Source organism: Alcaligenes pakistanensis (assembly GCF_014652815.1).
GTDB classification, from domain to species: domain Bacteria; phylum Pseudomonadota; class Gammaproteobacteria; order Burkholderiales; family Burkholderiaceae_B; genus Alcaligenes; species Alcaligenes pakistanensis.
Genome location: NZ_BMZN01000001.1, coordinates 1 through 42,194, shown reverse-complemented (window position 1 = coordinate 42,194; position 42,194 = coordinate 1). Strand labels below are relative to the sequence as shown.

Sequence of the window (42,194 nt, the reverse complement as noted above, 5' to 3'; positions counted from 1 at the left end):
AAAAACCCCGGTTTGTGTGTCACAAACCGGGGTTTTGTTTTTAGGGACTGGCTGGCGGGGCTTCTGCCTGCGGCTGGGGAGTCTGCACAATGATCTCCACCCGTCGGTTCGTTGCCCGTCCTTGAGAGGTCTCGTTATCTCCCAACGGCCGCGTATCGGCATAACCCACAGCGCTCAAACGCTGGCTGCCCACCCCATTGGCTTCCATATAGCGCACCACACTACCTGCGCGCGCACCCGATAACTCCCAGTTCGAGGGATAGCGATAACTGCGGATCGGCACCGCGTCTGTGTGCCCTTCTATCACAACAGGATGCTGGGATTTTTGCAGCACAGCGGCCAGTTGGCGCAATACCGCCAACCCTTCCAGGCCCAAATCCGCCCCCCCAGATGAAAACAGAATTTCGCTATTGATGCGGAAACTGACGGACTGATCGTTCATGACCACATCAATGTTGTCACCCAAACCAGCCAGATCCAGACCGTGATTGCCCTTCCCTTGCCCCTCACCCAGCCCGGAATCCGGAAACAAGCCCGCGCCAGCAGGCAGTAAACCGGCACCGTCTTTACCCGCTTGCGCCATCATCGTCGCACCGCCCTGCCCCTGTTCTTGAGCCGCTGTTTGCGCACGCTTGCCTGCAAAGGAAAGCATCACAATCATCAGGACCAATAGCAGGGTCATCATATCCAGATAAGTGGTTAGCCAGGCCTCTTCTTCCTCGGGCACGGCCAGCCCTGGATCGTTCCAAGGGCGGCTACGTCGTCGACTGCTGAGGTTATTGGCCAGCTGCTGCTCGATCTTGGCGCCTCGGGCTTGCTCCAGTTCCTTTTGCAAGGCTTTTTGGCGATCGGCCCGCTCTCCCAAGGTCAAGTCCTGCTCCGTGTTCGCCATACGATCAGCCTCGCTCCGGAGCCGGGTCTGCATCGTCATCGCGCCCGCCCCGGTCGTTGATTTCGTCCTGATACTGGGCCATGAAAGAGTTCAGCGTCTCACGCATCAAGGCAGGGCCACGGCGTTGGCTCATCATGGAGACACCTTGCATGATCATGTTCATCAATACGACACGCTGTTCAGTTCGGCGCTCCAGTTTCACGGCAACTGGTTTGAAGAGCAGATTGGAGAGCAAGACACCGTAAAACGTCGTCATCAAGGCCAACGCCATTTGCTGACCGATAGACGTAATATCGCCATCACCCAGCAAGAACATCAGGTTGACCAGACCAATTAAAGTACCCACCATGCCGAAGGCCGGTGCAAAACTGGCCATCAGACGGAACAGCTGGGCCTCAGCATGCTCACGGGCACGCAGACGGCTGATACGCCATTGCAAAAGGTCTTCAATATCTTCTTGGGGAGCCCGGTCAATCACCAGCTGAACGCCTGTTTTCAGAAAGGGGTTCGCGACCTTTTCCAGTGCTTCTTCAACCGCCCGTATATCCCCCATCATCCACAGACGCGAGATATTGATCAGTTCGTCCATATCCTGTTGGGTGTACAGGCGCTCGTTACGCAGCACGGTGCCGATCAAACCAAAGATGCGAACTACTTCACTTAAGGGGTAGCTGATAAAGGTGGCTGCCAAGGTGCCCACCAGCACAACCGCCAGACTGGGCAAGTCCACAAACAGGGCAGGATTTTCTGCCGTAAAAAACAAGATGACGGCAAACAGCAGCACGCTGGCTACGATGCCGATCAGAGTAGAGGGATTCATGCACAAGTCCTGGTTATGGCCCGATGGGCATCAGGACTACATATCGGCAGCAACGCCACTTTCTTTAGGCTTAGACCTTGAGGTGGATCAAGTACAAACGAAATTAAATCGTTTATGAGCCTATTACTCTCGTCTTGCTCATCCAAGAGCAAAAAACAGCAGCACGACGCCCCCTATACGACGAAAGGCTAGCGCTGATAATTCACACGAATTGACGCCTGCACCCGTACCGCCTCGGTGCTACCTGCCCAGCTCCAAACCTCATGCTCCAGTACAAAGCCAAAGCGTGCATCTTGGCCGACAAAGGCTCTCGTGCTTAGCGTCGACCCATTCATATCCACGCAAGCGCCCCCCTGCAGACACAGACGGCTTTTTAGAACGGCCCGTCCATTGTGATGGTAGCTAACTTCCACTTTGCCTATCGTCGTGGCTTGAGCGCGTACCGCCTCCGCTGGCATAAAGCTTTGCTGGGTGCGTGGTGAGCCTGTCGTGATGGCCTGACTAAGCTGTTCACTATCCCAGGCTAACGACGCGGCATATCCCGCCATAGGAACACTGCCTAATGCCATAAAAACGATGAATTGATTTAAAAAGCTGTTTATAAAAACAGGTTTTTTATTGTTTTTGAATTTCAATAAAGACATAAGCTGTGTTTTTATACAGATAAAAATAAGTTTCTTAATGATACCGTGCAAACATCTTAAATTTTTTTTAACTTTGGGCCGTAAGATACTAATATAAAGAGGATTTTTTCTGGTAGCATAAGCACATAAATTCTACCCGCCCTTCTGTTTCTCGCCCTCCGGGAACTGAAAAATGCCTCAGACCAGAACAAATAAATTCATACATCGTGCGCTATGTGTTTTATTTCTAGCGCCTTTTTCGATTTCCGCCTTCGCGCAGACGTTGGCTTTAGCTGAACCGTCCACACTGGACGAGGATACGGCTGCCATCAGCTATAACGTGCCGCACCTGGTTTTCGAGAAAAACCTGCAGCCTATCAGCTATAGCGAAAACGATAGCCGTCGCGCCCTGAACGCCTTAAAACACGACGCTCTGATCCAGCACGCTGCCCTGCGTTCGGAAATTGCCTTTGTGCAAGATCTGGAATCGTCCACCGTGCTTTACCAGAAGAACAGTGACGCCGTACGCCCCATTGCCTCTATCTCCAAGCTGATGACAGCCTTGGTCGTAGCAGAATCCGGCCTGCCTATGGATGAAGTGCTGGAGATCATCGACGAAGATGTGGACCGCGTCAAACATTCCAGTTCGCGTCTTAGCGTAGGTTCCAAGCTGAACCGGGCCGACATGATGCATCTGGCCTTGATGTCTTCGGAAAACCGCGCTGCCCATGCGCTAGGCCGTAATTACCCCGGTGGCATGCCCGCTTTTGTACGTGCCATGAACGACAAGGCGCGTGCCTTGGGTATGCGCAACACACGCTTTGTAGAGCCCACCGGCCTGTCCAGCGATAACGTGGCCAGCCCCCGCGATCTGGTCAAGCTATTAACGGCCACCAGCCAGCACGCCCGCATTCAGCAATACACCACCAACGATCAATACTCCGTACAACCCGTGCGGGGCCGCCAATTGGTATTCAACAATACCAACCGTTTGGTGAAAAACGCTAACTGGGATATTCAGGTATCCAAAACCGGCTTCATTAACGAGGCGGGTGAATGTCTGGTGATGCTGACCAAGATCGAAGACCGTGAAGTCGCCATTGTATTGTTGAACTCTTCGGGTCGTTATTCCCGTATTGGTGATGCTGTTCGTATCCGCGATCTGGTTGAAAAATCCAATGGTCTGGCGATGCTTTAAGCCTGTTTGCGGCTTCTAAACCATCGCTTCAGTTCAACGCTCTATTCAACGCCCCAAACCTCGGTCATTTGACCCGGTTTTGGGGCGTTTTTACAGCGCTCTGTTTTGCCATGCCCCGCTCGTCCTCCCATCCTTATAAGGAAGCTCCACTCAGTGCCCCAGCTCAAACTGCTTGAAGACTTCGTTACCCTGGCGCGTGCCGGCAGCTTTGTCCGAGCGGCTGAACAACGCCATGTAACGCACCCCGCGTTTGGACGTCGTATTCGTGCTTTGGAAGCCTGGGTGGGAACCCCTTTGGTCGAACGCAGTAGCTTGCCAATCAGCCTGACGCCCGAAGGTCAGGTGTTCTACAACACCGCCAACCAAGTGCTGGAACAGCTTAACCGTGTACGTCGGCAACTACAGGCATCAGATCAGGACGGGCAAGGCTCTTTGCGTATTGCCACCGGTCGCAGCCTGGCTCGCACCTTGGTTACGGATTGGGTTAGCCGCCTTCAAAAGGGGACTCGAGCGCCCTTGTCTGCCCATGTGCCTATTGATATCAGCACCGGCATGATGGCTGATATGGCCAAGCTGCTGGCACAAGGAAAAACAGACTTTCTGTGCTGCTATGAACACCCGGCCTTGTCGATCGAACTGTTGGCCGAACAAGTAAGCTATATGACCATTGCTACCGACAAGCTGGTGCCCACTTGTCAGCGACGCAAGAACGGCACACCGCTGTATGAACTTAATGCTGATAGCGGCCGCAGCATTCCCTTGATTTCCTATTCAGGTGGCTTGGCGATGGCCCGTATTCTGGGCGACAAGCTGCATCACTTTCCCTATCCCTTGGTTAGCACCGTGCGCTGCGACTCCCTGGATACGGCGATGGGCTCGGTATTAAAAGGCATGGGAGTGGCCTGGTTACCCTTGTCCATGATTGCCAATGAATGCCGACGTGGCACCCTGGTTCAACTGGGCAGCAAAGGCGATGAGATTGCCTTTGAAGTTCGTCTGTATCGCCCCCGTGCCCAGTTGTCCGATCTGGCTGAAGCCGTCTGGGCCTTTACCCAACAAGCCCGTTAAACCTTCCCTAAGTGAAAATAGCACGACTATGTGCTGTAACGGCACATCACCTTCGACAAGAGCAGACACAATACCCTTTCATAACTAAGGATAAACAGGCCCGAAGCGTCCACACTGGCCGCTTGCAGGAAACCTATCCAACGAACGGGGAGCACAGTATGTCTTTTTCTTTATCCCAGCGCGGGCTGGTTTTGACAGTTCTAGGCGCCTGTAGCCTGCTGCAGGCCTCGATCAGCCACGCCGACACCTATCCATCACGCAACCTGACTCTGGTCGTGGGCTACCCCGCAGGTGGCAGTGTCGATTTAACCGCCCGCCTTATGGCCGAAGAGCTAAGCAGCCGTTTAGGGCAAAGCGTTGTTGTTGAAAATGCCGGTGGTGCCGGTGGCACAATCGGTGCCCAACGCGTACAGCGTGCGGCAGCAGACGGCTACACCTTATTGCTGGGCTCGACCAACGAGATGATTATCGCCGGCATGATCAATAAGGCCGTGCGTTACGACGGTCAAAAGGACTTCACGCCCATTGGCATGATTGCTTCTCAACCTTTGCTCTTGGCCGCCTCTAAAGAGTCAGGTATTCGCTCCGCGGCGGACTATGCCCAAAAGCTGCGGGCCGCCAAGCCTGAAGCCTTTAGCTTTGGCTCATCGGGAGTAGGCACCACGCTGCACTTAGCCGGTGAAATGGTCAACGCGTCTACCGGCACCACCGCCATGCACGTACCGTATCGAGGCGTGCCACCCCTGGTATCGGACTTGATGAGCGGGCAGCTGGACACAGCCTATCTGGTCTTGTCATCGGGCCTGTCACAAGCCCGGGCCGGTGCCATCGTACCGTTGGGGATCACCGAAACCCATGCGTCCCCCGCCGCCCCAGAAATTCCGCCTTTGGCGGACACTCCCGGCTTTGAGAAAGTAGATATCAACGTCTGGTTTGGTTTGTATGCTCCCAAAGGTCTGCCTGAATCGGTAGCCAACACTCTTCGTCAGGCTCTGGACAGCAGCCTGCAGTCGGCCACTTTGCAGGAAAAGATGCAATCCAATGGCGCAACGCTGTACGCCCCAGGCATGAACGCCACGGAGTTCCAGGCCAAAGAGGTTGAGAAATACGCCCGTCTGGTCGAGCTGGCCAAACTGCAAGCCGAATAAAGCACATTCGCCCTGGCCAGTGGCCGGGGCGATGGAGTCATCACAATGCAATTTTCCCTTTCTTTCCCCGACATCCATCAAGAACGTCAGGGCAATACCGGCGTGCCTGGCGTGTGGTGTCTGGACTCCGGCCACGCAGGCCGCTGCGTCATGATCAGCGCCTTGATACATGGCAATGAGCTGTGCGGAGCCTGGGCCTTGAAAGCGCTGCTGGCCAGTCAATTACAGCCCCGCCGTGGCAAGCTGATTCTGGCCTTTTGCAATCTGGACGCCTTTGATCGTTTTAATCCTGAACAGCACGATGCCAGCCGCTATGTAGACGAGGACATGAACCGCGTCTGGAGCGATCACAAGCTATCCCAGGATCAGACCCAGGAACAGCGCCGCGCCAAGGCTCTTTTGCCTTGGCTGGAACAGGCTGACTGGCTGCTAGACCTGCACTCCATGCACGAGCCTAGCGCTCCCTTATTATTAACGGGCCCTTTGCCACGCAATATCGAGCTGGCTCAAACCTTGGGCGCGCCCGAGCATGTGATTGTGGATACCGGGCACAAAGATGGCGTACGCATGCGAGATTACGGTCGCTTCTCTGACCCTGATGCGCATGAGGCGCGCTCCTTATTGCTGGAGTGCGGCTTTCATGGCGACCCTGACACTCCTGCCATCGCTCTGGATTTAATCGCCCGTTTTCTGCTGGCTTCGGGCATTGTGGATGCAGCAGACCTGCCACAAGACTGGCGTCGGGCCGACCCGGATCAGCAACGCATTTTGCAAGTCACCCATGCCATCGTCGCGCCCTCCATGCAGGTCCGCTTCAGTCAAAACTGGCAGGGTCTGGAAACCTTGCCCGAGGCTGGCACGGCCATTGGCGATGCGGATGGTCAGCCCTTGCTAACTCCCTACGATCATTGCACCTTAGTCATGCCCTCTTTGCGTCAACTGCGTCCCGGTGTCACCGTGGTGCGTTTGGCTCAAGATTATCAATCCCCAAAAACCTAGTTTCGACCCCCGTACAATGACAGCCTTAGCCTTACGCTCTTCTGAGCTGCCACGGCTAAGGCTCGTTTTTTCGATGTAAGCACCGCCGTTCTACTGCCTGCCAGCAAGCCCCCCCCTGTCCCCACAAACGTCAAGACCAGGGCCGCATTCTCAATAGCGAGAAAAAAAACGAAACTTGGCGGTTTATTGGCTACCAAAGCCCTCATTGCCATCCTACAATCGGCAAATGTGCATCGCTTATATCGCCGTCGGAATTAATGCAGATTGGCCGTTGATCATTGCCGCCAATCGCGACGAGTATCATGCCCGCCCCAGCCAACCAGCCCAGCCCTGGCTGGACGAGCCAGAGATTCTGGCTGGCCGGGATCTGCAAGCCGGTGGTACGTGGTTAGGTATGACACAAAGCCGTGGACGGCTGGCCTTACTGACCAACTACCGGGAAGCCCCCGGCAGTAAAAACAGCCAGCAACGCTCTCGCGGTGAGCTCATCCCGCAGTTCTTAATGGATGAGCGCTCCCCACACGATTATCTTGAGCATCTGGCCCAACACGGGGACGACTACGCCGGTTTCAATCTGTTTGTGCTGCAATGGCCCACTGCGGGCCAGCCTTTACGTTTGGGCTATTACAGCAACCGCCATCCCGATGGCCAACCACAGATGCTGGAGCCAGGTGTACATGTATTGAGCAATGCCTGGCTCAATACCCCTTGGCCCAAAAGCCTGTTCCTGAAAGAAACCCTGCAAGCACAAAACTTTGATGGTTCAGCGCAGGCGTTTGAAGGGCTATTCCAGGGCCTGCACAATCAGGAAGTCGCCCCTGACGCAGATTTGCCGCAGACCGGTTTAAGCCTGGAATTCGAGCGTCTCCTAAGCAGCCCCTTTATTGTCAGCCCCGATTACGGCACTCGCTGCACCACCTTGATCGCCATTACGCAGCAAGGGCAAGGATTACTGCGTGAGCGCAGCTTCAATGCCGATGCCCAGATCACCCGCCAGCATGATTGGCCTGTGTCCTGGCCACACTTTCATTCTGACCAAACGAACCCAATCCCTCATAAAAGCAACAGGGCCACGCATGGCCCGCTTAGCCACTCCACTTCAAGCAAGGAAACCTCATGAGTCCTCGTCTTTCATTGATCGGCATTGCCATGTCGCTGGCCTTATTGAGCAGCCCCATGGTGCATTCACAAGAGCTACCGCCCAGTCAGTACTACGGCTCGACCGAATACATCAGCGGCGGGATAGGCAGCGATGAAGCCCAACTGTTCCGTATGGTGCGCAGCACCTTTCCCTTATCCGTGAACTTTTCAGCCAACCAGGGCGAGCGTGTCGGCTATATCTCCGATGTGCAGTTGGTCATCCGTTCCAGCACTGACCAAACCGTGCTGAACAGCCTGATTGACGGCCCTTACTGTCTGATCCGCTTGACGCCCGGTAACTACAAGGTGTTTGCGACGTATCAGGGCCAAACCCAAGAGCGCCAAACCACCATCGTTGAAGGCCAGCCGCGCGAGCTGAACTTTACGTGGAAGTAGGATAGTTGCGTTGATAGGTATCCAGGCCCATGGCCTGGATCTGCTCTTCAATCAAATGCTCGAAAGGCCGTAGCAAAGGGCTGAAATCACGCCCTGGCTCCATGATCTGCATGACACGGACAATGGCCTCCAAGGTAGACACCGCCTGAGGGTCAGGCGCTTTACGCAAGCGATAGCGCGAAACCTCTCCTTCAGGCAGCAGCCATCGCGGCAATTCTTGCAAGGCTGGATTGCTATGCAAAATCAGGCGTGCCTTGCGCCAAGTGCCATCGGGTACCACAATCAAATCCGGCTTTTCGTCTTGGGGCACAGACTCCACCACGTTAGCCTCTGGCCCCGGAAACAAGAGCACAGGCTGACGTGCCTGCGCCAGACGCGCTTCCAGATCCTCAAAATGCTCCCCTACCCATAGCGCCGTTCCTTGCAAGCCCAGGTACGCCAGACGCGCGGTATTGAGCGCATGCCGGGCTTCAGAATGATGCTGCAGGATCAAGACGGGGCAAGCCGCCTCAATGGAAGGAATCAAAGGACACAGACAACGCGCCAAGGGGCGCTGGCACTGTGCACAACGACCTGGGCGGGAAGAAGAGGGAGAATTCATGCGAGAGCGCCAAACAGAAGGCCACAGTATATAAAAATTCCTCCCCAGAACAGATGCTCTGGTTTGCCGGCAACCGAATTTACTGTATATTTATACAGCAATCAGGAGCAAGCGCATGGCCAACCCACTCCGTTCCCTTTTAGACCTTCACCCATCCCTCTGGACAGGTAAACATTATGCGCATGCCGCAGGCACCTGTTTATCCAGTGGGTTTGCGGCTCTGGATGCCCAGTTACCCGGTGGAGGCTGGCCAATGGGTAGCCTGATCGAGCTTCACGCCCCCCTAAATAGCAGCGCCCTATCTTTATTGCTGCCCGCCTTGAGCACCTTGCAGGCAGAACGTTTGCGCGTCCTGGTGGCACCACCTTATCAGCCCATGCAACAACTCTGGCGTGGTGCTCCCCCTGCACGGCAAAACTCATCCCAAGAAAAGGGTGATTTACCCGCCCGTCTGCTCTGGATACGCAGCCAGCACCTGAACGACACCTTGTGGGCTAGCGCTCAGGCCCTGCGTCATGGTCACTGTGCCGCTGTATTGGCCTGGTTGCCCACTCAGGTTCCCTTGGCGGCCTTACGCCAATTGCAGCTATTGGCCAGCCATAGCGACAGCCTGTTTTTTTGTCTGCGCCCATCGCACAGCCAAGCCAATAGTCCGGCGCCTTTGCGTCTTGAACTACAAACCCGTCAAGACAGCCAAGGACTAGCTTGGCTGGATGTGCATATCCGCAAACGGCGTGGCCCGCCTTGTCTGGAGAGCATTGCTTTAGCGCTTCACCCCACTTTGATGCCACCCACGGCCATTCCGTCCCATGTACCTGTGCCTGCAACTGCCCCAGAACCTGTTTACGCCTGAGGTCAACTCCGAGCAGCAGGACAGTATTCAGGCTGTTTTGCTGCGTTACAGCCCTCAGCTGGCACGGGTTCGAACCGATTTATGGGTATTGAATATCAGTGCCAGTATCCGGCTGTTTGGGGGCTTGCGCCGTTTGTACCGACACATTCGGACTGATCTGCAAACCTTCATCGCTGCGCCCTATCTGGCCTTGGCTCCAACCGCCCGAGCCGCCTGCTTGCTGGCTTTATCCACACGCAAGCAGCGTCGTTGCATACGACGTTTACAGGCCTGTCTAAACCCTTTACCCATACAGGTGTTGGCCCCACCCGCCGACCAGTTACAGTGGCTCCACAGCCTGGGATGCCATACCTTGGGGCAGTTGCATCAGCTACCCCGTGACGGTCTGGCCCAGCGCGGCCTGCGCCCTCTTTTATTGCAACTGGATCAAGCCTACGGCACACAAAACTGGACACTGGATTGGGTTCACGCCGCGCCGCAATTTATGCATCGCCTTGAACTGGATACCCCCTCCAATAATAAAGACACGGTGCTACGAACCTTGAACCGTATGTTGAACAAGCTGGAAGGCTGGTTGAATCAATATCAGCTCGCCTGCGGTCGATTGGAACTGGTGCTGCATACTGAAAGATATAAAGATCACCCCACCGCCACCCATGTAGCGCTGCAAATGGCCCGATCCTGCTGGCGCAGTCAGGATTTCCTACCTGTGTGGCAGGAACAATTCCAACAACTGCAATTACATGCTGCGGTACAAAGTCTGGTGCTGCAGGCTCACCAATTGCACCCGCGCCAAACCCATGCCAGCAGCCTGTTTCCTGATGCACGCCACTGGCAAAAACAAGACCAGCAACTCTTAGAGCGTTTACAGGCCAGATTGGGAGCCGAGCAAATCCTGACACCCTCTGCCCAGGCCAGCCATCTGCCCGAGCAGGCCAATCAATGGCTGCCGCTAAGGAACGATCAGGCCATCTGCTCCTCAGCCCCTGCCTTGCAACGCCCATGCTGGATGCTGGACCCCGCCCAGCCCCTTCAGCATGACCATCTATCCCCTTCGCTGGATAATCAACGCCTGCGTCTGATTCAAGGCCCGGAACGCGTACAGACCGCTTGGTGGAGCGGCGCTGGGCATCAGCAGCGGGATTACTTTATTGCCCTATGTCCCCAAGGGCGGCTGTATTGGGTCTACCGAGACTTAAACCAGGAACAGGCCTGGTATCTGCACGGGGTCTTTGGATGAATCCTGGTATAGACCTGCTGTATTCCGAGCTGGACTGCCTGTCCAACTACAGTTTTTTGAACGGTGCTTCCCACCCTGAAGAACTGATCAGCCGTGCGGCGGAACTGGGCTACAAAGCGCTCGCTTTATGTGATTATGCTTCCATGGCAGGCGTAGTACGCGCCTATGCGCAGGCCAAGCTGCACCCGGAGATCCGTTTTCTGGTGGGGAGCCGCTTCCGTTTCACGGGCGCTTGGGGTGCTACAGGCTCACAGAGCGGCAACACCGATACGTGTCCTGATGACGAAACCCTGACCCACGAACTTCTGATTTTGCCCCGCAATAAGGAAGGCTACGGCAATCTGTGCCAGTTCATCTCGCACTTGCATCAGTCCCTGGATTTGAAGCAGGAAGCCGCAATTGACTGGTCTTTTTTGCACCAAGCCGGGCAAGGCCAAGAAAGCCAGATACTGCCGGACTGCCTAGTTATTTATAAACCGGCTTATGGATTAAGCCGTACACAAATCCAAATTCAGGCACAGCGTCTGCTGGGCCTGTTTCCCAACCGCCTGTTTTTAGGTCTCAGCCTGCATCGATGTGATCAAGACCTGCAGCATGTCCGCGCCGTCCGCGTGGCATCGCAGGAATGTGGTTTACGCTGCGCAGCCTTGGGCGGTGTGCATATGCATGTGCGTTCACGCCAACCTTTACACGATACCTTGGCCGCCATACGGCTGAAAACACCGGTACAAGAGTGCGGTTGGGCCTTGGCCAGCAATGCCGAGCATCATTTACGCAGTCGTTTCCAGTTGGCCAATCTGTACCCGGCTGATCTGCGCGCGACCACAGACCAGATTCAACAGCTGTGCCAGTTTTCTTTAAGTGAAATCAAGTACGAATACCCGGTCGAGATTGTTCCGCCCGGCATGAGCGGTATTGACTATCTACGCCAGGAAACTGAGCGCGGTGCACAAGCTCGTTATCCCCAAGGCATCAGCGCTAGTGTGCGGACTCGCCTGCAAGAAGAGCTAAGCCTGATTGAAGACCTGGGCTATGAGTCCTATTTCCTGACCCTGCACGACATCGTCAGCTATGCACGTAGTCAGGGAATCCTGTGTCAGGGTCGGGGCTCAGCTGCCAATTCCGCCGTGTGCTATTGCCTGGGTATTACTGAGGTTGATCCTGCCAGCAGCCACACCTTGTTCGCCCGATTTATCAGCCGGGCGCGGGCTGAGCCACCCGATATTGACGTGGACTTCGAGCACCAGCGCCGCGAAGAAGTGATCCAATACATTTATCGCAAATATGGCCGTCAACGGGCAGCCTTAACAGCCGTCATCACCACCTATCGGCGGCGTAGTGCCTTACGAGATACCGGTAAAGCACTGGGCATTCCCCAGGCCTTGATCGAGGCTTTAATTCAATGCGACCGGGCCTGGCTGAAAGACACCCGTATCCAGGATGAGGTTCTGGCGCGTTTTCCTGAATGCCCCCCCGAGCAAGCTCATCAATGGCTGTCTTTGACTCGCCAGTTAATGGGTTTCCCGCGTCACATGTCCCAGCATCCGGGCGGGTTTGTGATTTCACAAACGCCCTTACACAGGCTGGTGCCCATTCAGAACGCTGCCATGCCAGGGCGCAGTGTTGTGCAATGGGACAAGGACGATCTGGATGTGCTGGGTCTGCTGAAAGTCGATATTCTGGCTTTGGGCATGTTGAGCGCCTTGCGTCGTTGCCTGGACAGTATCAGCCTGCAAAAAGGCAAACCGTTCCGCCTACAGGACATTCCCTTAAAAAGCGCTAAGACCTTTCGCATGATCCGGCGGGCCGACACCGTAGGCGTATTCCAGATCGAGTCCCGGGCCCAGATGAGCATGCTGCCGCGTCTACGCCCCGAGTGTTTCTATGATCTGGTCGTACAAGTAGCCATTGTCCGTCCCGGCCCTATTCAAGGCGGCATGGTGCATCCTTATCTGGAACGCCGTCGCGACCACAGCAAAGTAGACTACCCCGCCCCCGAAATTCGCCATGTGCTGGAACGTACATTAGGTGTGCCTATCTTTCAGGAACAAGCGATGGAGCTGGCGATGGAGGCCGCCGGATTCTCAGCTGACAAGGCCGATGCCCTGCGCCGGGCCATGGCCGCCTGGCGTCGTCGAGGGGGCTTAGGACCTTTCGAGCAAGAGCTGCTGGATGGCATGGACGCAAAGGGCTATGCCCCAGAGTTCGCCCAGCGCTTGTTCAATCAAATCAGCGGTTTTGGGGAGTATGGCTTTCCCGAAAGCCATTCGGCCAGCTTTGCCAAATTGGCCTGGTTCAGCGCCTATTTAAAGGCCCGCTACCCCGATCATTTTCTGGCCGCTTTACTCAACTCCCAGCCTATGGGCTTTTATGGCCCCAGCCAATTGGTGCAGGATGCACGCCGTCACGGCGTAGCGGTCTTGCCTGTTGATGTGCAGTACAGCCAGTTTGACAGCCATGTCTGCTCCGAGTCAGGTCGTCCTCCACAGGTACGTCTGGGCCTGCATATGGTCAAAGGTTTAAGTGAACATGCTGCACAAGCCATTGTGAATTACCGACAAAACCACGCTGGGCAAACGCTGGATCTGGCCTGCTTGCGCCAGGAGCTAGCCCTATCCGCACACGATCAACAAGCCTTGGCACAAGCTCACGCCTTGCGTAGCGCCTATCCTCAGCGTCGTCATAGCGTGTGGGATGCAAGACGCCCCAGCCAGCCGGGCTTACTGAGCCACGCGGAAATCCCGGACACCCTACCCACACTAAGGCGTGCCAGTGTGGGGCTGGAAGTACTGAGCGACTATCAGGCCACAGGATTAAGCCTTAACCGTCACCCCTTGGCTTTGTTGCGGGCACAACTGGAACCCATGCGTTTCTCTACCGCAGAACAACTTAATCAGCATTGTCCCGACCGGCGTCTAGCGCGGGCCTGTGGATTAGTCACCACCCGCCAACGACCGGGCACCGCCAAAGGGACCGTCTTTGTGACCTTAGAAGATGAAACCGGCAGTGTAAATGTCATCGTTCGGGAAGAACTGGCGCAGGAGCAATCCAATGCTTTGCTGCAATCACGCCTGATGGGCGTGTATGGCGTCTGGCAACGTGACGGCGCTGTCTGCCATCTGATTGCACATCGCCTGGTCACGATGAATCATCTGATTGGTGACTTGGTCGCACGCAGTCGGGACTTTCAATAACCAGCCCCCCTTTCAACCGCCCGTCACAAAATTCTCATTGCGGGTTTTTCCCCTCCCCCTGCCTGCGTTAAACTAGCGCTTTGCCCGTTCAACCAGGAACCACCATGAGTCAAACACTCAAAGCCCGTTTAGCTGAAGATGTCAAAACGGCAATGCGCGCACGCGACAGCGGCCGCCTGGAGACCTTGCGTTTTTTGCAAGCCGCGATCAAACAACGCGAAGTGGACGAACGTATCGAGCTGGGCGATGCCGAGGTCAGCAGCATCATCGAAAAACAGGTGAAACAACGCCGCGAATCTATTCAGGCTTTTGAATCCGCTGGCCGTACCGAAAGTGCTGACAAAGAAAAAGCCGAATTGCAGATTCTGCAAGAATATCTGCCTCAGCAAGCAGACAGCGCTGAAGTCGAGCAGGTAATTCTTGATGCGATTAGCCAGGCTCAAGCCGACGGCGCTCAAGGCCCCGCCTTGATGGGTAAAGTCATGGGTCTGGTTAAAACCAAGCTGGCAGGCCGTGCCGATATGTCCTTGATCTCTGCTCAAGTGAAACAAAAACTGAACCCATGAAGCATTTGCAGGCCGAACTGGCGCAGCCCAAACAGGATTTTTTCGGCACCCATATCCCCCTGATGCAGCACCTGGGCCTGCAGACTGTCAGCAGTTCCGAGCAGGAAGTCATCACCTTTTTGCCCTGGCAAGCCTGTAATGCTAACTCCCGTGCCGATGTGCACGGGGGCACCTTGATGGCAATCCTGGACTTCACGCTTAGCGCCGCAGCACGGGCGCAACGCCCTGGCTCGGGGATGGCCACCATAGACATGAACTCTCAGTTCCTGCTGCCTGCTCGGGGTGATGTCTGGTTCAAAGCCCACTGCCTGTATCTGGAAGGCGAAACCGCCTATTGCGAAGGCGGTGGGTATGACGAGAAAAATCGCTTGCTCGTAAAAGCAGCGGCTACGTTCCGGATTGTGCGCGGCAGTTAATAAAGCGCTTTATTGACGCTAAAGCCCAGCCCAATAAAAAAGCCCGTTTGCTACGGGCTTTTTTATTGACGACAGAATCACAGCAGGCCGAGACTAATGTGCCTGCAAATTCTCATCCACAGGCTGATCCCATTCCGGGTTGGACTTCAAAAACGGATAGTCCGTATAGCCTTTAGGTCCCTGTGTATAAAAGGAGCCGCAATCCCAGCCATTCAAGGGAGCGCGCAACTGCAAACGCAAGGGCAAATCCGGGTTAGACAAAAAAGCCTTACCGAACGACACGGCGTCTGCCATGCCTTTGGATAAAGTGGTCTGCGCCGTGGGCAAATCAAAATGTTCATTGGCAATAATTGCGCCGCCGAACTGGCATTTGATCATGGGCAGCAGGCTGTCTGAGGCCGGGCTTTCACGCAAGAACAGGAAGGCGATATCGCGTCGATCCAGTTCGCAGGCCACATAAGAGAACAAACGGGCTGGATCAGAATCCTTCATGCCATGTAAACCACCGCGCGGAGATAAATGCACGCCGACGCGTCCAGCTCCCCAAATAGCCACACAGGCGTCCACAATTTCCAAAAGAAAACGTGCCCGGTTTTCAATGGAGCCACCGTAAGCATCCGTACGGGTATTGGAGCCATCATGTAGAAACTGGTCGATCAGATAACCATTGGCCCCGTGAATCTCTACGCCGTCAAACCCGGCACTGAGTGCGTTTTGAGCCGCAACCGCGAAATCGTCCACAATATCGGCGATCTCTTCGTTACGTAAGGCGCGGGGCACTACAAAAGCACGCTCAGGGCTTAAATGGCTGACCATGCCCTCACAGGCAATCGCGCTGGGGGCGACTGGGATCTGGCCATTGAGAAACTCGGGATCAGACACACGCCCCACGTGCCACAGTTGCAAGACAATACGTCCGCCCTTGGCATGTACCGCTTCCGTAATGGTGCGCCAGGCGTCAACCTGTGCACTGCTCCAGATGCCCGGCGTGTGTGCATAGCCCACACCTTGCGGCGATACCGAGGTGGCTTCGGCTACAATCAGCCCCGCACTGGCCCGCTGGCAATAGTACATACGCATCAAATCATTGGGCATACGGCCCTCTGAGGCGCGCGCGCGTGTCATGGGCGCCATGATGATGCGGTTCATGAGTTCAATATCACCCAGTTTGATTGGATCAAACAAACTAACCATTGTTTTACACTGTCCACTATTGATGTTTCCGCCAGGGCCTGAACGACACGCGCCCAAGGGAATACCCGATAAGGGTTTTTACCAGATATGTCTTTATACCATCAACGCTTAATTTGGCTTGAAATTGTTTCAAGCATCAAACGGATCAAATAAGCTATGGCACAGTTCGCCGTCATAGGATTAGGCCGCTTCGGTTCGGCCTGCGCCCTGGAACTCATGAAAATGGGACACTCCGTACTGGGAGTGGATACCAACCCCAAACTGGTCAACAAATATGCGGACCAATTAAACCGTGCCGTTATTGCCGATGTCACTGACCGCCAGGCTCTGGAAGAGCTGGGGCTGGACAATTATGACGTAGTTCTGGTTGCAATTGGGGCTGATATTGAATCTTGCCTGGTCTGTGTCGTGCACCTGAAAAGTTTTGGGGTGCCCACTATCTGGGCGAAAGCCATTTCCCATGCCCAGCATTTGATCCTGGCCAAGATTGGTGTCAACCGCATTATCCATCCTGAAGAGGAAATGGGAATACGGGTTGCGCAAATGCTGAGCTACCCCATGGTCAACGACTACATCAGCCTGGGTAATGGCGACTACATCGTGGAAGTCACCGCCAGCGACAATATGAACGGCCAGACCATCAAGGACGTTCTGCGAGAGCAAATGGATGATGTCCAGGTCCTGCTGGTCAAACGTCGTGGTCAAACCACCATCCAACCCGACCCTGATTTTGCCTTGCATGCCAAAGACCTGCTGATCCTGCTCGGACAACTGCAGGCATTACGTACCGCCGCCCCCAAACTGGTTTGATGTATGCGCAATTGGCTGCCTAATAGTCTGACTCGCCGTCTTGAGGTTAATCCTCAGGCCCGCACCTTAAGCGCCAGCCCACCGCTAGTGCTGGCTCTGGGCTTCATGGCCCTGATTGTGCTGGGCGCGATTTTACTAAGCCTGCCGCAAGCGGCAGAGCAACGGCTGGGAATTTTCCAAGCCTTATTCATGGCCACCTCGGCCGTGACCGTAACCGGACTGGCCGTTATTGATCCCGCAACGGACTTAACGCATTTTGGGCAGATTGTTCTGGCGCTGCTGGTGCAAATCGGCGGCATGGGGTTTGTGACCTTTGCCGTCATTGCCGCCATCACCATGCACAAACGCATCAGTGTCAGCCAGCAAGCGCTGGCACTGGAGGCCTTTAATCAAACCAGTGTCTCGCGTATCCGCAGTACCGCCTTCCAGGTCTTCAAGATTGCGGCCCTGATTGAGCTGATTGCCGCCGCCATTTTGTTTTTGCGCTGGACCATTGATCTACCCTGGACCACGGCCTTATATCGCGCCCTGTTCCATGCCGTCACCGCTTTTAATAATGCCGGTTTCTCGCTTTTCCATGATTCCCTGGTTCCAATCTCCGGTGATTTCGTCTCGGTGATGACTTTATCGGGTCTGATTATTCTGGGCGGGATTGGTTTTACCGTGCTGGCCGATGTAGGCCAGAAAAAACGCTGGCAAACCTTGCTGCCCTATACCAAGCTGATCCTGATCGGCACCTTGATCCTGAACCTGATCGGCTTTACCAGCCTGTGGGCCCTGGAATTTAACAACCCAAAAACCCTGGGCATGCTGGGCATTGGAGATCAGGCGTTAGCTGCCTGGATGCAAAATGCCGCCACCCGTACCGCTGGTTTCACCACCATGGACATTGCTCATCTGCGCGATAGCACACAGCTGGTCATGATTGTGCTGATGCTGATTGGCGGGGGCTCGCTCAGTACCGCCAGCGGTATCAAGATCGGTACCTTGATCGTGCTCTTGGCGGCTGTACGCTCTTATATACGCCAGCGCGAAGAAGTGGTGCTGATGGAGCGCAGCGTCGCCCCCGAAACCGTCCAAAAAGCCCTGGCCCTGTTTTTGATTACTGGCGCTTTGTACTTCATCAGCGTACTGCTCTTGACCTTGTTTGAAGACCTGCCCATTACCAGCCTGCTGTTTGAAGCCGCCTCGGCCCTGAGCACCACGGGTATGAGCCACGGCATTACGCACAAGCTCTCCACCCCCAGCCAGATCCTGATCATGGTGCTGATGTTCGCTGGCCGACTAGGCCCATTGACCTTGATCTACTCCCTGGCCACGCGCAAACGCAGCCGCATACGCTATCCGGAAGGAAACTTTCAAGTAGGGTAAGCCAGTAGCTAAACCACAGATATACAAGAAGTTTTAAGAAAAACCACTATTGTCATCGAATTTTGGTATGGTTAACGGATGTAAACATCGAACAACTACGGATCAGGACGCAGTCTTATGGATCACAGGAAGATGGCTACCTTAACCAAACGCGCTGGAACCGGTTTAAGCGCTCTTTGCCGAGAGCTGACCAGTCGTGGTATCAGTTATCACCCCCTGGTAGAGATGTACCAAAGTCAGATGGCTATTATTGGCTTACTCAGTGACGAGGTTGTCGCTCTGCGCAAAGAGCTGGATGATCTGAAAAAAGTAGTTAAAAAAAACGGCCAGTGAGCCGTTTATTTTTTTGCCTGTCGTCTCTCTAGCCCAACACCCGGTTTCATCCGATCCCCACTGATTTTCTCATCCATATTGGCTTGTTCGCACTCATGAATGTTGCCCTGCCCCGTTTTTGGCTGTTTGCCGCTTTAGCCTTGTGTTCTGCCACCGCCTACAGTCAAAACGACCGGGTTCTTTCTACACAAACGCGGCCTGCTGCGCCGCACAGCCTCCCGCCGATTGCCCCGATTGCCCCCATTCAACACTACGCCAGCACCTTGCTCACCCCCGAGTATCAAGGCACGCGTCTGCATATCTCCCTGGATCAATGGCAAAGCCAGACAGCGCTTGACCAGGAACACCTGGCGACACCTGCCCGGCAAAACAATCTGTTTATCATCCTGCACTACCGCTATACCAATACCACCCAGACTCCAGTAGACCCACGGATTCATCAGCCACGCCTGTTCTTGGCGGATGAAGGAGGCACGCAAATCGCTCCTAACCGACGCGCCACGCAAGACTATCGCTACGCGCAGGACCTGGACACCGTCGGTTCCGACAAACTCAATCCACTACTGACCGTCTCCGATGTCGCCGTGTTTGAGGTCAGCCCTTTACTGTTTGATCCAGAGCGATGGAGCCTTGTGATCCGAGACGGCCAAACCGTACGTATTCCTTTGACCGTTATTCCTGAAAAACCTGCTCCAAGCGCCGAATAACAAAAGCCACAGCGTTCGCGTAAATGAGTAAACTCTGCCCCCAGACAAACCCGTCTTAGAAGCAGGCATGGAATAATACGGGGCCGTATAAGCGTTATCAATTAATAAAGCTCCTCATTCATCTGAAGCAGGAGCAAGGAAACAAGAGTGCGTCATACCCCCGCCCGGCTCAGTGCGACCCTCATCATTGCCAGCGTTTTACTCTTGCTGGTTCTGAGGTCACTGCCTACGAGCCCGGAGCCCGGCCCCGAGTTCATCACGGTAGAAGGCGGTGCTTTTATGGCCGGCAACTTTCAGGTTCCCATGCGTGCGCCTGATGGTGAACTGACGGTGCAATGGGTCGCCCAGCCGGATCAGGCGGCCCTCGCGCCCTACCCGGTCGAGGTCAATGCCTTTGCCATCATGAAGAAAGAGGCCAGCAACACGCTGTATGACCGTTTTTTAAAGCAGACTAAACGCCCTGCCCGTTGGCAGCCTGTCAAAGGGGATGGCGATCAAGCCGCCAACATGCCTTACGACGAGGCCGAAGCTTTTTGCATCTGGTTGGGCCAGGACAATAGTCTGGATATGCGCTTGCCGACTGAAGCCGAATGGGAATATGCGGCCCGCAGCCGTGGCCAACCCATTCCTTGGGCTACGGATAACGGGCAATGGCAGAGCGGCCGTAACTTGCCAGACCAGGGCAACGATACCGACAAAGCCCGCACAGGAACATTCCCACCCAACCCTCTGGGTATTCAAGATATGGCCAATGGCCTGCACGAATGGGTCATTTCCGATCCTGCCCGTGACCCTGTGCATGTGCGGATATTCAAAGGTGGCAGCGACCAGCAAGCCTCGCCCCGCGACACGATTCCCACACGCGGCGTTGTCTTTCCTTTATCGGCAGCAACAATCAATGCCAAGCCAGAACTAGCTCGCCTGCGGGACCACAAAGTGGGGACGGTTTACTTTCAAAACGCCACCGCGCGTTGCGTCGCGCCGCTTAAGTCCAACGGCCCATCGCCAGTCTCCACCACACCCAACACCATCCTGCCGCCGGCTTTTGATGATGTGACTGACAAGCCAACAGTAAAGAAGGCTTCTGGCTGAAATAACAGGCGGCAAAATAACGGCACGTATACAAAAACCCCTTATGAAAGGGGCTTTCTCAAAACTATTAAGGTGTTGCTGCAATCACTTGTTCGTCAGCTTTATCTGGCTCTGCCGCTTTATCTAATCCCTGCATAGGCTCGCCATCTTTATTTTTAGTGCGGTCAAAAGTTAGCACTTTCCCAAATACCAACTGCACCCAATCAGGATAGTTGTACGCTGTGCCACGGTTGTGGTCGATGATCGCACCAATGCCACCGCCGAACAGGATATTGCCAAACATTCCTGCGCCCGCCCGGGAAATCAGCGTACCGGTTGCCTCATCCGTGCGGTCAGCAGCCACACACGTAATGTTCAGGTTCTTGCTGGATTTACCCACCATCGCGTGCTTACCAGACTCCAAGGCATACTCACCCTTATCATTAATCAGAGTGCAGCGAGCTTCTGCTACCTTCTCTCCTGATTCATCCAAGGCGTCGACTCGTACCAACTGCATCGATTCTGACGTAATAGATGCACAACCGGTCAGCATTACTGCTGCCGAAAAAACAAAAACCCTCATTCCAATCCCTTTATGCACTCTGTTTATAAGTGAGGGCATTGTAACGAGAAACTAAATTTATTAATTAAATACTAGATATCAGCCTAAGAAATCCAAATTCAATATAACAATGGCAGCACCATTAAATAAAATAAAACCGCTCTAAAAAATAAGCCGCCTTATTAAATGATTTATTTAAAATGGAAAATTAAAATAATCATAATTATTGAAAGCAAACAATAGCGATCAAGCCATTCCCGGCGGCAAACCGCTGGTACAGACAGCCACCACTTTGGCGTCCTCATCACTGGTCGAAAGATAGACATGCCCAATGCCGCTATCGAAATAAGCGGACTCGTGCGTATCCAGAAACAAGGTTTCACCCGTTTCAAACTGGATGGCAATGGCACCGGACAAAACAATCACAAACTCTTGACCGGCATGACGGATATAGTCGTCAAATTCCTTGGCATCGCGTGAATCAATCACGGCCAGAATCGGGTTCATGTGTTTGCCGGTCAACTCACCAAACAGCAATCCGTATTCATAATTACGGGTTGCGTAGCCGGGTGTGGCAGTGGTTTTGTGGCTAGAGATGCCCACGGCGGTCGTGGGTAAAGCCTGAGCGGATTCCTCATCCGGGACAGCGAACAAGGAACCGACTTCAATATTCAAGGCACGGGCCAAAACAACGAATTTCTCGTAGCTTAAGGTGACCTGTCCCAACTCTGCTTTAGAAATGGTAGAAAGCGCCAAGCCCGTTTTTTCAGACAGCTGCTTGAGTGTCTGTTTTTGATTATGGCGGGCTAGGCGCAGGCGGGTTCCCACCTGTTCCTTGCTTAGCAGTTTATTACGCAGCATCCTTGTATTGTAAGCGGCGCAAACGGAACCAGGCAATCAGAATCCAGGCCATTAAAACAAAGCCCAGGTATCCGAAAAACGGGTAGACGGTACCCACCAGATTGATGAAACCGATCTTGGCACCCACCAGTCCCAGCACCCCGGCTATCGCCGTCCCAATATTGAATTTACGGGTATTGGGGGGCAAGATACGAGCCGAGAAGGAATACAGCACCCCCACAGACGTAGTCAGAATCATGGCGAAAATCACCACGGACATGATGGTACCCAAGAGCCTGGATTGCTCGCTGGCCAACATCAGCATGGGCAAGGCGGCAGAGCCGATGGTGTCGATACGGCCAAATACACCGGCACTGATCAACACAATCAAAAAGCCCAGCAACAAACCACCAACTAAACCACCCAGCAAGGCATTACGGCGCGATGTGGCTTGTGCCCCGGCGATCATCAGAAAAGGCGCCCCCACCACCATGTTGTAGGACACATACAACAAAGAGCCCATTAACCAATGCCCGGAGCCTTGCGGTTTGGTCTGTGCAATCACATCCAACTCCTGCAAGGGCAAATCACGGGTATTCCAGCTGTAAATACACAGAAAGATCACCATCAAGACCAGGATGGGCGTGACACTGCCAATAAAGGCCATGACACGGTCCACCCGCAAAAAGACGATCAATACGGTAATGACCATCACCGCGATGCTGCCGTACTCTGCGGGGACGCCCCACTGCTGCTCCATCAACGAGCCGCCGCCCGCAAACATCACTACAGCGATGGCGTACATAAAGAAGGTAATCATGATATCGACCACCACACCCAAGCGTGGACCACAGATCAGATATAAACCTTCTTTAAACGAGTGCGACACCGAAACCTGACTTAACTCCCCCACGGCCATCCCCAGCACCGTAAAACAAATCCCACTGACCACCCCTCCCAACAGCCCCCAATACCCAAAGCTGCTGAAAAACTGCAATATCTCTTGTCCTGATGCAAAGCCGGCCCCCACCACCACGCCGACAAAGGCCATGGCTATGCCCAGGATATTTTTTATATTCGACATGTCTTCTCCTCCGGGAGATCAAAGTGCTGCTGTTTTTATGTTCTGAAACGAGCGGGAGACACCACGGCAGGATCAATCTCCAAAGCCTGCAAGGGCCCGGGTAGATCTTGCTGTTGCAACAAACTGGCCGCCAACAAAGACGCGCCCGCTGCGGTTTGAATGCCGTAGCCGCCCTGGCCAGCCAACCAAAAAAAGCTCGGACACTGCGCATCCTGGCCAATCACCAGCTCGCCATCGGGCGCAAAGCTGCGCAGTCCAGCCCAGGTATGACTAGGGCGACGAATACGAAGCTGAGTCCGTTCTTCAATACGGTAAATACCGGTGGCCACATCGAGCTCCTCCGCCACCACATCGTGCGCATCCACATCATCCGCATTGGCAGGCGAGCCCAGCAACATGCCCGCATCAGGTTTGAAGTAGAACTCTTCACCGATATCAATAACGGCCGGCCAATCGCGATGATCCACGCCTTCCGGTGGCGAAAACAAAAAAGCAGAACGGCGTTTGGGTTGGATCCCCAGAGCCTGAAGGCCACAACGCTCGGCCAAAGTATCGGCCCAGGCGCCCGCTGCATTGACCAGTACACGGGCACGCAAGGTCTTGGGTTCAGAACTAAGCTGAACCTCCCAGCACTCGCCATCCCATTGGGCCGATAACACTTCCGTATCCAGGCGCAGCTTCACGCCCTTGGCCTGGGCCCCCTTCAAGAAACCTTGGTGCAAGGCGTGCACATCCATGTCCTGACCTTGTGCGTCATACAAGGCCCCCGCCAACTGCGCCGGGTCCAGGCATGGCACCATTTCCAAAGCTTGCTCCGCGCTCAAACGGCTGACATCCAGTCCTTGCTCGTGCCAGTCCTTAAATTGGCTGTCCAGCAAATCCTGTTGCTCAGCGGTGCCCACATACAGCACACCCCGAGGCAGCAAGATAGGCTGATCCGTGAAACCGGCCGGCGGGTGACTGAAAAAATCGTTCCCTGCAACCGTTAGCGCCCGGATGGTGGCCGTACCGTAGGTTTCAACAAACATCGCGGCCGAGCGTCCCGTGGAGTGATACGCAGCATGGGACTCTCTTTCCAGAACCAGCACGTGGGCATCTTCGGGCAAACGATAAGCCAACGACACACCTGCCATCCCGGCCCCAACAATTACGTAGTCATACATCATGGAATTCTCATATCCGATAATTGAGCGCCCATAGTAGGACTTTCGTACGCAAACATCCAAGAGGGTTTTTACTAGGCGGACACTTTGATCTGCACTCAGAGCCTTGTTACGCGCCACTTTCAGATGGTTTTGAACCCTAAACCTCTCTGTTTAAACAACTTTTACGCAGGACGAAGCCCAAGACCATTAGCTCACTGAATACGCCGATAAAATTACGGACTTAATCGCCAAATTATTCGAACATCGCGCAATTTCTGTCAAAACCAGAGAACTTCATAAGCTCAGGCTAAGAAAAAAGCGTACAAAAACCATCTGAGCGCCTTTTTCGACGGAAAACGACTTTTTAACTATGGCCGACGTATCTATTCCCTTTAACTCCAAGGCCTTCAGCAAAATCTTTTTAGCAAAAAGCCGGTTCTTACCACTGTTGCCGCCCGCACTGAGCACAACGGCGGCCATGGAGCGCGCAAATACTCAGGGGCCTGCATGACAGCCTGCGATTGTGGAGACAAGATGGCGGGGCCATTTTTCATGAATAAAGGGGCAAACTCACCAAGTCTTTTGCGGTGGAATTGATATCGCCCGAGGCAATCACGTTGTAGTGAATCCAGGGCAAACCACTGTCACGCCCAGGCAGTTTAAGAGGAGCATAGTTTTCGCCCGGCCCTTCTATTGCAGTACACCGAAAACGCCCCTGGATCAGCGTTCAACGCCTGCAAAGCCAGAGTACCCAGAAATTGTCCATAGCCCTGGATACTGTTATCACCAATGAACAGCGAATCATTAATAAGGTCATCGCCCCGCAAACCGGCCGAGTGGTTCAACAACATGCGAGCAGTAATAAGTTGATAACGCGGATCGGCCATGCGGAAATCCGGCAGATAGCGGTAGACCAGCGTCTCCAGATTTCAAAAATCCATCACGACACTAGGGGTAGTGCATGGCCATAATCCGTGCCACGCCTGCAGGCTGTGCAATATAAACAGCACAAAGAGGCTACTGGACGGCGGGTAGGCTAGACCGGATCCTGCCTAGCGATGTTGAGGGCTCGGTGGATTAAATTTAAGAAAATAATTCTATCTATCTCTTTTTGATACAAAGTAGAGTTTCAGGCTTCTTTCTTAAAAACAGAACAGCTAGCCTTGCAGCCCTACTACTCAAACAAAGATCATAAATTTGGCACAAGACTTGCTTTCAGCGCCGACTTCCTCCTGGCTGACCCACACTAATACAGCATTTTCAGCCTGACTGCGAACCGTTCAAAGCTCACAGCCCCGCCTATTCCTCGCTTACATTTGAGTCAGACATAAAGCGTAAATGCTGCCTGTAGCGTTTTGCGCTGTAAGTCGTTTTGACGCTGAAATACCAATAAAACGCTCTAAAACAGTCTGAAAGCGCAGCTTAGTCTCCAAAACTCTCAAAACACCGAGCATGGCTTTGCTCCTCCCCTTTGCATTCAGTCGCCATATCACTGTCTCTTTCTGTTTACAATTTCAATCTCGTTATAAGCTTATATATATAACCCTTGAGTTAGGTCAATATTGATCTGAACAAGGGTTTCTTGCCCTTTGGGCTGTCTATACCATGCGTACTGAGTGTGACTTGAAGTTATTTGACACATTTATTTAATAATTATGGGTAATGTCTATGAAAGCCTTGTCCAAGACCTTGATCCTGGCGCTAGTAGGACTGGGAGCCGCCTACGGCGGGTCGCAGTTCATTTTGTCGCAGCGCAGTATCGTCTCCTCATCGGCAAACACAATAAACCTGGATGATGAAACCCTGATCAAACAGGGAGCCTACGTCTCCCGGACGGGGGACTGTGTCGCCTGTCATACCGTTCCTGGTGGTCAAAAATATGCAGGTGGCCTAGCCATGCAAACGCCGCTTGGAGCTATCTACTCCACCAACATCACGCCTGATAAAGAAACAGGCATAGGCAGCTATAGCCAGGACGAATTCAAGACTGCGGTGCAACACGGTGTGCGCCAGGACGGGGCCGCTTTATACCCCGCCATGCCCTACCCCTCGTACGCCATCATGAGCGACAAGGACATGGATGCCTTGTACGCCTATTTCATGCGTGGTGTCCCGGCCGTCAAACAGCAAAACGCCGCCCCCACTTTGCCCAAACTTTTCCAGATGCGTTGGACGATTGCCTTTTGGCAATGGATGTTTGCGCCTAAAGATCAGGGTTTTGTCGCTGATGAAGGTCTGGATGATCTGAAAAACCGCGGAGCTTATCTGGTTCAAGGACCAGGCCATTGTGGCGCCTGTCACACACCGCGCGGGTTGGCCTATCAAGAGCTGGCCCTAAGCCTGAAAGACGGAGACGACTACCTGTCCGGTGCCGTGATTGACGGCTGGCGCGCCAAAAGCCTACGTGGCGAGGGTCGTGGTTTAGCGGGCTGGTCGGAGGCTGAACTACTGGACTTCTTTGCCACCGGTCGTACCGATAAGGTTGCCGCCTTCGGTGCCATGACGGACGTGGTGGAACACAGCACGCAGTACATGACGCCACAGGATCAAAGCGCCATGGTGCAGTACCTGAAATCCTTGCCCCCCGTGAAGGGCCGCAATCCCGAGATCCCGCATCAAGCCGACGCCACCACACAAAAACAGCTGGATGGTGACTACACCTCGCCCGGCGCCTGGCTGTATGCCGCCCACTGTGTGACCTGTCACCGGGCCGACGGCAAAGGCGTGCCGCGCATTTTTCCGGCACTGGCAGGTAACTCGGCCGTTTTTGCCAACAATCCGCAATCCGTCATTCAAGTGACCTTGGAAGGCGGTCGCATGCCTGAAAACAAAATCGACAAAATGACCTTCACCATGCCTGCCTTCCGCCATTTGGGCGATCAGGACATCGCCGATCTTGTTAACTACATTCGCAGCAGCTGGACCAACGAAGCGCCTACCGTCAAAGCAGCCGACGTTGCCCATATCCGCCAGTTTGTAGCCAATAAATCGCCCAATATCCAGCCTCAAGGAGCCCGCCATGAGTAAGGCCAAAACCCTGTCTGTTATGGCTATAGTCATCGCCGGTGTAGCGGCGGCAAGCTGGTATACCTTTGGGGCGAACCCTGCACTGACGGCGCCCACTCAAGCGAGCTATCCCATCATTAATGTGGACAGCAAAGAGGTCGTGGGCCAGTACACCATTCCTTCCGATCTGCTGATCGAAAAAGAGCCGGATGCCGCCGCTATTTTGTACGGCAAGCGTCTGCTGAACGAAACACGCCGCTTGCTCCCCAATAATGTGGGCGCAGCCATGAACTGTAATAGCTGCCACATAGATCAAGGCAAGGCACCGCGCGGGGCGCATTACATCAACAGTTTTGTCAGCTACCCCAAAGTCATGCCCCGATCGGGCAAGATGGTGGACTTGGCTGGCCGTATCAATGGCTGTTTCATGCGCTCCATGAACGGCAAGGCCGTCCCCGTGGACTCACCTGAAATGCAAGGCATGCTGGCCTATATGAAGTGGCTGGCTCAAGGTGTGCAAGCTGGCCAAAAAGTACAAGTGCCAATTGATGGTCCACTGGATCATGAGCTGATCGCCAATCCCGAGCGCGGTAAAGCCTTGTATGGCGCCCAATGCGCGACCTGTCACGGCATGGACGGCGAGGGCCTGAAAGATGAGCGCGGCAATATTATCTTTCCGCCACTATGGGGCGATGAGTCCTTCAACATTGGTGCAGGGATGGCGCGCACCTTCAAGGCGGCTGTCTTCATCAAGTACAACATGCCGATGAGCGTGAACTCTCACGGCGCCTGGGGCCAGGGTGGTGTGCTGGAAGATCAGGACGCCGTGGACATTGCTGAGTACTTCACGCATATGCCCCGACCTGACTTTGCAGGCAAAGTGAACGACTGGCCCAACGGTAAAAAGCCTAAGGATGCTCGGTACTGATGGCCTGCGTTTCCAGCGCAGATTAACACTTGTCTTTGTTCCTAAGCCCAAAGACAAGCCTTCTTAAAGCGATTGAGACTGCCCTCATCAAGAGGGCAGTTTTCTTCTAGTAGGAAAAAACTGCCCGAAGTGTCTGCACTTAGCCCTTCATAAGTCAGCTTCCGTACCTATCGCTTTTCCTCGCCCTGCCTCTTTACGCCCCTCCAATCAAGCCCCTTCACCGCCCCTGTCATCACGCACAATCGTGTAGCATCTTTCCTCTCTCTACCCATGAAATTCTTTACTCACCAGGTGAACGCATGATCCATGGAAAAACCTTGGCGGCCTGGCAACGCAGCCATCCTCTTATCCGCGATCTGATCGCCCTGAAAGAAAGCTCCTGGTTCAATCCGGCTATCGCCCCCGTCACCCACGCCTTGACTGATGTTGGGCTGACAGCTCAGGACGTGCAAGCTGCCAGCGCCCGCCTGCGACGCTTCGCCCCGTATCTGAAAACCGTATTTCCCGACACGGCTGCCACCAATGGCATCATTGAATCCCCTATCGCACCTTTAGATCATGTACGCAAAATCCTTATGCAGGAAAACGCCCTGGAGCACGTGGGTGCTTTATGGTTGAAAGCCGATAGCGAACTGCCCATCTCCGGCTCTATCAAGGCCCGTGGCGGGATACACGAAGTTTTAAAACACGCTGAAGATCTAGCCCTGGACGCCGGGCTGATTCGTTTAACGGACGACTACAGCAAACTGGCCAGCGACGAAGCCCGCCAATTTTTCAGCCAGTACACCATTGCGGTAGGCTCCACCGGCAATCTGGGACTGTCCATTGGCATCATGAGCGCCAAACTGGGGTTCAAGGTCAGCGTCCATATGTCTGCCGATGCCCGCCAATGGAAGAAAGACAAGCTCCGGGCCAATGGCGTCAACGTGGTTGAGCACCTATCCGATTACAGCGTGGCCGTTGAACAAGGCCGTGAACAAGCCTCTCAAGACCCACGCTGCTACTTTGTGGATGATGAAAACTCCCCCGATCTTTTCCTGGGCTACGCCGTGGCTGCGGAACGTCTGGCAGCCCAGTTCCAGCAAGCCGGCATTATCGTTAACGCCGACCACCCCTTGTTTGTCTATTTGCCTTGCGGTGTAGGTGGTGGTCCCGGTGGAGTCGCCTTTGGCTTGAAGCTTGCTTTTGGCGATGCCGTGCATTGCCTCTTTGCCGAGCCCACGCATTCGCCCTGCATGCTGCTGGGTGTCTACACCGGACTGCATGACAAAATCAGCGTGCAGGATATAGGCATAGATAACATCACCGCTGCTGATGGACTGGCCGTAGGGCGGCCCTCCGGCTTTGTGGGTAAAGCCATGCAGCGTTTGATTGATGGCTATTACACCGTCACAGACGAGGAACTCTACCGCTGGCTGGTGATTGCTTACGAACAGGACGGGGTGAAGCTAGAGCCCTCGGCGCTGGCTGGCGTACCGGGCATGGCGCGAGTACTAGGCTCTCCGAAGTATGTGCAAGACATGGGTTTTACGCCGACTCAATTACAAAACGCCACCCATTTGGTTTGGGGAACCGGCGGCAGCATGGTGCCCGGGAACGAGTTTCAGGCTTATCTGGATAAAGGGCGCAAGCCTTAAGCCCAAGCCTCAACAAGGCCCCTGCCAAAGCATGGGGCTGTTTACTTCTGAGCGGTACACAGCCCCACTTAAGAAGGCTCGCCTTTATACGCCCTAAACTCTTTTTCCCGCTGAGTCACAGCCAGCTTTTGATTCGCCGGGTCATTGGCATACTCCAGCCATTCCTTAATAATGGGGTGCTGGTCTAGCGCATAGGCCTCTCGTGCCAGACTCAAGGCTTTGTCCAACTGGATAGGCCCGCAAATTCCACTGAAATAATGCTGGGAAAGCGCCACCTTCGCATGCGGCAGATTCATATCACTGCCGCGCTTCAACCAATTCTGCCCAGTACGAACGACACTGCAATTGGTGTAGTGATGGCCGATCTCGTAGTAGGTTTTGCCCAAGGCCATGATGGCCCCTTCATCGCCCTGCTCCGCCTTATGCGCGACTTCCAGCAACTGCTCGCGACTAATGGGCATACCAGGGTAGAAAGTCTGCATCGCCGTTAAATAACGAATATCGGGATTGCCTCCCGTCAGCTCCTTGCTCAAGACTTGCTCCCCAGTCGGGCCCTTATAGTTGACGCCGCAGGACTTCGGATAAGGCCCTTGTGGCTTCAAGCATTCTGCTTTTTCAGCAGATATCTCTGACCAAACGTCAGAAGCTGCGCAGCCGGCAAGCCCAGTAAGAAGTACAGAAATCGCAAGAATTCGAGCTGAGAAAAAGAGTTTAAACACGATAAATAGATGGCCTGTAATTGACGAAGCGATGTCACTTAATAGCGCGACAAGCGAATTGGGCAGGGTACCCTAATCAGACACCCTACACTAAGCCTGCTTGACCATACATACGACTACACCGCGATCAAAGACTCCCCAAAAACAAGTTAAAAAGTCTCAGAACCATACATAAAGACTTGTCATACAATCGCACAATGTGTATCCAGCAGTCCCGTCCTAGGCCCAAGAATGACCTAGCCTGGCAAGTTCTATTTTGCCTGGCGATACTGTCGTTCCTGTGTCGGGCGCTGGTTCCCGTTGGATACATGCCTGACACAGCCAGCAAGCGAGATGGCTTCTTTTCCATCACCTTGTGCTCCCCCGGTGGAAACCCCAGCACCATTCTGATGAGCTTGACGGGGCAGGATGACTCCACCACCTCCGATGGGCACACCGATGTTCAGCCCTGCCCATACGGGCTGGTATTGTCGCAAGCTGCACTGCCCAGCGCCGATATGGCAAGTCTGGATAGCCCTGCTTCTCATGCGCCCTTGCTATTGCCCCAACGGAATCAGACTCGGCCGCCCCTACCCGCACTGGGACCACCTCTTGGCTCACGTGCGCCCCCTGCAAACCTTGCTTGATCTCTCGTCGCTGACTGCATCTTATGCCGTCAGTCTCCAGCGAAGTCATTCCAAGGTTTTTTTATGTCTATTCTTCCTGTTTCTGCACCGGCACACGCCGTGCAGACCGTTCCCTCATCCGTCGCCCTCTCGCCCGTCTGGACAAAGCACAAGGTAGCGCCCCGCGCACTCCTTACTGCCCTGACACTCGCCCTAGGTTTTTTCAGCACATGGGCCACAAACACTCAAGCGCAAACGCCGACCTTGGCCCCAGTTCTGGTCACCCCCGAGCGCGAAAAGAGCCTGACCGTAGCTGACACAGCAAGCGCGAAGGCATCCATCGAGCAAACTGCTGGTAGCGTAGCCTTAGTTCCCGACAGTGTCTGGCGCGATACAAAAGCTGCCACCGTAAAGGACATGCTGGACTACACGCCGGGGGTCTTCGCTCAACCCAAATGGGGCGACGACGCACGTCTGTCCATACGCGGCTCTGGTTTGTCGCGCTATTACCATCTGCGTGGAATCAGCCTTTACCAGGACGGTGTACCGCTTAACGCCCCCGACGGCAGCAGCGACTTTCAACGCATCGACCCCACGGCCTACCGCTACACCGAAGTATATAAAGGAGCGAATGGCTTGCAGTATGGATCCGCTACATTGGGCGGTGCCATCAACTTCGTCACCCCCACCGGACATGAAGCCGATGCATTCCAGGGACGTCTGGATACAGGCAATTTTGGCTGGCGGCGGACGCAGTTAAGCAGCGGTTTTGTCGGCGAAAAGATAGATGGTGTGGTGTCTGGGTCCTGGCAAAGCCAAGACGGCTATCGGGAGCAAAGTGCCGGCCATTCACTGCGAGCCAGTGCAAACCTAGGCTGGCGCATTTCAGATCAGGCAGAAACCCGCTTCTACCTTAGCGGTTTTCAGATCCACCAGGAGATTCCCGGTTCAGTCAGCCGTGATCAAGCACTGAATAAGCCACGGCATGCCGCGCAAAGCAATAAAGAACACGACTGGCAGCTCAACCTGGATGGAGGCCGCCTTGCCAACCGCACCGTTTGGGTCCTTGATAAGACACGCTATGAGCTGGGGGGCTGGTTCGGACAAAGCTCGCTGCGTCACCCCATTTATCAATATGTGGATAGAGATACCACCAGCTATGGAGCCTACGGACGACTGGTCAACTCCACTGCACTGGCGGGCAGAGACAATCGATTTACACTGGGACTGACCTGGTCAGCGGGCAAGATCGATGCGCAAAATTCAGTCAACGTGGCGGGCAAGCGATTAGAGAAACTATCGACCAGCAAAGATACCGCGAACAACCTGACGGCCTATGCAGAAAACGCCTGGAACCTCACCCCCGATCTTGCCGTAATTACAGGCCTGCAATATCAGTATGCCCAGCGCAAGCGAAACGACCTTTATAACGCCGGCCTGCCCACGACGCGTTCCGGTGACAAGACTTACCACCTGTTCAATCCCAAGCTTGGCCTGCTGTGGGACCTCAGTTCACAGTGGCAGGTCTTTGGCAACATTTCACGCAGTGCCGAGCCCCCGACCTTTGATGACATGAACTTCTCGACCAGCAATGATCTGGATCGTCTCAAGCCGCAGCGCGCCACTACCGTGGAGATCGGCACGCGAGGGGAAAGCGGCGATGTGGCGTGGGATATCGCGCTCTACCATGCCCGTATCAAGAATGAACTGCAATGCATTAGCGCGCCATGGAACATCTGCAATCAAACCGTCAATGCGGATCGCACCACCCACCAAGGACTCGAGCTGGGCGTGGAATGGACGGCGGGACGCGGCCTATTCTTGCAAGGAGCCCATGCCGACAGCCTGGTCATCAAGGGAGCCTACACCTACAGCAACTTCAAGTTCGACAATGATAGGGACTGGAACAACAACCAGATGCCCGGCGTACCCAAACACTACTTACGGGCAGAGATTCTCTACAAACATCCCACTGGCTTCTATCTTGGCCCCAACGTCGAGTGGGTCCCGCAGGCCTACTACGTGGACAACGCGAACAGCACCAAGACTCACTCCTATGCGCTGCTTGGCCTGCGTGCAGGCTGGGAGCAAGGTGCCTATTCCTTCTATATCGATGGCCGCAACCTGACTGACCGCCGATACATCGCCAGTGTCAGCATCACAGACTATGCGACGGCCTCCTCCGCCTTATTCGAGCCCGGCACAGGTCGATCCGTATTTGCGGGCGTGCAAATCCAGTACTGAAGCCACGAACTCATCAAGTAAACCTTCCAGGGAGAGCCCATGTCATTCAGTTCAAGGCACAAGGTTCTTATGCAGCAAGCAGTCTATGCGTCACTGCGTAAGAGTCACGCAAACACGGCAATCACAGAGCAAGAACTCTCCTGTCTTTTAATAGTTTGAATCGCAAGGAAATTTTCTTATGAAAACCCATTCGCCCTATCGTCAAACCATCGTTGCGTCGCTTCAGGGGATTCTCTTAGCCATGGCACTGTTAATGGTGCTGTCTGGAACCGCTCGCGCAGCATCTCCAGAAGCCCAGCGCATATCACAGGCCATGAAGGCTATTTGGGATAGCCCCGACGCCCCCCTGTCCATAGAACCCATTATCATCGAGGGCGAGTATGCCCTGGCGGGTTGGACGCAGCTGGCACGTGGCGGCCGTGCGCTCTTACTGAATCGTCACGGAGAGTGGAATGTCCATATGTGCGGAGGTGACGGCTTGAATGATGTCGAAACCTTGACCATGGCCGGGATGAGCGCACAGGCAGCAGAGCGTTTGGTCAAAAAAACCAGCGAAGCGGAAGCTAAACTTCCCGCCGAGATCACAGCCAAGTTCGCTACTTTCGGCGACAACATGATGGTGGATCACAACCATCACCCGGACTAGGTAAACAGCCCCAGGCCATGGCTCAACAACAGGATATTGAAGGGATACGCTAGCGCAATATCCTTGAGCCTTGGCCGCTCCCGAGTTTACGTCTCGGCTACGTCAGCCTGTGTATGATCATGCCCGCAATGGCCACATTTTTTGCGTGGAAATATCGAGTAGCTAGTGAACAAACCCTTGCTCCCCATAAAAGGCGACAAATCGCATTGTGGGCAGCTAAAGAAAACCATTGCCAGCAAACCTTGACCCAAGATATACAGGCCGAACACCAAAAAACTAAACGTGCCCAAAACACGATCCAGCAAAGGCATACCAAAGAGCAAGGCGGCAAGAACCGCCACGCTAAACAGTACAAATAGCCAGGCTTTTTTGTAGAGCGACATTAAAGACCTTTTAAATCAGCATCTGCTGCCAGGTAGTCATTCATAGATTTGATTCAAGGGTGAATAGTTTACGTGATTCAGCGCCTGTTGGCAGCCATCCTATCTGATTCATCCCTGCTCCTGAACAAGCGTTCTTATCCCAGCCAGTAGCCCAAGACCCCGAGTGCAATGTTCCGGCAATACCCGTCCCTCATGATCTAGGATCTACAAACAAAAACCTCCAACGGACCATGAATCTCGCCTTCTTACACTCTCTGCTCCCCGCCCGACAGAACATGCTGCGTACACTAGGTATCGCCCTGCTCCCCTTGGCGCTGGCAGCCTGCGACAGCGGCTCCAGCACCGGCGGCAATCCCAACCCTGACACGCCCGTCGTCACGCCCCCCGTCACCGAAGAGCCCGATACAGAACCCGCGCGCAATGCCGCCTACCTGGACACCAAGGCCGGCGATATCATTAAGGTCCGCATCGAGGAGTTGCACCCCACCCAGGCCGCCATTGGCTACGATCAGGTCTACTACAAGCTGGGTCGCTGGCAGGGTGATATCAAGCGTTCAACCTGGGCCAAGGATCCCAAGCAACAGCTGGACTACCTGAACCGCACGATCGGTAAAAAATTCGACGACTACTGTGAGGATATGGGAGGAACAGAGCGCGCCGAGAAATTTCTGAGCATCGAGGAGGCACAAACTGCCCGCCTGGATCAGCCTACGAGCTATCTGTGCAAAGACGCGCTGGGTTCACAAACAGCGAACCTAAAAACAGTGGTCGTGGGCTGGGACGGAAATCTGTACCTGACCGACGGCCACCACACTTTTTCCTCCCTGCGTGAGATCCCCGACGGTGGCCCCAAATTGCCCGTCTGGGTCAAAGTCAGCGCCAACTACAGCGATCTGCACGATGCCCGCGCCTTCTGGGAGCGCATGAGTAAAGAGAAACTGGTCTGGCTACGAGATGGTCAGAACCAAGCCATTAGCGTCGAACAGTTGCCCACCCGCGTCGGGCTAGCCAGCAAAGAAGAAGCTGGCGGCATGCAGGAAGACCGATATCGCTCGCTGGTGTATTTCACGCGTGACATCGCCTACAACAATGGAGACTTGCCTGAATACGCCGAGTTTCTATGGGGCGACTGGTTACGCCGCCAAGCTGCTGCTGGCCAGATGCCATCGCTGGATCAATACATGATGGTCCCGCCCGCCACCCCGACACAGATTCTGGCGGCCAGCACCTTGAACAAAACACTGAAACCCGGCGGCTCGGATGATAGCTATGCCGCCGCCGTGCGCGACGCCTCCCTAAAAATGACAGCCCTGCAAGATACGGATCTGGTCTTTGAAGACCGGGACGCCGCCGCTTTGGGACGGATTGTTTTAGAGGCTGATGCGGCCAGTGACTCTGCCACTAAAGCCGCCCGCGACACCCTGGAAGAACTGCCCCGCCATGACGTTAAATCTGACGGTAGCCCGCGCGGTGCAGGTAAGCTGTGGTTTGCGGTGAACTACCGTAACTGCGGCAAACCCGCAGGAGGGACGTGCTGGGGCTGGTAAGAGAACAGCGGCAACCCTCAAGCAAGAAAAAGCCCGCATTGCGGGCTTCTTTTATCTGGGGCTTCTATTGCAGAACCCTGCCAAGCACACGGGCATAATCTGTTTGAATAGCCTCCTGGACAGACACAGCCGATAAATTGAGTGTCATGGTTTTGCCCTTGGGAAGTGACATTCCGTTCGCAACAAAGGCTTGCGCGTCTACGAACACTGAATAAGCCCAGAAGGCTTAATCCTCAATGAAGTCATTGGTGACCCTAAGCGAAAAACTCAAGACCAGCGCACTCGCCACCAGCCTCCCCTTCGTCGCTGATTTAATACGCGCTTTGATCTGGGCAGGAATAAATAGCACTAGCAGCATCTCCTCATGAGAGCGAAAGTTAATGCGCTCATCAGAAAAAGTTTGTCACCACCACCAGCTTAAACCCACGCATATAGCCGCTCCTCTGTTTATTGGACTGTTTTGTTTGAGGCATTCTTGCTGCTATCACTTTGGCACCCTGTTTATTATTGAATTTAAGTACGATCGTAACCCCTCAGGATACTTATGCAGCGGGTGCTTCAGATATGTCTTGAGCATTGGCTTACTGATGCCTGAAAAAGACATCGTTCTATTTTCACGCGTTCTTGTCCAACTAAGACTACCTGCATCGCTATTTAGGAAAAAAATAGCTATTATCGACCAGCAACAACCCAACAGAACACCCTTGTTTAATCACACGAATAAAGAAACCTCAGGTAATCGGCAAGATTACAAAGGTTGAGTTGAAAAATTTAACTATAAATTTTTCATGCTAAGCAACGTTAAGAATCAAGAAATAAAAAATTAAGCAATGATTAGAACCTTTATCCAGTTTCTAGAAGTTATTAACGAGAAGAGCTAGGCAAGAACACATAAGGGGCCATTTGGCCCCTTATTTTTTAACCATAAAGTAACAAAATTTAATTTAATAATTGAAGGTGAGATAGCGTTATGAAGACAATCGCAGTATTAGCTCTTTCAACAGTGCTGGTCGGCTGCTCCACCTACGCCGTCCCTCGGTACAGCATCTCTACTGATACCGTCGTCGCCCTACGAGCCGTTGGCGATGTAAAGGCAAATGTTGGAGACTTCCACAATGACAGCCCGACTAAAAAGGACAGTCAGCCAGGAGAAATCATGTGCCGTGCCGTTGGGCCCATCAAAACGCCTGACGGAGAAAGCTACGCCGACTATGTTCGCAAAGCGCTTATTAGCGAACTCATCATCGCTGACATTTATGAGAAAGAGTCCACGCTTGAACTCACAGGCAGGCTAACCGCTCTCGACTTTGACTCAATGGGCGGAACGTGGATTGTGGGCATGGAGCTTAGCTCATCCAATGGAAAATCGATCGCTGTCAGCAGCACTCATAAATATACATCCAGTTTTTATGGGGAAACGGCATGCAATCAAACGGCACAAGCGGGCCTAGGCGCCATCCAGGACGCAATCCGCGCACTCGTCACACATGCTGATTTCAAAACACTTCTAACCCAAGCTGATAAATAGCATGAGCACAATCTCAAAAGACGCCAAATCACCTGTCTGACAAGGCAAGCTGCACTCACTACGCCAAGCACGAGCTCCCTGTCACTGCGGTGCTCGTGCAGGCGCAGGTAGCTATGCCATCTTTAAGAGCTGCATCGACAGGGAAGTGAATGAATCCCTCTCTCCCCAAAGCATCCAATCTTAAGAGCAAAGCCCCAAACCCTTAAACGGCCAAATTATATGAACGATCGCTCTCCACTCACCCCAACCGCTCTCCATGAGTGCACAGTCTTAGGCGCTCCCGGGTTCCCATTTTCCCCTGGCGACCGTATCAAGCTTATTTTTGAAGGGGACGCGGTAAGCTCCCACTCCGCTGCGAGAGCTGCCTCTTTCTCTTTGATCGAAGTCGCCGATATCTCCGTCACTGGGCCAGGAACCGTCATGAGCGGGGGAGGTTTTATCGGAGGCGGCTTCGGTGTAGACGGGGCGCTTACTGGAATGGCGATAGCAGGCGTGCTCAATGCCTTAACCAGCAAGAAAACGACACAGACTTTTATAGTGTTAACGACAAACTTCGGTGAGCTGCATCTGCACTACACACTCATGGAACCAGCCGCACTACGCATTTTCTTGGGAGACGTCTTTGTGCGATTACGCTTTTTAAACACTAAATGGCGCCATGAGCGCGTAAGAGTCATTGATGATCAATTAGCGAGTGGTGCTATTTCCGACGCAGAAGCAGACGCTTTTAAGGCAAGGTTAAGGTTTCCACCAGAATGGTCAGACCCTGCTCTTGATGCAAATCACACACGCCTGGAAAGCAAACGACTGGCAGACCTTGCCCCTAAAGGAACATGCCCAAGTTGCGACAAGGTCATCCCTCTATTTAGCGAGACCTGCGAACATTGCAGAGCAAATTTTGGGGAGTATTCTTCTTGGAGTGTCATCCCGCTTAAAGCCTGATGTAATATTACCTGCGACTGTCAGCACCTCTCCTTGAAATGCTGGCAGTAATGAAAAAAGGCCTACAACAAAAATGCTGTAGGCCTTTTAAAATTTGGTCGGAACGGAAGGATTTGAACCTTCGACCCCTTGCACCCCATGCAAGACAGAAGCAGCCAACCATACATAAATCAACAACTTAGGCTCGACCTAACTACTACCACTGCCCTACGTTAACCTAGAGCGCGTGACAGTATCACGCAAAAGTCACGCACTCTTTTACCCCAACGCATACGCGGCCCGCCATAGAGCGGGCTTTTTTTGCGTCCACAAATGGCTAGCTCTCCCAGCTTGCTCCGTTAAAGCCCTGCCAAGTGCCGTCCACTGTGGTCTTGTACGGAATCCCTTTATCCCCCAAGAGCTTTAATAGGCTCTCTACATGATGAGGCGCAATGTTTGGATAGATCATGACTCCTGGCGTCTTTGCACTGGGGATGCAAGCCTCGTTGGTGCACGCTACTAAGGAGACATACGTCGGTGTCAAATGACCAGCGTTAATCTCAAAATGCATGTTTGTCTCCATTATTAGTTTTGTGATGTAGCAACGTATAAAAACCCCACCTAGAGGGGGGCTGGCTCAGCTAGGAAATTATCATAATATTTCGAATGAAATAATTTTATAGATAATTTATTTACATATTGGCATACTGTGGCCTCTATTTATCTACGGAGGATTCATGAGTGCGTTCAATGTTGGTGACGTAGTCCAGCTGAGAAGCGGTGGCCCAGAAATGACCGTGTTGGCCGTGCTGCATAGTGGTGAGGTCACATGCGCCTGGTTTACCCCCGATGACGCAATCCAATCGGAGAAGATACCGATTGCCGCGCTAATGACGGTAGAGTTGGCAAATCCTTAAGCAAACCGCCCGTACGGGCGGTTTGCTGTATCTGTCTCTTAAAAAACGCGTCTACTGAGACAATCAACGTTACAGTCACCTTCGTTTTGACCCAGGACAAAGAACCAGTTAAGATTTCAGTTTATAACCGTATGACCCTAACTTTTCTTTGGTAGAGCACAATGACAGAAATAGCCCCTGGCAGCCTAGTCACTCTCAAAAGCGGCGGCCCCAAATTAACGGTCGAGGTTGTTCACTCCGATCAAAAAGTAAGCGTCTCCTGGTTCGTTAACAACGAATACCAGTTCGTAACGATCCCAGTTGTAGCAGTGCATCTTGCTCAGTGAGGGATCGAATATACATCACAGACTTTAATTTGCACTCGCAACGATAACACTATCTATCGGCGCATTTTTGCGATCGTGCAATCCATAATCTCTTATTACTGAAGTTACGCGAACGCGGTAGTCTTTGAAGATTCTATTTCGTCCCGCTGCCTGGGCAGACAAATGTGCATCTACATTGCGCCATTTAATGACCGCTTCCTCATCGTGCCATGTCGTGACGGACATTACCTTTTCGGGGTTAACGGTACTTTGGAAGCATTCAACCGAAATAAAACCTTCATTAGACTCCAGCATAGGAGTTAATTTATTCACTAGATCTACGTAATTTTGATTTTGACCTTCGACTGCTTGTAACTCGAAGAGTACAACAATCATTTTTTTATCTCCTTGTTTTAAAATTTTCATTTATCTCTCGCTTGAATTCTATTAAAGAAATGGCCTGCACAAACAGGCCATTTTCATATATTTAAGCAGACCACTTTAAAAACAAAATCGAAATTGATTGCCCGATACAAAATGAGTTAACGTGCTGTCCGACGCAAAGCTACCTAGGGCCGGTTTTTTCTCACCGGTAGTCTGTAACACCTGTCAAGCCGTTAAGTGCTAAATTACTGTTTTTTCATACAGTATATGTTATGACAGCCCCCGTCCCTCTCTCTCAACTACCAGTACACGTCTGGACCACACCCTCAACGGTGCAGTGTGGGTTTCCCAGCCCTGCTGAAGATCACGCCCAAAAGCGGCTCGACTTGAACGAGCTGCTGATTAACCAACCTGACGCCACCTTCTTCATGCGTGTGCGCGGACCCTCCATGCGAGATGCCGGAATTGATGATGGTGATTATGTGGTGATCGATCGCTCTATCGAAGCTAAGCATGGCCAGGTAGTACTGGCTGTAGTGGACGGCGAATTCACCATCAAGCGCCTTTTCCGTAGAGCCGGTCGGGTAAAGCTACAGGCAGCAAACCCAACATTTTCAGATATTGAGTTTCGGGATGGGCAAGAGCTAACGATATGGGGAGTAGTGACATGGACACTCAAAGGCCTGCTCCCCGCATAGCTCTCATAGACGGCAATTCCTTTTACTGCTCTTGCGAGCGGGCGATGCGCCCTGCTTATGAAGGCCGGCCTTTGGTGGTGCTCTCCAATAACGATGGCTGCGCCATTGCTCGGACAGAGGAGGCCAAAGACCTCGGCATCAAAATGGGTGCGCCTTGGTTCAAGATCAAGCACCTGGCCGACACCCACGGGCTAATTGCTTTGTCCGCCAATTTCAATCTGTACGGCGACCTCAGCGGCAGGATGATGAACGTCATCGGCCAGTTCTCTCCCAAGCAGGAGATTTACTCAATCGATGAATCCTTCCTGGATCTGACTGGCGTACCAGGCAGCGGCCGGGAAATCGGCGGGGCAATCCGTCAGCGCGTTCGTCAGTGGGTCGGCATCCCTACTTGCGTGGGCATCGGACCGACAAAGACTCTGGCCAAACTCGCTAATCACTTAGCCAAGAAGCTGTCCCGCCTCCAAGGTGTCTGTGATTTATCGGAGCTTTCTACTTCGGACCTCATGCGCGCTATTCGGCATGTCCCCATTAGTGATGTGTGGGGTGTAGGTAGGCAGCTTGCGTCAAAACTTCAAGCACTTGAAATCCATACGGCAGCAGACTTAGCTCAGGCTGATTGGCGCGTAATGCGCGATAAGTTTTCTATTGTGGTTTCCAAGACTTCAAGAGAGCTGGCCGGTGAGGCCTGCTTGGAATGGGAAGAAGTGCCAGCGGATAAGCAGCAAATCATGTGCTCTCGCTCGTTTGGTCGGCCTGTATTGGCCCTTGAGGATCTGGAGCAAGCCATCAGCACCTTCGTCAGCCGTGCAGCAGAAAAGCTACGCTCGCAAGAATCCATGACTGCATCGGTCCTGGTGTTCATCAGAACAAGTTACTTTCGCAATGACCCGCAGTACTCGGGCGGCACTGTGGCACGCTTGCTCGTTCCCACTGACAGCACCGTCGACCTGGTGCAAGCCGCCCTCTCCGCTTTACGGAAGATCTATCGGGAAGGATTTAAGTACTCCAAGGCAGGCGTATGCCTGCTGGACTTAGCAAGTCAGCAGCAAGTAGCCTCTCAAGGCAGTCTTTTTTCAGCCGCACCCCCGCCCGCCTCAATGGACAAACCTGCCCTGATGTCCGTTCTTGACGACCTTAATCAGCGATACGGACGCAGCACCATCGCCGCAGCTAGCTCATTCGCGCCTGACGATGCAGTGTGGAAGATGAAGCAGGAGCGTATGACTCCTGCCTATACAACCGACTGGAGCCAAGTTGTTGACGTTTGGAAATAGCCAGCCTACTGTCCAACCTAGGCCCTTATATTAGGAGCGTGTCATGTGTGGACGTTTTAGTCAGCGGGAAGCTGCCGAGATCTATGCCGCAAAAGTTGGGTGGAAATCCAGCAAGACAGACGTGGGTGAGGGCCTCAAATATAACGTTCCGCCTGGTACGCGCCCCATCGTCCTCCAC

43 protein-coding genes are annotated in these 42,194 nt (G+C 53.7%); 29 read left to right on the top strand and 14 right to left on the bottom strand.

Annotation, left to right across the window (positions count from 1 at the left end; translation table 11 throughout):
* Positions 1-40: 40 nt before the first annotated feature.
* The 3 genes from IE156_RS00215 to IE156_RS00205 all read right to left on the bottom strand — a co-directional run bounded on the left by IE156_RS00215 (position 41) and on the right by IE156_RS00205 (position 2,407).
* The gene (locus IE156_RS00215) at positions 41-892 is read right to left on the bottom strand and encodes an OmpA/MotB family protein (RefSeq protein WP_229840800.1); all 852 of its coding nucleotides are present in this window, start codon (positions 890-892) and stop codon (positions 41-43) included.
* Positions 893-896: 4 nt separating this feature from the next.
* Entirely contained in the window at positions 897-1,712 is an 816-nt protein-coding gene (locus tag IE156_RS00210) for a motility protein A (RefSeq protein ID WP_189390490.1), read from the bottom strand.
* A gap of 188 nt (positions 1,713-1,900) precedes the next feature.
* Positions 1,901-2,407: a flagellar protein FlhE gene (locus IE156_RS00205; protein WP_229840797.1), complete on the bottom strand. Its 507-nt coding sequence runs from the start codon at positions 2,405-2,407 to the stop codon at positions 1,901-1,903.
* Positions 2,408-2,618: 211 nt separating this feature from the next.
* Between IE156_RS00205 and pbpG the strand changes: the two genes are divergently transcribed.
* From pbpG to IE156_RS00175, 6 genes are all read left to right on the top strand, one after another.
* Positions 2,619-3,533: a D-alanyl-D-alanine endopeptidase gene (gene pbpG, locus IE156_RS00200; protein ID WP_308430464.1), complete on the top strand. Its 915-nt coding sequence runs from the start codon at positions 2,619-2,621 to the stop codon at positions 3,531-3,533.
* A gap of 153 nt (positions 3,534-3,686) precedes the next feature.
* Entirely contained in the window at positions 3,687-4,601 is a 915-nt protein-coding gene (locus IE156_RS00195) for a LysR family transcriptional regulator (RefSeq protein WP_189390489.1), read from the top strand.
* Positions 4,602-4,759: 158 nt separating this feature from the next.
* The gene (locus IE156_RS00190; protein WP_189390488.1) at positions 4,760-5,749 is read left to right on the top strand and encodes a Bug family tripartite tricarboxylate transporter substrate binding protein; all 990 of its coding nucleotides are present in this window, start codon (positions 4,760-4,762) and stop codon (positions 5,747-5,749) included.
* A 45-nt stretch (positions 5,750-5,794) separates the two neighbouring features.
* Positions 5,795-6,748, top strand: coding sequence for a M14 family metallopeptidase (locus tag IE156_RS00185; protein WP_189390487.1), 954 nt, complete (start codon positions 5,795-5,797; stop codon positions 6,746-6,748).
* Positions 6,749-6,974: 226 nt separating this feature from the next.
* Positions 6,975-7,868, top strand: a complete 894-nt coding sequence (locus IE156_RS00180) for an NRDE family protein (RefSeq protein WP_189390486.1) — start codon at positions 6,975-6,977, stop codon at positions 7,866-7,868.
* On the top strand, positions 7,865-8,284 hold the full coding sequence (locus tag IE156_RS00175; protein WP_189390485.1) for a carboxypeptidase-like regulatory domain-containing protein: 420 nt from the start codon (positions 7,865-7,867) through the stop codon (positions 8,282-8,284). Before IE156_RS00180 ends, IE156_RS00175 begins: the two co-directional genes overlap by 4 nt.
* Here the strand turns inward: IE156_RS00175 and IE156_RS00170 are convergent.
* Positions 8,271-8,885 carry a tRNA-uridine aminocarboxypropyltransferase gene (locus tag IE156_RS00170; protein WP_189390484.1) on the bottom strand — a complete coding sequence of 205 codons (615 nt, stop codon included), beginning with the start codon at positions 8,883-8,885 and terminating at the stop codon, positions 8,271-8,273. The two genes, IE156_RS00175 and IE156_RS00170, sit on opposite strands and share 14 nt — an antisense overlap.
* Before the next feature lie 115 nt (positions 8,886-9,000).
* Between IE156_RS00170 and imuA the strand changes: the two genes are divergently transcribed.
* The 5 genes from imuA (at position 9,001) to IE156_RS00145 (ending at position 15,154) form a co-directional block, all read left to right on the top strand.
* Positions 9,001-9,738: a translesion DNA synthesis-associated protein ImuA gene (imuA, locus tag IE156_RS00165; RefSeq protein WP_189390483.1), complete on the top strand. Its 738-nt coding sequence runs from the start codon at positions 9,001-9,003 to the stop codon at positions 9,736-9,738.
* On the top strand, positions 9,695-10,978 hold the full coding sequence (locus IE156_RS00160) for a Y-family DNA polymerase (RefSeq protein ID WP_189390482.1): 1,284 nt from the start codon (positions 9,695-9,697) through the stop codon (positions 10,976-10,978). Before imuA ends, IE156_RS00160 begins: the two co-directional genes overlap by 44 nt.
* Positions 10,975-14,172 (top strand): error-prone DNA polymerase, encoded by a 3,198-nt coding sequence (locus IE156_RS00155; protein ID WP_189390481.1) that lies wholly within the window; start codon positions 10,975-10,977, stop codon positions 14,170-14,172. The genes IE156_RS00160 and IE156_RS00155 overlap by 4 nt, the downstream gene beginning before the upstream one ends.
* A 104-nt stretch (positions 14,173-14,276) precedes the next feature.
* Positions 14,277-14,738, top strand: a complete 462-nt coding sequence (locus tag IE156_RS00150) for a GatB/YqeY domain-containing protein (protein WP_189390480.1) — start codon at positions 14,277-14,279, stop codon at positions 14,736-14,738.
* The gene (locus tag IE156_RS00145; RefSeq protein ID WP_189390479.1) at positions 14,735-15,154 is read left to right on the top strand and encodes a PaaI family thioesterase; all 420 of its coding nucleotides are present in this window, start codon (positions 14,735-14,737) and stop codon (positions 15,152-15,154) included. Before IE156_RS00150 ends, IE156_RS00145 begins: the two co-directional genes overlap by 4 nt.
* A 93-nt stretch (positions 15,155-15,247) precedes the next feature.
* Here IE156_RS00145 and IE156_RS00140 read toward each other — a convergent pair whose 3' ends face one another.
* Positions 15,248-16,348 (bottom strand): alkene reductase, encoded by a 1,101-nt coding sequence (locus IE156_RS00140; protein WP_189390478.1) that lies wholly within the window; start codon positions 16,346-16,348, stop codon positions 15,248-15,250.
* A 156-nt stretch (positions 16,349-16,504) separates the two neighbouring features.
* Here IE156_RS00140 and IE156_RS00135 point away from each other — a divergent pair, with 156 nt between their 5' ends.
* The 5 genes from IE156_RS00135 to IE156_RS00115 all read left to right on the top strand — a co-directional run bounded on the left by IE156_RS00135 (position 16,505) and on the right by IE156_RS00115 (position 20,661).
* Entirely contained in the window at positions 16,505-17,158 is a 654-nt protein-coding gene (locus IE156_RS00135) for a potassium channel family protein (protein ID WP_189390477.1), read from the top strand.
* Positions 17,159-17,161: 3 nt separating this feature from the next.
* A complete protein-coding gene (locus IE156_RS00130) occupies positions 17,162-18,529 on the top strand; it encodes a TrkH family potassium uptake protein (RefSeq protein WP_189390476.1) in 1,368 nt (455 codons plus the stop codon).
* A 132-nt stretch (positions 18,530-18,661) separates the two neighbouring features.
* Positions 18,662-18,862 (top strand): hypothetical protein, encoded by a 201-nt coding sequence (locus tag IE156_RS00125; RefSeq protein WP_229840794.1) that lies wholly within the window; start codon positions 18,662-18,664, stop codon positions 18,860-18,862.
* A 95-nt stretch (positions 18,863-18,957) separates the two neighbouring features.
* On the top strand, positions 18,958-19,569 hold the full coding sequence (locus IE156_RS00120) for a hypothetical protein (RefSeq protein ID WP_229840793.1): 612 nt from the start codon (positions 18,958-18,960) through the stop codon (positions 19,567-19,569).
* 147 nt (positions 19,570-19,716) lie between these two features.
* Positions 19,717-20,661 (top strand): formylglycine-generating enzyme family protein, encoded by a 945-nt coding sequence (locus IE156_RS00115; RefSeq protein WP_189390474.1) that lies wholly within the window; start codon positions 19,717-19,719, stop codon positions 20,659-20,661.
* A gap of 67 nt (positions 20,662-20,728) precedes the next feature.
* Here the strand turns inward: IE156_RS00115 and IE156_RS00110 are convergent, their stop codons facing one another.
* The 6 genes from IE156_RS00110 to IE156_RS18570 form a co-directional block, all read right to left on the bottom strand.
* Positions 20,729-21,223 (bottom strand): hypothetical protein, encoded by a 495-nt coding sequence (locus IE156_RS00110; RefSeq protein ID WP_229840790.1) that lies wholly within the window; start codon positions 21,221-21,223, stop codon positions 20,729-20,731.
* Positions 21,224-21,448: 225 nt separating this feature from the next.
* Complete coding sequence (locus tag IE156_RS00105; protein ID WP_189390473.1) at positions 21,449-22,063, bottom strand: helix-turn-helix domain-containing protein; 615 nt, start codon at positions 22,061-22,063, stop codon at positions 21,449-21,451.
* Positions 22,053-23,126: a YkvI family membrane protein gene (locus IE156_RS00100; RefSeq protein WP_189390472.1), complete on the bottom strand. Its 1,074-nt coding sequence runs from the start codon at positions 23,124-23,126 to the stop codon at positions 22,053-22,055. Before IE156_RS00100 ends, IE156_RS00105 begins: the two co-directional genes overlap by 11 nt.
* 35 nt (positions 23,127-23,161) lie before the next feature.
* Positions 23,162-24,292 (bottom strand): NAD(P)/FAD-dependent oxidoreductase, encoded by a 1,131-nt coding sequence (locus IE156_RS00095; RefSeq protein ID WP_189390471.1) that lies wholly within the window; start codon positions 24,290-24,292, stop codon positions 23,162-23,164.
* A 273-nt stretch (positions 24,293-24,565) separates the two neighbouring features.
* The gene (locus IE156_RS00090) at positions 24,566-24,751 is read right to left on the bottom strand and encodes a hypothetical protein (protein ID WP_189390470.1); all 186 of its coding nucleotides are present in this window, start codon (positions 24,749-24,751) and stop codon (positions 24,566-24,568) included.
* A gap of 179 nt (positions 24,752-24,930) precedes the next feature.
* Positions 24,931-25,188 (bottom strand): serine hydrolase domain-containing protein, encoded by a 258-nt coding sequence (locus tag IE156_RS18570; protein WP_373296489.1) that lies wholly within the window; start codon positions 25,186-25,188, stop codon positions 24,931-24,933.
* Between the two features lie 745 nt (positions 25,189-25,933).
* Between IE156_RS18570 and IE156_RS00080 the strand changes: the two genes are divergently transcribed.
* The 3 genes from IE156_RS00080 (at position 25,934) to dsdA (ending at position 29,842) form a co-directional block, all read left to right on the top strand.
* Entirely contained in the window at positions 25,934-27,298 is a 1,365-nt protein-coding gene (locus IE156_RS00080; RefSeq protein ID WP_373296472.1) for a cytochrome c, read from the top strand.
* Complete coding sequence (locus tag IE156_RS00075) at positions 27,291-28,205, top strand: c-type cytochrome (RefSeq protein ID WP_189390467.1); 915 nt, start codon at positions 27,291-27,293, stop codon at positions 28,203-28,205. The genes IE156_RS00080 and IE156_RS00075 overlap by 8 nt, the downstream gene beginning before the upstream one ends.
* A 299-nt stretch (positions 28,206-28,504) precedes the next feature.
* Positions 28,505-29,842 (top strand): D-serine ammonia-lyase, encoded by a 1,338-nt coding sequence (gene dsdA, locus IE156_RS00070; RefSeq protein ID WP_189390466.1) that lies wholly within the window; start codon positions 28,505-28,507, stop codon positions 29,840-29,842.
* 68 nt (positions 29,843-29,910) lie between these two features.
* On the opposite strand, the gene IE156_RS00065 is transcribed toward dsdA, so the two are convergent.
* Entirely contained in the window at positions 29,911-30,375 is a 465-nt protein-coding gene (locus tag IE156_RS00065; protein WP_189390465.1) for a hypothetical protein, read from the bottom strand.
* A gap of 383 nt (positions 30,376-30,758) precedes the next feature.
* On the opposite strand from IE156_RS00065, the gene IE156_RS00060 reads away from it, so the two are divergent.
* The 3 genes from IE156_RS00060 (at position 30,759) to IE156_RS00050 (ending at position 34,056) form a co-directional block, all read left to right on the top strand.
* Positions 30,759-31,187, top strand: a complete 429-nt coding sequence (locus IE156_RS00060) for a DUF2946 family protein (protein WP_268248084.1) — start codon at positions 30,759-30,761, stop codon at positions 31,185-31,187.
* 63 nt (positions 31,188-31,250) lie between these two features.
* Entirely contained in the window at positions 31,251-33,410 is a 2,160-nt protein-coding gene (locus tag IE156_RS00055; RefSeq protein WP_189390463.1) for a TonB-dependent receptor family protein, read from the top strand.
* Between the two features lie 241 nt (positions 33,411-33,651).
* Complete coding sequence (locus IE156_RS00050) at positions 33,652-34,056, top strand: copper uptake system-associated protein (RefSeq protein WP_189390462.1); 405 nt, start codon at positions 33,652-33,654, stop codon at positions 34,054-34,056.
* An 86-nt stretch (positions 34,057-34,142) separates the two neighbouring features.
* On the opposite strand, the gene IE156_RS00045 is transcribed toward IE156_RS00050, so the two are convergent.
* Positions 34,143-34,439, bottom strand: coding sequence for a hypothetical protein (locus tag IE156_RS00045; protein ID WP_189390461.1), 297 nt, complete (start codon positions 34,437-34,439; stop codon positions 34,143-34,145).
* Positions 34,440-34,714: 275 nt separating this feature from the next.
* Between IE156_RS00045 and IE156_RS00040 the strand changes: the two genes are divergently transcribed.
* The 5 genes from IE156_RS00040 (at position 34,715) to IE156_RS18560 (ending at position 39,678) form a co-directional block, all read left to right on the top strand.
* Positions 34,715-35,986 (top strand): ParB/Srx family N-terminal domain-containing protein, encoded by a 1,272-nt coding sequence (locus IE156_RS00040; protein ID WP_229840788.1) that lies wholly within the window; start codon positions 34,715-34,717, stop codon positions 35,984-35,986.
* A 970-nt stretch (positions 35,987-36,956) separates the two neighbouring features.
* A complete protein-coding gene (locus IE156_RS00035; protein ID WP_189390459.1) occupies positions 36,957-37,514 on the top strand; it encodes a hypothetical protein in 558 nt (185 codons plus the stop codon).
* 420 nt (positions 37,515-37,934) lie between these two features.
* Entirely contained in the window at positions 37,935-38,456 is a 522-nt protein-coding gene (locus IE156_RS00030; protein WP_189390458.1) for a hypothetical protein, read from the top strand.
* Positions 38,457-39,172: 716 nt separating this feature from the next.
* Positions 39,173-39,352 (top strand): YodC family protein, encoded by a 180-nt coding sequence (locus tag IE156_RS18565; protein ID WP_189390457.1) that lies wholly within the window; start codon positions 39,173-39,175, stop codon positions 39,350-39,352.
* Positions 39,353-39,513: 161 nt separating this feature from the next.
* Positions 39,514-39,678, top strand: coding sequence for a DUF2158 domain-containing protein (locus IE156_RS18560; RefSeq protein WP_189390456.1), 165 nt, complete (start codon positions 39,514-39,516; stop codon positions 39,676-39,678).
* A 24-nt stretch (positions 39,679-39,702) separates the two neighbouring features.
* Here IE156_RS18560 and IE156_RS00015 read toward each other — a convergent pair whose 3' ends face one another.
* Positions 39,703-40,083, bottom strand: a complete 381-nt coding sequence (locus tag IE156_RS00015) for an antibiotic biosynthesis monooxygenase family protein (protein ID WP_373296471.1) — start codon at positions 40,081-40,083, stop codon at positions 39,703-39,705.
* Between the two features lie 230 nt (positions 40,084-40,313).
* Here IE156_RS00015 and IE156_RS00010 point away from each other — a divergent pair, with 230 nt between their 5' ends.
* Positions 40,314-40,739 carry a LexA family protein gene (locus tag IE156_RS00010; RefSeq protein WP_189390455.1) on the top strand — a complete coding sequence of 142 codons (426 nt, stop codon included), beginning with the start codon at positions 40,314-40,316 and terminating at the stop codon, positions 40,737-40,739.
* Positions 40,694-42,016, top strand: coding sequence for a Y-family DNA polymerase (locus tag IE156_RS00005; protein WP_308430463.1), 1,323 nt, complete (start codon positions 40,694-40,696; stop codon positions 42,014-42,016). Before IE156_RS00010 ends, IE156_RS00005 begins: the two co-directional genes overlap by 46 nt.
* The last annotated feature ends 178 nt before the right edge of the window (positions 42,017-42,194 follow it).

Coding starts and splice junctions, on each gene's coding strand:
- IE156_RS00185 (WP_189390487.1), top strand. CDS start 5,795: ATGCAATTTTCCCTTTCTTTCCCCGACATCCATCAAGAACGTCAGGGC.
- IE156_RS00010 (WP_189390455.1), top strand. CDS start 40,314: ATGACAGCCCCCGTCCCTCTCTCTCAACTACCAGTACACGTCTGGACC.
- IE156_RS00015 (WP_373296471.1), bottom strand. CDS start 40,083: ATGAAAATTTTAAAACAAGGAGATAAAAAAATGATTGTTGTACTCTTC.
- IE156_RS00215 (WP_229840800.1), bottom strand. CDS start 892: ATGGCGAACACGGAGCAGGACTTGACCTTGGGAGAGCGGGCCGATCGC.
- IE156_RS00100 (WP_189390472.1), bottom strand. CDS start 23,126: ATGTCGAATATAAAAAATATCCTGGGCATAGCCATGGCCTTTGTCGGC.
- IE156_RS00210 (WP_189390490.1), bottom strand. CDS start 1,712: ATGAATCCCTCTACTCTGATCGGCATCGTAGCCAGCGTGCTGCTGTTT.
- IE156_RS00120 (WP_229840793.1), top strand. CDS start 18,958: ATGAATGTTGCCCTGCCCCGTTTTTGGCTGTTTGCCGCTTTAGCCTTG.
- IE156_RS00060 (WP_268248084.1), top strand. CDS start 30,759: ATGTGTATCCAGCAGTCCCGTCCTAGGCCCAAGAATGACCTAGCCTGG.
- IE156_RS00035 (WP_189390459.1), top strand. CDS start 36,957: ATGAAGACAATCGCAGTATTAGCTCTTTCAACAGTGCTGGTCGGCTGC.
- IE156_RS18565 (WP_189390457.1), top strand. CDS start 39,173: ATGAGTGCGTTCAATGTTGGTGACGTAGTCCAGCTGAGAAGCGGTGGC.
- IE156_RS00105 (WP_189390473.1), bottom strand. CDS start 22,063: ATGCTGCGTAATAAACTGCTAAGCAAGGAACAGGTGGGAACCCGCCTG.
- IE156_RS00090 (WP_189390470.1), bottom strand. CDS start 24,751: ATGGCCGCCGTTGTGCTCAGTGCGGGCGGCAACAGTGGTAAGAACCGG.
- IE156_RS00190 (WP_189390488.1), top strand. CDS start 4,760: ATGTCTTTTTCTTTATCCCAGCGCGGGCTGGTTTTGACAGTTCTAGGC.
- IE156_RS00175 (WP_189390485.1), top strand. CDS start 7,865: ATGAGTCCTCGTCTTTCATTGATCGGCATTGCCATGTCGCTGGCCTTA.
- IE156_RS00135 (WP_189390477.1), top strand. CDS start 16,505: ATGGCACAGTTCGCCGTCATAGGATTAGGCCGCTTCGGTTCGGCCTGC.
- IE156_RS00045 (WP_189390461.1), bottom strand. CDS start 34,439: ATGTCGCTCTACAAAAAAGCCTGGCTATTTGTACTGTTTAGCGTGGCG.
- IE156_RS00075 (WP_189390467.1), top strand. CDS start 27,291: ATGAGTAAGGCCAAAACCCTGTCTGTTATGGCTATAGTCATCGCCGGT.
- IE156_RS00170 (WP_189390484.1), bottom strand. CDS start 8,885: ATGAATTCTCCCTCTTCTTCCCGCCCAGGTCGTTGTGCACAGTGCCAG.
- IE156_RS00005 (WP_308430463.1), top strand. CDS start 40,694: ATGGGGAGTAGTGACATGGACACTCAAAGGCCTGCTCCCCGCATAGCT.
- IE156_RS00150 (WP_189390480.1), top strand. CDS start 14,277: ATGAGTCAAACACTCAAAGCCCGTTTAGCTGAAGATGTCAAAACGGCA.
- IE156_RS00180 (WP_189390486.1), top strand. CDS start 6,975: ATGTGCATCGCTTATATCGCCGTCGGAATTAATGCAGATTGGCCGTTG.
- IE156_RS18560 (WP_189390456.1), top strand. CDS start 39,514: ATGACAGAAATAGCCCCTGGCAGCCTAGTCACTCTCAAAAGCGGCGGC.
- IE156_RS00155 (WP_189390481.1), top strand. CDS start 10,975: ATGAATCCTGGTATAGACCTGCTGTATTCCGAGCTGGACTGCCTGTCC.
- IE156_RS00125 (WP_229840794.1), top strand. CDS start 18,662: ATGGCTACCTTAACCAAACGCGCTGGAACCGGTTTAAGCGCTCTTTGC.
- imuA (WP_189390483.1), top strand. CDS start 9,001: ATGGCCAACCCACTCCGTTCCCTTTTAGACCTTCACCCATCCCTCTGG.
- IE156_RS00030 (WP_189390458.1), top strand. CDS start 37,935: ATGAGCGGGGGAGGTTTTATCGGAGGCGGCTTCGGTGTAGACGGGGCG.
- IE156_RS00040 (WP_229840788.1), top strand. CDS start 34,715: ATGCTGCGTACACTAGGTATCGCCCTGCTCCCCTTGGCGCTGGCAGCC.
- IE156_RS00050 (WP_189390462.1), top strand. CDS start 33,652: ATGGCACTGTTAATGGTGCTGTCTGGAACCGCTCGCGCAGCATCTCCA.
- IE156_RS00080 (WP_373296472.1), top strand. CDS start 25,934: ATGTCTATGAAAGCCTTGTCCAAGACCTTGATCCTGGCGCTAGTAGGA.
- IE156_RS00130 (WP_189390476.1), top strand. CDS start 17,162: ATGCGCAATTGGCTGCCTAATAGTCTGACTCGCCGTCTTGAGGTTAAT.
- IE156_RS00140 (WP_189390478.1), bottom strand. CDS start 16,348: ATGGTTAGTTTGTTTGATCCAATCAAACTGGGTGATATTGAACTCATG.
- IE156_RS00145 (WP_189390479.1), top strand. CDS start 14,735: ATGAAGCATTTGCAGGCCGAACTGGCGCAGCCCAAACAGGATTTTTTC.
- IE156_RS00110 (WP_229840790.1), bottom strand. CDS start 21,223: ATGAGGGTTTTTGTTTTTTCGGCAGCAGTAATGCTGACCGGTTGTGCA.
- IE156_RS00055 (WP_189390463.1), top strand. CDS start 31,251: ATGTCTATTCTTCCTGTTTCTGCACCGGCACACGCCGTGCAGACCGTT.
- IE156_RS00160 (WP_189390482.1), top strand. CDS start 9,695: ATGTACCTGTGCCTGCAACTGCCCCAGAACCTGTTTACGCCTGAGGTC.
- IE156_RS00095 (WP_189390471.1), bottom strand. CDS start 24,292: ATGATGTATGACTACGTAATTGTTGGGGCCGGGATGGCAGGTGTGTCG.
- dsdA (WP_189390466.1), top strand. CDS start 28,505: ATGATCCATGGAAAAACCTTGGCGGCCTGGCAACGCAGCCATCCTCTT.